General features: G+C 39.0%; 52 protein-coding genes, 2 tRNA genes and 3 rRNA genes (2 of these 57 running past the window's edge). 41 read left to right on the forward strand and 16 right to left on the reverse strand.

Annotated features, from left to right (window positions below):
• The 6 genes from DY109_RS09660 to DY109_RS09685 form a co-directional block, all read left to right on the forward strand.
• A protein-coding gene (locus DY109_RS09660) for a GDP-mannose 4,6-dehydratase (RefSeq protein ID WP_112058876.1) crosses the window boundary here: on the forward strand, positions 1-1,725 show its 3' portion. Its footprint begins 822 nt before the window's first position; 1,725 of the gene's 2,547 nt are visible here — the last part of the coding sequence; its start codon lies off the left edge, out of view; its stop codon occupies positions 1,723-1,725.
• Entirely contained in the window at positions 1,722-2,948 is a 1,227-nt protein-coding gene (locus DY109_RS09665) for a glycosyltransferase family 9 protein (protein ID WP_112058877.1), read from the forward strand. Before DY109_RS09660 ends, DY109_RS09665 begins: the two co-directional genes overlap by 4 nt.
• A complete protein-coding gene (locus tag DY109_RS09670) occupies positions 2,945-3,763 on the forward strand; it encodes a class I SAM-dependent methyltransferase (RefSeq protein WP_115737856.1) in 819 nt (272 codons plus the stop codon). Before DY109_RS09665 ends, DY109_RS09670 begins: the two co-directional genes overlap by 4 nt.
• 27 nt (positions 3,764-3,790) lie before the next feature.
• Entirely contained in the window at positions 3,791-4,006 is a 216-nt protein-coding gene (locus DY109_RS09675) for a hypothetical protein (RefSeq protein WP_114997530.1), read from the forward strand.
• The gene (locus tag DY109_RS09680; protein ID WP_114997532.1) at positions 3,987-4,802 is read left to right on the forward strand and encodes a hypothetical protein; all 816 of its coding nucleotides are present in this window, start codon (positions 3,987-3,989) and stop codon (positions 4,800-4,802) included. The genes DY109_RS09675 and DY109_RS09680 overlap by 20 nt, the downstream gene beginning before the upstream one ends.
• A 79-nt stretch (positions 4,803-4,881) precedes the next feature.
• Entirely contained in the window at positions 4,882-6,429 is a 1,548-nt protein-coding gene (locus DY109_RS09685) for a hypothetical protein (protein ID WP_147291190.1), read from the forward strand.
• Between the two features lie 93 nt (positions 6,430-6,522).
• Here DY109_RS09685 and DY109_RS09690 read toward each other — a convergent pair whose 3' ends face one another.
• The 3 genes from DY109_RS09690 to DY109_RS09700 all read right to left on the reverse strand — a co-directional run bounded on the left by DY109_RS09690 (position 6,523) and on the right by DY109_RS09700 (position 9,058).
• Positions 6,523-7,275 (reverse strand): SDR family NAD(P)-dependent oxidoreductase, encoded by a 753-nt coding sequence (locus tag DY109_RS09690; protein ID WP_023948148.1) that lies wholly within the window; start codon positions 7,273-7,275, stop codon positions 6,523-6,525.
• 395 nt (positions 7,276-7,670) lie between these two features.
• Positions 7,671-8,615: a S1-like domain-containing RNA-binding protein gene (locus DY109_RS09695; protein ID WP_051404634.1), complete on the reverse strand. Its 945-nt coding sequence runs from the start codon at positions 8,613-8,615 to the stop codon at positions 7,671-7,673.
• Entirely contained in the window at positions 8,615-9,058 is a 444-nt protein-coding gene (locus DY109_RS09700) for a GatB/YqeY domain-containing protein (RefSeq protein WP_023948146.1), read from the reverse strand. The genes DY109_RS09695 and DY109_RS09700 overlap by 1 nt, the downstream gene beginning before the upstream one ends.
• Positions 9,059-9,145: 87 nt before the next feature.
• Here DY109_RS09700 and flgH point away from each other — a divergent pair, with 87 nt between their 5' ends.
• The 11 genes from flgH to DY109_RS09755 all read left to right on the forward strand — a co-directional run bounded on the left by flgH (position 9,146) and on the right by DY109_RS09755 (position 16,569).
• Positions 9,146-9,859 (forward strand): flagellar basal body L-ring protein FlgH, encoded by a 714-nt coding sequence (gene flgH / locus DY109_RS09705; RefSeq protein WP_034549645.1) that lies wholly within the window; start codon positions 9,146-9,148, stop codon positions 9,857-9,859.
• A 31-nt stretch (positions 9,860-9,890) separates the two neighbouring features.
• Complete coding sequence (pseF, locus tag DY109_RS09710) at positions 9,891-10,637, forward strand: pseudaminic acid cytidylyltransferase (RefSeq protein ID WP_023948144.1); 747 nt, start codon at positions 9,891-9,893, stop codon at positions 10,635-10,637.
• Positions 10,634-11,674 carry a glycosyl transferase gene (locus tag DY109_RS09715; RefSeq protein ID WP_023948143.1) on the forward strand — a complete coding sequence of 347 codons (1,041 nt, stop codon included), beginning with the start codon at positions 10,634-10,636 and terminating at the stop codon, positions 11,672-11,674. The genes pseF and DY109_RS09715 overlap by 4 nt, the downstream gene beginning before the upstream one ends.
• A 38-nt stretch (positions 11,675-11,712) precedes the next feature.
• Positions 11,713-11,919 carry a hypothetical protein gene (locus DY109_RS09720; RefSeq protein WP_023948141.1) on the forward strand — a complete coding sequence of 69 codons (207 nt, stop codon included), beginning with the start codon at positions 11,713-11,715 and terminating at the stop codon, positions 11,917-11,919.
• Between the two features lie 70 nt (positions 11,920-11,989).
• Positions 11,990-12,586 (forward strand): hypothetical protein, encoded by a 597-nt coding sequence (locus tag DY109_RS09725; RefSeq protein ID WP_023948140.1) that lies wholly within the window; start codon positions 11,990-11,992, stop codon positions 12,584-12,586.
• Positions 12,583-12,771 (forward strand): hypothetical protein, encoded by a 189-nt coding sequence (locus DY109_RS09730; protein ID WP_023948137.1) that lies wholly within the window; start codon positions 12,583-12,585, stop codon positions 12,769-12,771. Before DY109_RS09725 ends, DY109_RS09730 begins: the two co-directional genes overlap by 4 nt.
• A 65-nt stretch (positions 12,772-12,836) precedes the next feature.
• Positions 12,837-13,280: a YbgC/FadM family acyl-CoA thioesterase gene (locus DY109_RS09735; RefSeq protein WP_023948135.1), complete on the forward strand. Its 444-nt coding sequence runs from the start codon at positions 12,837-12,839 to the stop codon at positions 13,278-13,280.
• Positions 13,277-13,534: an HP0495 family protein gene (locus tag DY109_RS09740; protein WP_023948134.1), complete on the forward strand. Its 258-nt coding sequence runs from the start codon at positions 13,277-13,279 to the stop codon at positions 13,532-13,534. Before DY109_RS09735 ends, DY109_RS09740 begins: the two co-directional genes overlap by 4 nt.
• Positions 13,535-13,697: 163 nt before the next feature.
• Positions 13,698-14,213, forward strand: a complete 516-nt coding sequence (locus tag DY109_RS09745) for a DUF1104 domain-containing protein (RefSeq protein WP_023948133.1) — start codon at positions 13,698-13,700, stop codon at positions 14,211-14,213.
• 333 nt (positions 14,214-14,546) lie between these two features.
• Positions 14,547-15,221, forward strand: a complete 675-nt coding sequence (locus DY109_RS09750; protein ID WP_023948131.1) for a response regulator transcription factor — start codon at positions 14,547-14,549, stop codon at positions 15,219-15,221.
• A complete protein-coding gene (locus DY109_RS09755; RefSeq protein WP_158413022.1) occupies positions 15,103-16,569 on the forward strand; it encodes a sensor histidine kinase in 1,467 nt (488 codons plus the stop codon). The genes DY109_RS09750 and DY109_RS09755 overlap by 119 nt, the downstream gene beginning before the upstream one ends.
• A gap of 98 nt (positions 16,570-16,667) precedes the next feature.
• Here DY109_RS09755 and DY109_RS09760 read toward each other — a convergent pair whose 3' ends face one another.
• Positions 16,668-17,015: a hypothetical protein gene (locus DY109_RS09760; protein WP_034549639.1), complete on the reverse strand. Its 348-nt coding sequence runs from the start codon at positions 17,013-17,015 to the stop codon at positions 16,668-16,670.
• Between the two features lie 101 nt (positions 17,016-17,116).
• Positions 17,117-18,565, reverse strand: a complete 1,449-nt coding sequence (locus DY109_RS09765) for a PhoH family protein (protein WP_023948122.1) — start codon at positions 18,563-18,565, stop codon at positions 17,117-17,119.
• 85 nt (positions 18,566-18,650) lie between these two features.
• Between DY109_RS09765 and tpx the strand changes: the two genes are divergently transcribed.
• The 3 genes from tpx (at position 18,651) to DY109_RS11200 (ending at position 21,249) form a co-directional block, all read left to right on the forward strand.
• Positions 18,651-19,148 (forward strand): thiol peroxidase, encoded by a 498-nt coding sequence (tpx, locus tag DY109_RS09770; RefSeq protein WP_023948120.1) that lies wholly within the window; start codon positions 18,651-18,653, stop codon positions 19,146-19,148.
• 332 nt (positions 19,149-19,480) lie between these two features.
• The gene (locus DY109_RS09775) at positions 19,481-20,332 is read left to right on the forward strand and encodes a YihY family inner membrane protein (RefSeq protein ID WP_023948116.1); all 852 of its coding nucleotides are present in this window, start codon (positions 19,481-19,483) and stop codon (positions 20,330-20,332) included.
• A 731-nt stretch (positions 20,333-21,063) separates the two neighbouring features.
• The gene (locus tag DY109_RS11200) at positions 21,064-21,249 is read left to right on the forward strand and encodes a hypothetical protein (protein ID WP_023948115.1); all 186 of its coding nucleotides are present in this window, start codon (positions 21,064-21,066) and stop codon (positions 21,247-21,249) included.
• Between the two features lie 482 nt (positions 21,250-21,731).
• On the opposite strand, the gene DY109_RS09780 is transcribed toward DY109_RS11200, so the two are convergent.
• From DY109_RS09780 to DY109_RS09790, 4 genes are all read right to left on the reverse strand, one after another.
• Entirely contained in the window at positions 21,732-23,732 is a 2,001-nt protein-coding gene (locus tag DY109_RS09780) for a methyl-accepting chemotaxis protein (RefSeq protein WP_115737822.1), read from the reverse strand.
• A 479-nt stretch (positions 23,733-24,211) separates the two neighbouring features.
• Complete coding sequence (locus DY109_RS11595; RefSeq protein WP_181811339.1) at positions 24,212-24,358, reverse strand: hypothetical protein; 147 nt, start codon at positions 24,356-24,358, stop codon at positions 24,212-24,214.
• A 51-nt stretch (positions 24,359-24,409) separates the two neighbouring features.
• Positions 24,410-26,128, reverse strand: coding sequence for a GMC family oxidoreductase (locus DY109_RS09785; protein WP_023946023.1), 1,719 nt, complete (start codon positions 26,126-26,128; stop codon positions 24,410-24,412).
• A gap of 49 nt (positions 26,129-26,177) precedes the next feature.
• Positions 26,178-26,945, reverse strand: a complete 768-nt coding sequence (locus DY109_RS09790; RefSeq protein WP_023946024.1) for a gluconate 2-dehydrogenase subunit 3 family protein — start codon at positions 26,943-26,945, stop codon at positions 26,178-26,180.
• A 309-nt stretch (positions 26,946-27,254) separates the two neighbouring features.
• Between DY109_RS09790 and DY109_RS09795 the strand changes: the two genes are divergently transcribed.
• The 9 genes from DY109_RS09795 (at position 27,255) to trpA (ending at position 36,390) form a co-directional block, all read left to right on the forward strand.
• On the forward strand, positions 27,255-27,479 hold the full coding sequence (locus DY109_RS09795) for an HP1242/YdcH family protein (RefSeq protein WP_023946026.1): 225 nt from the start codon (positions 27,255-27,257) through the stop codon (positions 27,477-27,479).
• A gap of 27 nt (positions 27,480-27,506) precedes the next feature.
• On the forward strand, positions 27,507-29,321 hold the full coding sequence (locus DY109_RS09800; protein ID WP_023946027.1) for a tetratricopeptide repeat protein: 1,815 nt from the start codon (positions 27,507-27,509) through the stop codon (positions 29,319-29,321).
• A gap of 460 nt (positions 29,322-29,781) precedes the next feature.
• Positions 29,782-31,332, forward strand: coding sequence for an anthranilate synthase component I (trpE, locus tag DY109_RS09805; RefSeq protein WP_023946029.1), 1,551 nt, complete (start codon positions 29,782-29,784; stop codon positions 31,330-31,332).
• Positions 31,313-31,906: an anthranilate synthase component II gene (locus DY109_RS09810; protein WP_023946030.1), complete on the forward strand. Its 594-nt coding sequence runs from the start codon at positions 31,313-31,315 to the stop codon at positions 31,904-31,906. Before trpE ends, DY109_RS09810 begins: the two co-directional genes overlap by 20 nt.
• A complete protein-coding gene (gene trpD / locus DY109_RS09815; protein WP_023946031.1) occupies positions 31,891-32,940 on the forward strand; it encodes an anthranilate phosphoribosyltransferase in 1,050 nt (349 codons plus the stop codon). Before DY109_RS09810 ends, trpD begins: the two co-directional genes overlap by 16 nt.
• Positions 32,937-33,758 (forward strand): indole-3-glycerol phosphate synthase TrpC, encoded by an 822-nt coding sequence (gene trpC, locus DY109_RS09820; RefSeq protein ID WP_023946032.1) that lies wholly within the window; start codon positions 32,937-32,939, stop codon positions 33,756-33,758. Before trpD ends, trpC begins: the two co-directional genes overlap by 4 nt.
• A 32-nt stretch (positions 33,759-33,790) precedes the next feature.
• Positions 33,791-34,408 (forward strand): phosphoribosylanthranilate isomerase, encoded by a 618-nt coding sequence (locus DY109_RS09825; protein WP_023946035.1) that lies wholly within the window; start codon positions 33,791-33,793, stop codon positions 34,406-34,408.
• Positions 34,409-34,415: 7 nt separating this feature from the next.
• Positions 34,416-35,597: a tryptophan synthase subunit beta gene (gene trpB, locus DY109_RS09830; protein WP_200864619.1), complete on the forward strand. Its 1,182-nt coding sequence runs from the start codon at positions 34,416-34,418 to the stop codon at positions 35,595-35,597.
• Complete coding sequence (gene trpA / locus DY109_RS09835; protein ID WP_023946039.1) at positions 35,590-36,390, forward strand: tryptophan synthase subunit alpha; 801 nt, start codon at positions 35,590-35,592, stop codon at positions 36,388-36,390. Before trpB ends, trpA begins: the two co-directional genes overlap by 8 nt.
• A 441-nt stretch (positions 36,391-36,831) precedes the next feature.
• Here the strand turns inward: trpA and rrf are convergent.
• The 6 genes from rrf to DY109_RS09865 form a co-directional block, all read right to left on the reverse strand.
• Positions 36,832-36,947: ribosomal RNA gene (gene rrf / locus DY109_RS09840) — 5S ribosomal RNA — on the reverse strand.
• A gap of 641 nt (positions 36,948-37,588) precedes the next feature.
• A 23S ribosomal RNA gene (locus DY109_RS09845) occupies positions 37,589-40,743 on the reverse strand.
• Between the two features lie 555 nt (positions 40,744-41,298).
• Positions 41,299-41,374, reverse strand: a tRNA-Ala gene (locus DY109_RS09850).
• Between the two features lie 3 nt (positions 41,375-41,377).
• Positions 41,378-41,454 (reverse strand) — tRNA-Ile (locus DY109_RS09855).
• Positions 41,455-41,578: 124 nt separating this feature from the next.
• Positions 41,579-43,429, reverse strand: a 16S ribosomal RNA gene (locus DY109_RS09860).
• The 16S, 23S and 5S rRNA genes sit together here with 2 tRNA genes alongside, the layout of an rRNA operon.
• Before the next feature lie 713 nt (positions 43,430-44,142).
• Positions 44,143-44,661 (reverse strand): DUF4149 domain-containing protein, encoded by a 519-nt coding sequence (locus DY109_RS09865; RefSeq protein WP_023949989.1) that lies wholly within the window; start codon positions 44,659-44,661, stop codon positions 44,143-44,145.
• Between the two features lie 66 nt (positions 44,662-44,727).
• On the opposite strand from DY109_RS09865, the gene yaaA reads away from it, so the two are divergent.
• The 12 genes from yaaA (at position 44,728) to flgE (ending at position 57,406) form a co-directional block, all read left to right on the forward strand.
• Complete coding sequence (gene yaaA / locus DY109_RS09870; protein WP_023949990.1) at positions 44,728-45,537, forward strand: peroxide stress protein YaaA; 810 nt, start codon at positions 44,728-44,730, stop codon at positions 45,535-45,537.
• A gap of 78 nt (positions 45,538-45,615) precedes the next feature.
• Positions 45,616-46,137 (forward strand): copper chaperone PCu(A)C, encoded by a 522-nt coding sequence (locus DY109_RS09875; RefSeq protein WP_051404682.1) that lies wholly within the window; start codon positions 45,616-45,618, stop codon positions 46,135-46,137.
• A gap of 33 nt (positions 46,138-46,170) precedes the next feature.
• Positions 46,171-46,662 (forward strand): hypothetical protein, encoded by a 492-nt coding sequence (locus DY109_RS09880; protein ID WP_023949993.1) that lies wholly within the window; start codon positions 46,171-46,173, stop codon positions 46,660-46,662.
• A 2-nt stretch (positions 46,663-46,664) separates the two neighbouring features.
• A complete protein-coding gene (locus tag DY109_RS09885; RefSeq protein ID WP_023949995.1) occupies positions 46,665-47,390 on the forward strand; it encodes a thioredoxin family protein in 726 nt (241 codons plus the stop codon).
• Between the two features lie 9 nt (positions 47,391-47,399).
• The gene (locus DY109_RS09890) at positions 47,400-48,173 is read left to right on the forward strand and encodes a pyridoxine 5'-phosphate synthase (RefSeq protein WP_023949996.1); all 774 of its coding nucleotides are present in this window, start codon (positions 47,400-47,402) and stop codon (positions 48,171-48,173) included.
• 58 nt (positions 48,174-48,231) lie between these two features.
• Positions 48,232-49,260, forward strand: a complete 1,029-nt coding sequence (mnmA, locus tag DY109_RS09895) for a tRNA 2-thiouridine(34) synthase MnmA (RefSeq protein WP_023949997.1) — start codon at positions 48,232-48,234, stop codon at positions 49,258-49,260.
• 48 nt (positions 49,261-49,308) lie between these two features.
• Positions 49,309-51,492 carry a chorismate-binding protein gene (locus DY109_RS09900; RefSeq protein ID WP_023949998.1) on the forward strand — a complete coding sequence of 728 codons (2,184 nt, stop codon included), beginning with the start codon at positions 49,309-49,311 and terminating at the stop codon, positions 51,490-51,492.
• On the forward strand, positions 51,470-52,045 hold the full coding sequence (locus DY109_RS09905; protein WP_023949999.1) for an anthranilate synthase component II: 576 nt from the start codon (positions 51,470-51,472) through the stop codon (positions 52,043-52,045). Before DY109_RS09900 ends, DY109_RS09905 begins: the two co-directional genes overlap by 23 nt.
• Before the next feature lie 190 nt (positions 52,046-52,235).
• A complete protein-coding gene (locus DY109_RS09910) occupies positions 52,236-52,670 on the forward strand; it encodes a hypothetical protein (protein ID WP_244916668.1) in 435 nt (144 codons plus the stop codon).
• Positions 52,671-52,855: 185 nt separating this feature from the next.
• On the forward strand, positions 52,856-53,692 hold the full coding sequence (locus DY109_RS09915) for an ATP-grasp fold amidoligase family protein (RefSeq protein ID WP_244916669.1): 837 nt from the start codon (positions 52,856-52,858) through the stop codon (positions 53,690-53,692).
• Positions 53,689-55,011, forward strand: coding sequence for an APC family permease (locus DY109_RS09920; RefSeq protein WP_023947833.1), 1,323 nt, complete (start codon positions 53,689-53,691; stop codon positions 55,009-55,011). The genes DY109_RS09915 and DY109_RS09920 overlap by 4 nt, the downstream gene beginning before the upstream one ends.
• Positions 55,012-55,255: 244 nt before the next feature.
• A complete protein-coding gene (gene flgE, locus DY109_RS09925) occupies positions 55,256-57,406 on the forward strand; it encodes a flagellar hook protein FlgE (RefSeq protein WP_023947837.1) in 2,151 nt (716 codons plus the stop codon).
• 201 nt (positions 57,407-57,607) lie between these two features.
• On the opposite strand, the gene DY109_RS09930 is transcribed toward flgE, so the two are convergent.
• A protein-coding gene (locus tag DY109_RS09930) for a hypothetical protein (RefSeq protein WP_023947841.1) crosses the window boundary here: on the reverse strand, positions 57,608-57,671 show its 3' portion. The gene runs 692 nt beyond the window's last position; 64 of the gene's 756 nt are visible here — the last part of the coding sequence; its start codon lies beyond the right edge, outside the window; it ends in the stop codon at positions 57,608-57,610.

A 57,671-nucleotide genomic window follows, 5' to 3' on the forward strand; every position in this document is an offset into this window, starting at 1 on the left:
TCTTTTTTTGCCAAATGCCCTACAATCCTAAGCGATATAGCAGTTTTTAGAGAAATCGCCACTGATTGCGCGCTATATTTTGAGCCACACAAAGCACAAGATCTAGCTTTTCAAATAGAGCAAATCCTCCAAAACCCGCAATTAGCCCGCTCTCTTACCGCTCATGCAAGCAAGCGACTAGAGGATTTTTCTTGGGAGAAAACCTATCAGCAAACAATGGAGTTTTATCAAGAAATCGCGATAAATCATAAAATGCGAAATCGCGTGGATTCTGTGGATTCTATGGATTTTGTAGGTTCTATGGATTCTAGCACGGATTTGAGCCTAGATTCTACCATGGATTCCACAAAATCCAGCGCACACACAAAAAATCTCACCCAAAGCCAAACGCACATTTTAGCCCACGCACAAACCAAACCACAGGAGCAAGGCATGAAAAAAGCACTCATTATTGGCGCAGGCGGACAAGATGGATATTTTTTGATGAAATTATTACTACAAAAGAGCTATGAAGTGCATATCATCGTGCGCCATTTACCATATTTTCGTGATATTACTTTCGTGCATTATGATGATTTATATTTTACAAATCCAGCGCACAAAGTGATTTACCACTATGGCGACATCACAGATTCTAGCTCGATTGTAGAAATCCTGCAAAAAACAAAACCCCATGAAATCTATAATCTAGCCGGCATCTCAAATGTCAAAAAATCCTTTTCTATGCCTCAAAATACCGCGGATTCTATCGCGCTTGGCACTTTGCGGATATTAGAGACAATCCGAAGCATAGGAATTGATACTAGATTCTACAATGCCGCAAGCTCTGAAATATTTGGCAATGCCAAAGGAGCGCAAAACGAACTCACACCATTTGATCCCAAATCACCCTATGCCATAGCCAAACTTTATGCGCTCTATATGGTGCGACATTATCGTGAAGCATATAAAATCTTTGCTGTCAATGGAATTTTATTTAACCACGAATCGCCTTTGCGTAGCGATGAATTTGTAAGCAAAAAAATAGTCAAAGCAGCAGTGCAAATCGCAAATGGAACGCAAGAAAAGCTCTATCTTGGAAATCTAGATTCTAGACGCGATTTTGGCTATGCAAAAGATTATGTTGAGTGTATGTATCTTATGTTGCAGCACAGCACACCTGAAGACTTTGTCATCGCCACTGGAGAGCAGCATAGCATTAAAGAAATTTGTGAGATTGCGTTTGCAAAAGTTGGCATTGAGCTAGAATGGTTTGGTAGCGGAATCAACCAAAAAGGCAGAGATAAACACACAAAAAAAATCTTAATCGAGGTTAATCCAAATTATTTTCGTCCGCTTGATATTGCAAGCAGTATCGGCGATAGCCAAAAAGCCCAAAAACTACTCGGCTGGAATCCAAAAAATACAAGCTTTGAAGAACTTATAGAAATTATGATAAATGCTCAAAAGCAAGAAATATCAAATGGGGGGGGGGCTAAGAAAAAATTAAGCCAAGCAAATCCAACCCTCAAACAGAATCCAAAGACAATAAAACCCCAAACGCAAATTCTCTATGTATCTTTTTCTATCTCTAACGCGCATTTAGCCAAATACAGCGCGCTAGAATCCTTTGATTTTCATAGATTTTCGCATAATTTTTGCCTGCCAACTTTGCATTTGCACCACTCTAGCTCGCTTAAATTGCACAGATTACACGATTTGTGCGATTTCAAGGCAGCAGCATGAAGCCATCATCTCTATCACATCACATCAAGCGTGCAATAAAGCCATTTGCAAAATCCACATTTGCAATCCTTACAAAGCTTTTTGTCCGCCCTATTCCACCATCTAAACTGCTGATTATCCGCACAGATGCGATTGGGGATTATTTATTATTTCGCCCATTTTTATCAAGCATAAGAGAAACATACCCAAACTATCACATCACACTTCTTGGCAATGCCAGCTATCGCGACCTTGCGCTATGCTTTGATAGAGAATCTATCGATACATTTTTGTGGTTTAAGCCAAAAAGCTTTAGCAGAAATATTATGTATCGGATTTGCTTTCTTTACAAGCTCAAAAAAATGCGCTTTACACTATGCCTTAATCCTATGTATTCTCGAGATATTGCAACCTCTATACTCATCTCTTATGTCAATGCACCAAACAAAATCGCTCCACTTGGGGATTGTGTGAATTCTACCCCAGCCCAAAAAACATATTTTGATAGATTCTACACACAGCTCACACCTTGCGCACCACAAGTAATGTTTGAATTCTATCGCAATATGGAATTTTTCACACATGCTATCAATCTCCAAACCCAGCCAAGCCCTTATATCAATGCTTCTACCCTGCCAAGTCTTTCATCTTGCTTTGTAGATTCTGCACCGCTTCATGCCAAATCATATAGCGTGCTTTTTATCGGAGCAAGTGCAGCATATCGCAAATGGAGTATAGAGCATTTCGCCAAAATCGGCTCATATCTTGCCACGCATTATCATCAGCATATTATTATCTGCGGAGGCATAGAAGACAGAGCAAATGCCTCGCATCTTCAATCACTCATCACAAACAATACACAATCACATAATACCAAACCCCAAATCCTCAATCTCGCAGGAAAAACGAGCCTAACGCAGTTAGGCTCGCTCGTGTATAACGGCAACTACCTAATAAGTAATGAAACAGGTTGCGCGCATTTAGGCACTCTCTTAGACACGACGATAGTTATCGTCGTGTCTAACGGCAACCACCTAGGCAGATTTATCCCTTACCCCAAAAGGCTAAGTGATAAATACTACCCGGTGTTTCACCGTTTTATCGAAGACAACTTCGATAAATACGAGCAATTAAGCAATGCCTTTGCCTACAAAAGCAATCTTGATATAAACGAAATCAAACCAGAATCTATCATCTCTATCATAGATTCTACATCTCAATTTTTACATAAGGAGCAAATATGAATACAAAAGAGCATTCACAAGAATATTTCAGCGCAAGAGGCGTAAGCGAAGAGCTTTATATAGATGTGCCATTACCGGCATATTTTAAAGAGGTTTTAGACGGCTTAGAAGCAAATGCTAGAATTTTAGATTTTGGTTGTGGGTTTGGGCAAACACTCAACGCAATACAATCTCTTGATACAAAAAAATCTCAAAGCTACAAAAGCTCTAAAAACAATGAAAATAGCGCAATGGGGGGGGGGGCAGAGACAAACCAAAGCAATCCTACACAAAAAATAGATTCTGGATATTATTTATGCGGGATAGATATTAATATGCGTGCGATTGAATATGTCAAATCATTAGGGATAGACGCGTTGTGTATTGAGGATATTTTGAGTTTTAAGCCCAAAGAAAAATTTGATCTCATCATCACCACGCATTGCTTAGAGCATTTACCAAAGCAAAACATTATCTCCACGCTTCAGCACTTTAGAGAGCATATCCTCAAAAAAAATGGTAAAATTTTTGTCGCTGTGCCAAATGCCCAAAGTGCCACTGGCTGCTACTGGGCGTATGAGGATTTCACGCATAATACGCTATTTACAGCAGGAAGTTTGATTTATGTGCTGAAAATGGCTGGATTTAGTGATGTGAAAATCATCGACAAAGACGCGTTGGCTGGAAGTCGTGGTATCAAAAAATTCATCAAAAAAGCCCTTTTGAGCCTTTATATCCTCAAGACAAAAATATGGAATAAAGCCACAAATAGCGCATTTCATGCTCCAAGCCCACAAGTCTTTAGCTACGAAGTTAAGGCAATCGCGTTTGCATAGAATCCAAAAACATAAAAAGGAGAATTCATGAAACTTATCCGCACTCTCAAAACAAAACTCAAAAACACTCTAACTTACAACATAGAATCTAAACTCGACACGTTTGCTATGTGTAATGCCAAAATCATCTCACATCAACATCTTGAACGATATAAACAAATCATATTACACACTTCTAATACCTCTAATATTCCTTTGGGGGGGGGGGCAAAGTCAAGCACTAGTGCAATTAGCACAATGTGATTTGCAAGATTTTGAATTTCGCGTATTTAGTCAAAATGGAGAAGATGGAATGATAGATTTTTTGGTAGAAATACTAGGGTTAGATTCTAGTGCTTGCTTATATCCTCATGCTTTTGTGGAGTTTGGCGTGCAAAACTACACAGAATCTAACACTCGATTTTTACTCAAAAAACGCAATTGGCAAGGATTGGTTATGGACGGATCGCAAGAATATATACATTTTATCCAGCAAGATGAGATTTATTGGAGACACGATTTAGAGGCAAAATGTGCGTTTATCACGCGCGAAAATATCAATACCCTAATCCAGCAATGGCTTGAGAGCAGAAAGCTTGAGAATGTCGCGCTTTTAAGCATTGATATTGATGGTGTGGATTATTTTGTATGGGAGGCGATTACTTGTATCACACCTGCGATTGTAGTGATTGAATTTAATGCTCTTTTTGGAGATGAAAAACACATAAGCGTGCCATATCGTGAGGATTTTGATAGATTTAAGGCGCATTATAGTGGGTTATACTTTGGTGCAAGTATAAATGCCCTCATCACTTTAGGCAAAACAAAAGGATATAACTTTGTCGGGGCAGATTCTAGCGGGACAAATTTATTTTTCGTCCATAAAAGCCTAGAATCCAAAACCGCCCTTCTCAAAACAAAACCCCTCAAAAGCTATTGCAATCAGCACAATGCAAGACAATCTCGCGACACACAAGGTCGTCTTAATTTCATAAGCGGAGAGGATCGCCAAAGGCTTATCCAAAATCTTCCACTTTATACTACTTATAAGGAGTCATAATGAACATTTACAAAAAAATATTTATAGGGCTATTATATGTCCTATTGGGGGGGGGATATACTATAACGCCGCGCACCCATTGCAAATCGATGATGTATGGATGTTTTTTAATATCCTCAATCAAGAGCCCGTTCCTAATGGTTATTTTCCGCATATTGGGAGATTTTATCCGCTTGGGTTTTTGGATCTTAATTTTCTTAGGCAGTTTTCTCAAAGCCCAAAATTATTTTTCTTTGTAAATGCTCTAGATCTTTTCTTTATGGCATTTATCGCTTACAAGCTTGTGTTATACATTTGGGGAGCAGAATCTAAATCCACATTTCTAGCACTTCTTATCGTCTTTGTAGTTGTGTTTTTGAATGTTGGCTTTATTATGATTATCACAGGTATTTGCTATCCTGAACGTATGCAAATGATATTTTTAAGTATTTTTGCACTCTCGCTCTATATGACACAGAAAAATCCACATAGATTCTGGTTTGTTGTGTGCTTTTTGAGTGGAGCTATTAGCCTTTTTTACAAAGAGACAGATTTTATTTTTATCGGTGGATTTGGAGCTTTATATCTTGTCTTAAAGTTACTACAAGCAAAATTACACCACCAAAAATCTACTTTCTTAGAATTTATCCGCTCAAACCCAACGCATATCCTAGCCTTAGCACTTTTTGTATCAGCGATTTGTTTTGTAGGAATTTATGTAAGTTTTATCATTCCGCAGATACAGATAAGCAATCCATTTGATCAAAAAACAGCAAATGGATTTTTGATTGTAATAAAAGATATAGCCAACACTTTTTTAAATCATCCATTTGTATTTGTGTATCTCTCTTGTATTGTGATTGTGCGATTGGTGGATTTTTGCAAAAATAAAACCCTCTATCCACTCTATGATGCGTTACTTCTAGGCGCGCTTGGAGTTGGGTTTGGCTATTTTGTGCTGAGATTTTTTTGGGCATATTATTTTACGCCTTGCTATATTATGGGCTTACTTCCAGCGTTGTTTTTTACCAAAATCTACTTCAAACCCCTCAAGCCAATCTTGATTTTGACGCTCATTTTGCATTGTGCTATCAATCTTCCGCTTTCACTTAGCACCTACACCAAAACTAAAATGCTTCCGCCACATTACGCAAAAGCTATGGAGTTTATGGCGCAATACACGCACACTCACGATAAACCAAATATATTTTTACTCGGGCAAAACCGCGATCCAGATGGACTTATGCTTTATGGATTTGTAAAGGATTTTTTGCACTATTATGGCGCAAAAGATTTTGATTTGCAAACAAGCAAAGCAAACCCCTCTACTGCATATACTACAAACTTAGATTCTCCTTTGAGTATCTTTAACTCCAATGAAGTAGCAACGCCCAAAAAGGGGGATTTGCTTTATCTTGATAATTTGACCAAAGATTTTGTAGATGAGCGATACCTTAATGACCTCAATACGCGCTATAAGCTTATTTTTGAGAGTCAGTTTTTTGGCGTGTATAATCTCAATTTCAAAGCGATTTTGAAATATATATTCAAAGAATCACAAACTTATCGCTCATATCTATCTGTGCCAAGAGTGTCTGAAAATATCTTTGGTGCGCCGTTGTTTGTGAGGGTTTATGAAGTGCAGTAGCTAGATTCTAGAATCTTAGCATAGAATCTAATCTAGCAAGCTATGCCAAAATCCTACAATAATAGCAATTAGAGGATAGCAATTAGAGCGAAATTACCGCTTTGCCACATTCAACGTCGCTGGGGCTTGCGTTGTTGGCATCATCTCGATACGATTGATATTGATATGCGCGGGCAGATGCGCGACAAAGCACACAACTTCGGCAATATCTTCAGGAAGCAGGGGTGTTGTGCCCTCATACACACTATCTGCCCTCGCACAATCGCCCTTAAATCGCACAAGGCTAAACTCACTTCCTCCGCTAAGACCCGGCTCAATATTGCTTACGCGAATGTTTTTATCATACAAATCTGCGCGCAAATTAAGGCTAAATTGTTTCACAAATGCCTTTGTCGCCCCATAAACCGTGCTTCCAGGATATGGATAACTCCCGGCAATAGAGCCGATATTAATGATATGCCCGCTATTTTGGGCGATCATTATCGGAAGCACAAAATGGCTCAAAGACACCAAAGCAAGGACATTAACCTCAATCATTCTCTCCCAATCCGCAATATCGCACTCATTTGCTGGTGCAAGCCCTAATGCCAATCCCGCGTTATTAATCAGCACATCAATGCCCCAACCACGAGAATCAAGCACTTCTTGAATTTTTGTCTCAAGCATTTGGCTTTGCGTAACATCACAAGCAATAATCGCGCAAGATTCCGCCCCTAGCTCATCTTGCAATGCAAGCAACTTATCCTCGCGCCTCGCAATCGCTATGATTTTATCGCCCATTTTGGCAAATTTCCTCGCACACGCAAGCCCAAAACCAACACTTGCTCCTGTAATGATTATAACCATGATTCAACTCCTTATAAAATTAATTCTAGATTCTATATTATTTTTTTGTCATTGCGAAGCCCTTTAGGGCTGTGGCAATCTATTTTGACTAGATTCCTTCGTCCTATCGTCCTCGCAATGACAAACCTGCCCCCTCAATTGCGAGCAAAATTTTCAAATTTTGCGTGGCAATCCATAAGAATCCACTTTTGATTTTTAGATTCTAGAATCTATGCAAATACAAAGGGGTGTAAAGAAATCCTCTATTTTTAGGCAGATTTTGGGATTGTGTAGAAATTTTTAGGCAAGCAAAAACACAAAAAAGTGTAACATTAAGTGTTCATTGTAGGCTAAAAATTCAAACTCCCTGAAATATGCTAAAAAGAGAGGATTTAGCTCTCATGAAAATAAAAAATCTAAATTCTAGCTTTTATCCCAACCTTTGGCACAACCTCCACCCTTCCCTGCGCTACCAATGCACTTAACGCGCGCTTGAAGGCTTTTTTGCTCATATGCAATGTAGCAAAAATAGATTCTGGACTGCTATCATAATGCAATGCAAGAATCTCGCCCCCTATTTCATTCTTTGTTTCACGTTCTAATTCTATTTTTTTACTCACTTTTTTGCCCATTGTATTTGGATTCTGGTTTGTGTTTTTGCGTGCTACGCCAAGCAAATCCATAATTTTTTGCGCGTCATTTGCGACATTACTTGCGCTTTGGAGATGGATATCTATTTTGCCATCATCGCGCACCTTATGCACAAATCCGATAGATTCTATACCGATTTGAAGCGCATTTTTCTCATACACAAGCCCCAAAAATTTCCCCTCTACAACGCAAGAGACGCCAAGATTACTACGCGCAAAAGGCAAAATACGCACCCTTTTTGGATAGAAGTTTTTAAAAGTGCAGGGTTTGAGAATCTCTTTGATTCCAAGCTTTGCGATGAGTCTGCCACTTTTATCTTGCGTGATATGCACGACAGCTAGAGAATCTATCTGATAATGTTTTGGATTTTTGGTCGGCATAAAAATATCCTTATCCAATCCCAAATCCAAAAAACACCCCATAGCCTCTTGCTTAACCACCCTCAAAGCTACAATCTCGCCAAGCAACGCCTTTGGCTTTTGGGTTGTCGCCACAAGCCTATCAAGAGAATCTGTATAGATAAACACCTCAATCATCTCGCCGAGATGCATTTGAGGATTGAGGAATTTTTGAGGCAATAACACTTCTTTATACTCTTTTTCGCCGACAAAGCAAGACTCTTCATTATGTGGATTATGTGGATCGCACAAATACGCACCATTTTGCGTGAAGCGCGCGATTTGCAAAGTATTCAAACAGCCAATACGCATTATTGCAACAACTCTTTAACCATAGCAGAGATTCTGCGTCCATCAGCTACATCGCGCAGTTGTGTTGTTTGCGCCATAACTTTTCCCATATCTTTTTGGCTTGTTGCACCTAATTCTTGAATGATCTTACAAATACGTTCTCGCAATTCATCATCGCTTAATTGCTTTGGAAGATAAGTTGAGATAATCTCCATTTCTTGTTTTTCTTTGGCAAGTAAATCCTCTCGATTTGCCTGCTGATAAGCAATAGCGGCGTCCTCTCGTTGTTTGTAGGCGGTTTTTAGAATCTTTATGATTTTTGTATCATCAAGCACTTCTCTTGTATCGACCTCAACCTGCTTGATTGCGGCATTAAGCATTCGTATCGTATCGCGCAAAAATGTATTTTGTGCTTTCATCGCTTCCTTGAGATCGGCTTGTAATTTTTCTTTGATTTGACTCATGATTGCTCCTTTTTGGTATGGAATAAACTTTGCTTTATTATATCAAAACAAGCTCAAAATAACCTCAATGGTAAAGAAAGGGACAAGATGAAAAAAGCTTTTTTGATGTTTGGCATTACAAGTCTAATGAGTGTAAGTCTGATGTTTGGGGCGGATATACAAATGAATTTTAATCCGCCTGATTATGTAGAGGAAATGCCAAGCAAAGAGTTTTTGCCTACGCCACAGCAAGCAGGAAGTTTATTTGGGCAAGGCGAGCGTCCGTTATTTGCAGATAGGCGAGCGATGCGCCCAAATGATCTTATCACAATCCTCATTGATGAAACCTCAAACGCAAGCCTGCAAAGCTCCAAAAACTACACCCAAACAAGCGATGGCAATGTCAATCCACCCACGCTGACATTTAATGGCGAAAACGAAAACAACAAAAAAATAGCCCAAGAGCTCAATGATTCAATTAATTACTCACTTATCAAATCAAATGACAACTCCAACTTCAAAGGAAGCGGGCAGCAATCTCGCAATGATACTTTGAGATTTTCTATCACCGCGCGAATCCTCAAGGTTATGGAAAATGGCAATTATTTTGTATATGGGCATAATGAAATGCTTATGGATGGCGAAAAGCGTTTGGTTACTATTAGTGGCGTGATACGACCTTATGACATACAGCGAGATAATACAATCTCATCAAAATACATCTCTGACTCCAAAATAGCCTATACGAGTTTGGGGGCAATCGGCGCGACAAACCACAAAAAAGAAGCAGCGGAAGCGATTGAGAGAGAGTATCCGTTTTAGATTCTAGAGCACAAAACCCAAAGGATACTCAATGAATATCTGCATAATCCCAGCCCGCAGCGGTAGCAAACGTATCCCGCACAAAAATATCAAGCAATTCTGTGGCAAGCCAATCATTTCTTATTCTATCCAAAACGCCATAGAATCTAAAATCTTTGATCATATCATCGTCAGCACTGATGATGCAAAAATCGCCACAATCGCCCAAAAATATGGCGCGCAAACACCATTTTTGCGCCCAAAAGAACTCAGCAACGATCTTTGCGCCACACTTCCTGTGATCGCGCATGCTATCACAGCACTTAAACTTAGCCAAGATGATCTCAAATCCTGCTTTGTGTGCTGTCTTTATCCTACCGCACCGCTTATAGATTCTACGCATATCACGCAAGCCTATACCCATCTCACCCAAAATCCAAACAAAGAATATGTATTCTATGCGACAAAGCTTGAAAAATCGCCATTGCGAGCATTCACGCTTGATACGCACAATGCACCTCATCTTTTGTTTTCGCAATTTGAGCAATCGCGCTCGCAAGATTTAGATTCTGTGTTTGTCGATGCGGGTGTGCTTTATTTTGGCAAAGCAAGCGCGTTTTTGGCACAAAAGCTGATTTTTCATACCCACTCTATGGCGCTAATCCTAGAATCTAGCCTTGCTCAAGACATTGATACGCCACTTGATTGGCAAATCGCCAAAGCCAAATACCGCGCAAAGCTCAAACATAACGCCACATCTCATACCACACACAAAATCACAAAAGACAAAGCGCAATGATTGGTGTTTTTACAGAATGGGGCAAAAGCGTTGGCGGAGGACATATCAGCCGATGTGAGCGATTGCTTGAGGTTTTAGATTCTCAAGAGTTTTGGATTTATAATAATCAAACACACATAAGCACATCATATATGCCAAAAAATTCCTCCTCTATAAATTGGCTCAATAAACAAACTTTTACACATTTAATCAAAAAATGCTCGCACATCATCATTGATAGTTATTTGCTTGATGATAGCTCTTTTTATGAGATTGTTTTAGGGGCGCAAGACAATAAAGATAATAAAGCGCAAAAAAAGCTCTTGATTCTTGATGATTATTTCCGCACTTATCCCAAAGACGCATTTGTGCTTAATGGCGCACTCAACGCACAAAATAAAATAAATAATCAAGATAATAATATAAAAAATAATCCTGCCAAAGCACACAACCAAAACACCAAAACACACGCCAAATCCACACAATCCATAAAATCTGCCCCACTCAAGCGATTTTTTGGCGCGGAGTTTAATCTCGCAAACCAAATCTTTAAGCAACCTCGCATTACACGCGATAGAATCCAAAATGTTTTTGTGATGTTTGGCGCAAGCGATAAGGACAATCTCACGCAACAAGTTTTACACGCCCTAGAATCTAGCCCGCTTTTTTGCGATAACAAAATATGCCTACATATTATATTAGGTGCTTTTAATGCCAACCACCCACAAACAACACTTCCACACAGAATCTACCGCAATATAGCACCCAAAGAGCTTTGTGAGATTATGACTTTGTGTGATATTGCTATTTGTGCGGGCGGGCAGAGCTTATATGAGCTTGCACTCAATGCCCTTCCTACGATTATTTTTATCGTAGCGCAGAATCAACTTTTTCAAGCCAATGCCTTTAGTCAATACGGAATGAAAATCTCAACCTTGCGACATCTCACCACAGATATAAATTTAAATAGTAAGCAAAGAAAACACTGCTCCAAGCTCCTTGAATCAATCCCCATTGGCACGCAAACATATCGTATCAAAGAGCATTTCATGCTATAATCCACAACCAAACCACAAAGAGCAAAGAAGGAGCAAAAATGGCATTATGTAGCTTTTGCAAAAAAATCAAATTCAGATCAAGCGATATTTTTTTTATGATTATTATGTGTATCGCGCTTTATTTTGTGTATCAGCACCAAATAAATGCACTCAAACAAAAAAGCCAAGATGATCTCAAAGCTTTTCACAAACTCCAAAAAGAATGTATGATGGGCGATGATAAGGCATGCCAAAAAGTTCGCTAAACTTAAAAACTACAAGTTACAACACAATAAAAATTTTGTATAATAAATGCTATTTTTCAAAGGAGTTTGTATGAGTAATAGAAGTAAAAAAACGCACATATTAATGATCGGGCTTATCGGATTATCGCTTAGTGGCTGCCTTGCATCACAAAATGAACCAACAAAAGCCAAAGTCGTAACCCAAGAGCTTCAATGCCCAAATGTTACTGATTTGGTATTAGGCAAGCCACAAACCAATGAGCTTAATCTTGATGCAAGAGAGATTCTCACGCTTGCAATTCATAATATCAACGCCACATGTGAGATTCTGCCTCCGCAAAGCACAATCGAAGTGGGTTATGAGGATTCATTAGGATCAGATGTGAAAGAAGCGACTTTCACCGCGCAAGAGACCAAAACCGCAAAAGTTACTATATTATTTCATCTCACCTCACCCACACGCGAGCAGCAATCAAGCGGAAGCGCGACTTTGCAAATCACTGATAAAAAATTCCTAGAGCTTGGAAAAGTAATCACCATATCCAAAGAAGACAAGCAGATTCTCATCAAAAAAGCATTTGAAGCATCGTGGGAAGAGCTTATGAAGCCATTTAAAGAACCAAAGCCAGAATCTAAAACCACACAAGAAGCACAAGAAACACAGCAAAATGGAGAAGCCAAAGAATGAAGCTAAAACAATCAAAACTCACGCTCTATGCTATGATAACTCTCATCATAAGCTCTTTATTTCTTGGTGGTTGCTACAAAAAGCCAAAAGCGCAAGGAAGCTTCAGAGCCACAGAATGCAAAACCATTTGTGATTCTAATCAATGCCAGACAAAATGTTTGAGTGCTGATGGAACTTTTAAATGATGAAACATTTAAATAAAAAGCAAAGCATTGCAATGATGAGATTTAAACAATAAGGCGTTTGGGTAATGCAGATACGAATTTATTATGAGGATACCGATTGTGGCGGGATTGTCTATCATACAAATTACATTAAATTCTGTGAGCGCGCTAGAAGTGAGCTATTTTTTGCGCAGGGTAAATTGCCACATAATGGGACTTGCGGATTTGTCGTTAGCTCGCTTGAGGCGCAGTTTTTGGGCTCTGCAAGGCTTGGGGATTTGCTTGAAGTGCACACAAAACCTGCCAAAATAGGCAAAGTCCAAATGATTCTGATTCAAGAAATATTCAAAATACAAGATGCCCAAAGCGCACAAAACACCGCGCAACCACACACAAACGCGCCCACACACGCTCATACAAACGATAAAATCTTTAGCGCGACTTTCAAAATGGGCTATATTGATGTCGCACAACAAAAGCCAACGCCCATTCCACGAGAATTTCTAGATATTTTTAGGACACAAATATGAGACATATCGAAGGAAAGCCTGATATTTCATATCCATGCCAATGGGAATACAGAATCATCGGGCAAAATCAGCACGCAATCGAGCATATCGTTGGTGATATTCTCCAAAAACCATACCGACTTGAGATAAAAAACCACTCACACAAAGGGACTTTTGTCTCTATGCACCTCATAACAAGTGTCGATAATGAAGAAGAGAGAAACGCGATATTTGCCAAACTCTGCGAACATGATGAAATCAAAATGGTACTTTAATTTTAATATTTTATTTTGCGCGCCCTCTAATCTGCTTTCTATATAATTTTATGCGTAATCTTTAAGCTTTAATCTTTTAAATAGCTTCACGCTCACTTTATATTGTTTGCTTATACTTTTTGCGTTTGTTTCAAACAATCTAACCAAATGTAAGGAGTTACATATGAAAAACTTAAGCCTTTTGAAAAAAATTGCAATCATAGCGACAACCGGAATCTTTAGTGTCGGACTGCTTCATGCAGCGGATTTTAGCAAAAAAAGCGACAAAGACTTTATCGCTCTTGCTGGGGCTGTGAGCGCGACTGATGAGCCTGATTATATCATCGAGGCAAACAAACGTATAAATGCCAAGCTCTACAATGAAGCCAAAGAATTCAAACTTGCAATCCACAAGCAACGCGCAGAAAATCTCAAAAAACTCTCACCCGAGCTTGCCAAACAACGAGCTATTGATGTATGCAAAGCTATACAAGCCAAAACAGACACAATGAGCGGAAAGCAAATCCGAGAATCTAATCTTCCATTTATCGTTGGCGACTGCTCTCATTTTAAAGGTGCGCATTTTGGAGGTGCAAAAGGCGCAATGGATAGAAAAGACTTTGAGAAGAGACCAAAGTGCGGCGAACGCAATGAAGCTGATAAAAACAATACAAATAAAGAAAATAAAGAGAAAAAATAAGCTTTGTTTGTGTAAGATTCTATGTTGTCGTCATCACTTAAGCGACAGCGAAGAGTCTAGAGGGAATTAAACTAGAATCTATGCCATTTTTTATTTTCATAGAATCCACTTTTAGATTCTAGATTTTATGTCAAACACAATGGCGCATTAAGAAATTCTAGATTTTAAGATGAGTTTGCAAGGGTTTGCAAGGGTTTGATAGATTGTGAAGTTTTGAGCGAGGAAATAGAACTTATAGTTCATTGACGAAGCGAAAAACGAATCTCGTAGCTCAAATCGCTTAAAAGCTAGAATTTAAATTCGATAAATTAGATTCTAACACAAAGGAACACCATGCCTACAAAAATCCTCCTCCTTGAAGACGACCTCTGCCTTTGCGAAATGATTGAAGATCATTTGCGCGATTGTGGGTTTGAGATAACAACTTGCGATGACGCCACAAATGCCCTTGATCTCGCGTATGAAAAAAATTTTGATTTATGGATTTTTGATGTCAAAGTGCCAAATGGCAATGGATTTACCCTCCTCAAACAGCTTCGCGAGCTCAATAAAACAACGCCAGCAATTTTTCTCACCTCACTATCAATGATAAATGATCTCAAAGAGGGCTTTATGGCGGGCTGCGATGACTATATCAAAAAGCCTTTTGACATCGATGAGCTCACACTTAGAATCCGCTCTCTTCTAAAGCGACAATTCAGCCATCACAATAGCGAAATTCTTGATTTGGGCAATAATTTGAGCTTTGATATGATCCAAAAACAGCTCTACAAGGACAATCAGCCGATTTTGCTTACCAACAAAGAAAGCAAACTGCTTGCATTGCTTTTGCGTAATCAAGGTAAATTCATCTCTCAAGATGAAATTTTTGAAACCATTTGGAATTATGATGAAATGCCTACAAATATGGCATTGCGTGTGTATATCAAAAATCTACGCAAGGTTTTGGGCAAAGATTCTATCCTCACACAGCGACACAGGGGCTACTGCTATGCAAAAACTTCTTGATTCCAAAAAATTTGACACAACAATCCTCAAAATCCTTTTGCTTTATTTAAGCACGAGTGCGATTTTTCTAGGCATTATTTTTTTTGTGATGTATGAGCGAGGATTGCATACATTGCGCACCCAGCAGCTCATACAAATGCGAAATGAATATATAAACATCATCACTCACCTCTCCGAAGAACAAGATCTCAACAAAGCGATTGCAACCCTCAAAGATGAAGTCAATCTCCCGTTTGCGCTCATTGATGAGGATAATCATGTGCTCTTTAGCAATCTCTCTATAAATGCAGAATCTATCCCCAAAAGCACCAGACAAGATAATGGATTTTACAGGCAGGGCGATTTGATTTTTATTGATTTATGGCAAAACAGATCGATTGAGTATATGCTTACCCACCCGCCATTTAACTTCACCAAACGCCCAAAAGCTATATTTAAGCACTTTGAAAAGCTCAAAATGCGAGTGATTTTGCAGGGTGTGATGATTGGCGGGTTTAGATTTGAGGCATTCAAAAATAAAATGGAAGAAAGCAAGCCCTCCGCTCCACAATCATTTATTTGGCAAACCTCTACTTTGCAATCTTCCACCTCAATACAAGATGAGCTTTTTTCATTGCGAGTAGGGATCATTGCTTCGCTTTTGTTTTGCCTCATGCTTGTTGGGGTGATCGCGTATTTTTTAGTCAAGCTCGCACTCAAGCCCCTTCATGACAAATTCAACACCCTAGAGCGATTTATCAAAGATTCTACGCACGAGATAAATACCCCGCTAAGCGTGATTTTGCTAAGCGTGCAAAAATTTGACACGCACAATCTCTCAGAATCAAACCTCAAAAAAATGACTCACATCAAGCTTGCAGCCCAAAATCTCAATCATCTCTACCAGAATCTTATATTTTTTAATTTCTATCAAAGTAATCCTCAAACCCAAAATATCGACCTCAAAGCCCTAATTTCACAAAGGATCGACTACTTTAATCCTCTCCTAGCACAAAAATCTATCACACTAGAATCTAGGCTTTCTGACGCCCAAATCCTTGCCAATCCTGATGAGATACAAATCCTCATCGACAATCTCCTTAGCAACGCAATCAAATACAACAACAAGCAAGGGCAAATCTTTATCACGCTTCAAAAGGGGTTTTTGGAAGTGCGGGATAATGGCTATGGTATCAGCAAGCAGAATCTAGAATCTATTTTCACGCGATATTCGCGCTTCAACAATAATCAAGGCGGATTTGGAATCGGACTTAGCCTTGTGCGCGAGATTTGCGAGCGATATGATATTGACATCACATGCCAAAGCGAGGAAGGACATGGGAGTTGCTTTGTGCTAAAGTGGAAGTAAATAAAAGTAATTTATAGATATTTTTATACATTATGACATTGCAATATTGCGACATTATGCGACATTGCAACCAAGAATCTAATAAGAATCTAATTTTGTCATTCTGAAGAAGTGCATAACACAACTGCAGAATCCAGAAAAAATAACAAAATAAACAAGAAAATAAAAATAAAAAACACAGAATCTACCTCGTCATTACTTAACGCGAGCGTTACAATATAGGAAAAACGCAATGGATTCTTCGGGGATAAACCCTCAGAATGACGGATTGATGTGTTATTGATACTTTTCACTTCGTCATTCTGACCCTGAGCTAAAGCGAAGGGGAAGAATCCAAAAATAAAAAAACAAATAAAAAATAAAGAAAATCCAGAATCTAGTAAAGAATCGTCATTGCAAGCAAGGTTTATCCTTGCGTGGCAATCCATAGATTCTATAGATTCCATCACATTTCTTTTCTTGATTTTTTATTTGTGGATTCTTCGGCTTTAGCCTCAGGACGACAAAGCAAAGAGTCAAAAGCAAAATGCGTATTACAAACCAACCCCTAGAAACTCTCGCCAAACCATTGCGCGATCGTGCTTCGGATCGTTTGTCGCAGTTGGATTCCAGCGATCATATCATCATTGAGTGCTTTTTGAAGCAGACTTAGCGCGCCATTTCGAAACTTACTCAAATACGGGTGATCAATCTGCGCCCAATCGCCCAAAAATACAATCCTACTCTCCTCGCCAAGTCGCGTGCCTATGAGCTTAATAGTCGCATTTGAGGCATTTTGCGCTTCATCAAAAATCACAAATTTCTTGCGAATTGTGATGCCCCTTGCATGCGCAATATCAACAACCTGAATATTATGCTTTTTGAGAAAATACTCTGTGGCGTCTTCTTTGTGGATTGTATTGACATCGCCACGATACTCGATGCAATTTTTGAGCGAAGAGCTCTGCAAAGAATCGATAATAAAATTAATCGCACTATAAAGCGGATACATAAAATAGCCAAGTTTTTGGTCTTCATCGCCCTTGCGGAATCCAAGCTCTGCTTCTTTGTCGCTTGCTGTAACGGTGTTTCTAAGATAAATGATACCATCGACTGCGCCCTGTTTGACAAGGTGGATTCCAGCTTGAAGTGCCATAAGCGTTTTGCCAGAGCCTGTCGAGCCCGTAACGATTGTGGCGATATTTTTTTTGTGTGTGAGGAGGCAAAACATCATTTTTTGCTCCAAATTCATCGGCGCAATGTAGAGATTGGCTTCTTTGATGATAGAATCTAGCTCAAGTCGCTCAAAAGCAGAATCTACCTTAAGTCCGAAGTGCTTTTTGCCGGTGAGATAGAGCGAGCTATCAGTATTATCTTGCTCATCGATTTGTATCAAGCTCCATTGTGAAAGTGCTTTGAACGCTTTGAGTTTTGTAAGTTTTTGGGGTTGATCGTCTTTGTGGAGTAAAAATTTATGCCAAAAATCTATATCATTTGGATTCTCAACCCTATCGCGAAAAAGCGATTGGGCTTTGATCCCCTTGGCGATAGAGCGGATTTTGAGCGAAATATCATTTGTCAGCAAGATAAGATTATAATCTTTAGCGATTTCAGCGATTCTTGCATCATTAAGCCCGTATTCTAGGTTTTTTGCCTGATAATGCTGACGATAAATCACAATAAGCGGAATCCTCACAGACGCATTCTCATAATAAATCTCGCGCATAAAATCGCCATTTTTGCACTGCAAAGAAAGCCCAGAAAGCCTAGAATGTATGCTAGATTCTGCGGATTGCTTTGCGGATTGATTTGATGGAATCTCGCTTTCATTACTCACATTTCTAAAAAATTCTCGCGCCAAAAACCCAACTTCATTTGAGGTTTTTTTCTTGTCAAGCTCTTCTAAAACAATGTCGCTGATAAAAAGTATGTTTTTTGCGCCATCAGAAAGATAAATGATATTTTGTGGATCATCTAAGATGACTGAAGTATCGATAAGATAAAGTTTTTTTGCCATTTATGACCTTTATATATAGAAGTATTTACTTTTCCTTTTTAAAATTTGCATTTTAAAAAAAGATTGCATAAAAAAGGATAAAACAATGAATGTAAAATTTAAAGGTCAAAACGCTACTCTCAAAGGCTCTCCGCTCAAAATCGGCGACAATGCCCCTGAAGTCAAGCTTGTAGGCAAAGATTTAAGCGAAGTTACAATCGGTGGCGCGCAAGGCAAAACTCAAATCATCAATATCGTGCCAAGCCTTGATACAGGCGTTTGTGCGACTCAAGCAAGGACATTTAACCAAAAAGCTGCGGGGCTAAAGGATTGTATCGTGTATGTTGTGAGTATGGATTTGCCATTTGCTATGGGGAGATTCTGCTCGACTGAAGGTATAGAAAATCTCGTTGTCGCAAGCGATTTTGTCAATAAAGCTTTGGGTGAAAAATACGGCGTCTTGCTTGTAGATTCTCCACTTAAGGGGCTTTTGAGCCGAGCCGTGCTTGTCATCAACCCACAAGGAAAGCTTATCTATCAAGAAATATGCGAAGAAATCACAAACGAGCCAGACTATGAGGCTGCAATCAAAGCGATTCAGTAGCAATCAGTAGCGATATGATAAGCCATTTTAAAGCAGAATCTTACTTTTTAAAGCATACTTTATAAGTCTTGCTTTAAATTTTGCTTTATGAATCCACACAATAAAGGCTAGTATTACTGCTAGCCTTATCTTATCTCTCCCATCTCTCTATCTTTTCTAGCCTTTTTATTTAGTCTCTATTTTTGAGTTTCTTTTAATCTCTTAATCTTTATTCTTTGCCACGCTATAATCGCGCTATAATCGCACCACAAAATACACGCAACAATCACAATTTGCGATATAATGCTTGACTTAAAATCACATAAAAACAATACAAAAACACAGGAACAATAATGGCTCTACAATATATCAAAGAAAATGGCTTTATCAATCTATGTAAAGCGATCAAAAAAAAGCTCTTGCTTACTTATCGGTTTTTGACCTATCGTCAAGAGATGTTTTATTATGCGGCAAGTTTGAGCTTTTATACGATATTTGCGCTGATTCCTATGCTATTTATTATTTTTTCTGTCCTTTTGGCATTTTCTAAATTCCAAGACAAAATCGAAGATATGCAAGCATTTATCCTCTCAAATATCCTTCCGACAAATGCGGAGACAATGATAAATTTTATGCATACTTTTTTAGAAAATGGCTCTAAAATGGGCATTGTAGGCATTATTTCGGTATTTATCACTTCGCTACTTTTTTTTAGAAATTATGAATTTATCACTTCAAAAATGTTTGATTCTAAGCCACGCGCTTTTGTTGATTCGCTGATGCTGTATTGGACGATGGTTACATTATTTCCGCTTGGAAGTGCAGTGATTTTTTATTTTAGCGTGAGCGCGCAAGGTATGTTTGGATTTTTTGAAAACAACTCGTATTTTTTGGATACTTGCGTGTGGTTTATCACATGTATGCTGTTTTTGATTTTGTTTAGAATCTCTGCAAATAAGCCCCTGCATAAACGCACACTTTTTATCTCATCGTTTGTGTGTGGGACGATTTGGGTTGGGATTAAAAATCTCTTTGTGTATTACATCGCCTACAACAAAATCTACACGACATTATATGGCTCTGTCTCAATCGTGCTATTTTTGATGGTGTGGATTTATATCTCTTGGCTTGTGATGTTATTTGGTATGCGCGCTTGTCAGGGTATATTAAAGTGCTTCAAACTCGAGAATCACTCAAAAATATAATTGATTGTGCTTTCGTCATTCTGAGTGATAGCGAAGAATCTAGAAAAATAAACAATTAAGAAAATCCAAAATCTATATGTAATCGTCATTGCGAGCAGTTGTCAAACTGCGTGGCAATCCACAGAATCCAAACAAATAAACAAGAAATAACAATAAATAACCACAAAATCTAAAAACCAATCTGTCATTACTTAAGCGCAAGCAAAGAATCTAGAAACAAAGCAACTCCAAAAATGCTACAAACCATAAAACAAAAAACGAATTTTAACTGAAGCAATATTTATTGAGATTGAGTATATAATGCGATTTTTTAAAATTCTAAATTTAAAAAAAATTAACAAAATCTCTATAATTAAAATGTCAAATCATAAATGGGGATTTAGACTTGGCATAAGGCATAATGTTTGCTTCAAGCATTGCGTATGCAATGGATTAAGCAGTAATGTGTAATTTTTAGAGATTTGCTAAAGGAGTTTATAATGGCACATCATATCAAAAAAGCTTTAAAAACGCCTTTGGGGTGGGGCTTGCAAGCCTTAAGGTTTTAGATTCTGGTTTGGATTTTAGTTTTTCTGGATTGCACGACTTCCTAGTGGAAGTCTCGCAATGATGATTTAGATTCTAGAATCTATATTGTTTTGACGCACTCTTACCCGTCATATCTTAAGCGTTAGCGAAGAATCCAGCCAAGTCATTCTTTATAAAACCAACCACTTCGTCATTCTGAGGCTTTGCAAAAGCCGAAGAATCCAGCCAAGCTAGAATCCAAAACAAAATCAAATGCAGTATTTGTATTGTTTGCAAGCTTTGTATTTTTAGATTCTGTAATATTTACAGAATCTACTCTTTTCTTTTTGCTTAATGTATTTTATGGATTCTTCAGTCGTGCTATGCACTCCTTAAGACATGACAAATAATAGATTGTGTATTCTGGATTGCCACGTAAGGATAAACCTTGCTCGCAATTGAGGGATTAAGTCGTCATATCTTAAGCGTTAGCGAAGAATCCAGTAAAAATCTAATACAAAATCTAAAATAGATTCTAGTTTGGATTTGGATTCTTCGTTCGTTTCACTTACTCAAGTAATGACGACAAAAACAACATAGATTCTACTAGAATTTATGCAAACACAAGCAAGCATTAAAAAATTCTAGACTTTTTTAATTTTTAGATTTTAGAATTTATGCAAACACAAAAAGAGCGTAAAAGAGATTTTAAGATGAGTTTGCAAGAGCTTGATAGATTGTGCGGTTTTGAGCAAGGAGATAAGGCTAGTCGCCTATCGACGAAGCGAAAAACAAACTCGCAGCTCAAATCGCTTAAAAGCTAGGATTTAGATCCTATGGAAATATGTAAATTAGAATCTAGATTCTATGCAAAAATATTAGGATCTAAATCCTAAAACTTTTTCTTTTTTGCATCATCTAAGATAGCCTTAGCAATCAATGAGACTTCATTGCTAATCTCTGCGCTAGTATTAGCAATAGTTACATTATTTTGTGTAACAGATTCTAGATTTGAAATGGCTTCATTGATTTGGGTAATACCTGCTGTTTGTTCTTTGATAGATTCTGCCATATCATTGATTGATTGCACAAGTAGATTTGTATTTGCCTCTATTTCTCCTAGACTTTTTCCTGTGCGCTCTGCTAGCTTTCTGACTTCATCAGCAACAACTGCAAATCCTCTTCCATGCTCTCCTGCTCTTGCTGCTTCAATCGCAGCATTAAGTGCTAAGAGATTTGTTTGATCAGCTATATCTCGTATGATACCAATGACATTGCGTATATCTTCTGTTTGTTGGATTACTTCATTAGTCCTGCCTGAGACATTTTGCATAGAAGAAGTGATCTCTTCTACTGCTGTGGCTGTTTGCTCTAATGAGCTTGCTTGAGAGTGAGAGGATTGGGTAAGATTATTGACTGCTTCTTCAAGTTTATTGCTTTGGGTATTGAGTGTATTTGCAAAGTCAGATGAAGCAGAGAGCATTTTTCGTATTTCTTCACCTAAAGTATTTGTAATCACTTCTACTCTTCCTTGTGCATTTTTAACTTGCGTTGAAAAATCAAGTTTTGCAAATGAATCAAATACACGATTAAGCTCTGGTAAATCATTTCCAATAGCACTTGAGAGAAGATCTAGAAGTTTATTGACAGAATCTTTGAGTGTATTTAGCTCTGAATTACTTCCTGTGAGTGTTATTCTTTGATCTACATGTCCTTCTCTTGTGTGTTCTATAACAGCTAGAGATTGTTGGACAAGTTCTTGATCTTTTTGGAGGGATTGTTTGGTGTGTTGTATATTTGCATTAATAGCTTGAGCAATTTGTTCAAATTCATCGCCACTTTTGATTTGAAGTGTTGTTGCATCTTTGGCTTCGTGATTGATATATTTAAAGAATTCTGATAAGCCTGTTGCTATGGTTTTGAGGGGGGAGATAAGAAACTTGATAAAGAAATAAAACAAAATAGTTCCAATCACAAGAAGCACAAGTGCGACAATGCAGCCTTTTAATAATACTTGATTGGTAGCATTGCTAAAGTTTTCCATATTTGCAGAAACTAGCATCGTCCAGCCAAAATCAAATCGCTTAAACAACGCAATACGCATACCACCATTGTATTCGTAGGTAATCACCCCTTCTTTAGCGTTGGCATGCTCTAGTAATGCGTTTTTGATTCTTATTTCTAGTGGGTTAAGTTCCGTAGTTATTTGTATGACTTGAGGGTCTTCATGTGAAAAAATACTATCATGAGAATCAAGTAAAAAAACCGATAGTGTCGGAAGCTCTGGAGTTTTGAAAGTAGCAAATCGCGCTTGAAAATCCTCAAATAAAATATTCATGCCGATAACTCCGATTATCTTGCCATTTTTGATAAGTGGCATCGCCGCGGTGCCAAGCATTAAGCCATTTGTTGAGGCATTTTTGGAGATATATGGATCGGTCAAGATAAAGCCCTTTTCTTGCACAGCTTTGGCATACCAATCCCTTGTGCGCACATCATCTTGAGTGTTATCAAAGGTATTTTTTGTGAAACTATTTGGATTAGATTCTGAGACAACTAAGAAACTTCCATCTGCATAAGCGACAAATACATTTGGATAGCCAATTGTTTTTGCCATATCTTTGAGTGTTTGTCGCTGCTCTAAGATACTCAAATCGCTTTCTGCTAATGTTTTGGATAAATAGTTCAAATGTTTTTTTGCTTCGATACCAATTGTGGTATTAATCATATTAAATGAGCCATTCATCACTTCTTGTTGGATTGAAGTATATAATGTTGTGATTGTGTTTGAGCTTTGGCGATAATTAATCAAACTCACGACAAACAAAATCACTATAAAAACAAATAAAATACTTATCAAAAGCTTTGTATTTAGAGACATTTTGATTCTCATTTTTGCTCCTTTGGCTTATAGATTTCATTCTATAAAAATAAAATAGTTTGCATTGTATTTTTTTTTTTTAGTTTTAACTTAAAAAATAGTAATTGAGTTGTGAAGCTCATAAAGATACTAGAATCTAGAATCTAATTTACATATTTACATAGAATCCAAATCCTCTCTTTTTTGCTTCTTTTTGCAGATTGCTTCGTTTAGGGCTTATCTTGTATTATTTTGGCGACGCACGAAAAGTGCGACTCACTGCTAAACTTGCAAAGCTACAAAAATAAGCTAAAAATAGAGGATTTCTTTACGCGCCATTGTGTTTGCATAAATTCTAAAATCTAAAAATTAAAAAAGTCTAGAATTTCTTAATGTGCTATTGTGTTTGCATAAATTCTAGTAGAATCTATGTTGTTTTTGTTGTCATTACTTGAGTGAGTGAGACGAACGAAGCATCCAAATCCAAACTAGAATCTATTTTAGATTTTGTATTAGATTTTTACTGGATTCTTCGGCTTTTGCAAAGCCTCAGAATGACGGAGTGGGTTTGACTCAGGGTCAGAATGACGATTTGCTTTTGGCTGTCGCTTAAGTAATGACGAGGTGGATTCTGAGTTAGATTCTCTTTTGCTTCGCAATTTTACAATTACCCATAATAACTCAAAGCAGAATCTGCTTTGTAGCAAAATCTACACAAGCTTTTTCCCATTTTTGTGGTATTTGATTATCCCTTCTGCGCAACGATACGCCAATGCTCCTGCTGTATCGGTTGGATTATAGCCGCTATTGTGTTGGAAATTCCCAGCACCCACGACAAAAAGATTCTCCATATCCCAATGCTGCAAATAATTATTTACCACGCTAGTATGCGGACTTGAGCCCATTGTCGTCCCGCCTGTATTGTGCGTGGATTGATAAGGAATAATGCTGTAATCTTTGAGGTATGGATTTGGCTTTATGCTTTTTGGATTCATCGCTTTTGCGACTTGTGTCGTTTTGTCTGTTGCAAATTTATGAAGCTCGCGATCTTGATTTGTGAAATTATAAGTGATACGCAAAAGTGGCAAACCATAAGCGTCTTTGTAGGTTGGATCAAGCGAGAGATAGTTATTTACATGCGGAAGTGAAGCACCTTGCGCATAGACATTGATTACGCGTGTGAAGCTGTGATTGAGTGCTTTTTTGAATTCTGCTCCCCAAGTTGGTACTCCTGCTGGAATTGGCGCGCTTTGGATCGGGCGAGATCCCATTTGCAATACGGCAATCATTGAGCCATGCAAAAACTTTTCCCCGCTATGATCAAAATTATCACCATTGAAATCATCGCAAGTCGTCCCCAACGCACCTGAACCCATAAAGGTATTCATCTGCTCGTCAAAAAACGCCAATGTGCTTGCATTCATCTGATAGCAATAATTCCGCCCTAATGTGCCTTTGCCTGTTTTGGGGTCGTATTGCGTGCCAATATTGCTAACCATAAGGAGTTTGGCGTTATTAAGCATATAACTTGTAAGCACGACAATATCAGCTGGCTGGATAAATTCCTCCATTGTTTTTGTGTTGATGTATTTTACACCTGTAACTTTATCGCCTTTTTTGAGAATCTCAATCACATTACTATTTGTGCGGATCTCGTATTTTCCGCTTGATAATGCAACGGGCAAGACGGTATTAAGCGGTGAGGCTTTGGCATCATACTCACACCCAAACCGCTCACAATATCCGCAATATTGACAAGGATTTAGCATTTCACCATCTGGATTTGTGTAGGCATATTTTGAATTTGCCGCTGGAATTCTATATGTGTGGAGATTTAAAGACTTTGCAGCTTTTTCAAATTTTTTGAGAATGGCAGTATTTGCAAGAGGCTCTTGAGGATAGGGGCTACTTCTAAATGCGCCCATTTTTTCTGCGAGTGGATTTGGCTCACCGCATATTCCTGCCGTTTTTTCAAATCGATCAAAATATGGCTCCATTTCTTTGTAAGTGATCCCCCAATCCTCAAGCGTATAGTCTTTGCCGAGTTTGTCGCCATATCTTTTGTGGCTTAGGGTTTTTATCTCAAAATCATAAGGCATAAACCGAAAAGTCCAGCCATTCCAATGCACGCCCGCACCGCCGACATTATTTCCAAGCAAAAACGAGCCCATTTTACGCATAGGAAGGGCAGTCTCATTTGGATTATGTCGAAATGTTACGCTCTCTTTTGAGCAATCCTGCATAAGCCCATAATTTATACCATATCGCCATTCATCATGCACTTGCACAAAATCACTGCTTGAACGCATCGCTCCGCGCTCAAGGCTTAGCACACTAAACCCTGCTTTTGTCAGCTCTGCTGCGATGATCCCACCTGTCCAGCCCGCACCAATGGTAACTACATCTACTTTTTTTAATACTTTTGCCATAATCAACCTTTCATTTTTTGTTATTTGTGATTTTTAATTTTTATTGTATTTACTGCATATCAGCCAAACTCATCGGTGGCAGTTCCACGAATTCATCGCTTTCAATATAAGCAAGATAACTCATCTGTCCGCCGGGATAATGCATCATTTTCCAACCTTTTTGTCCGTCATTGCCTTGATAAATCGGATCGCTCAAAACCCCAGCAATAGTCAAATCACGCAAAAGCGTGAAAAAATATTTTGAGCTTATGCCTTCTATTGCGATTTTGTTGGCTTCACAATCTTTGAGAATGGCATCTTGACTCGCGGGTGCGATCTGAAAAAAAGATTGTTTATGTCTTTTTTGAGATTCAGATTCTAGTGCGCTAAGTCCGAGCAAAAAAATCTCTCTGCGATTCATCGGGGTTTGATAGCCCTGCTCGGCTTTGCCCTCTTGAAATGGTCCTTGCATATATTCGCGTGCGTTAAATCCATACGCGCCAGCGAGTTGATTATCTATAAAATAAGGCACACCAAGCAAAATCGCGCCCTCACCACTTTCATCTTGCGGATAAATGCGCTCTGTGGCTGCTTTTAGGGTATTGAACTCTAAATCATTTGTAAAAAACATTCGTCCTCGTTGCTGCTTTTGGCAAGATTGATTAGCTTGAGAATTGAGACTCTGTGCGTTTGAAGTGCTTGTATCTGTATTTTCGCTGTGTGTGTGATGATGAGCTTGTGCTTTAAGGTTACTTATCGCTCCACTTGAAGCCAAAACCCCACCCGCCAAAATTCCTGAAAATTTAAAAAAACTTCTTCTGTCTAATTTTTGTTTCATTTTTACCTCTTCCTTTGTGTTTTATTAACAAAAACTTTGCATTCTAACGCTACTAATCTTAAAAAATGCAAAAATTTTTTAACTTTTTGAGAAATTTAGATTCAGATATAACATTTTTACTTTAGATTCTGCAAGAAAATTCAAGAAAGTTTAATAAAATTACAAAAAATATGTGGATTTTGTCGTTTTAATCCAAGTGATGTGTGCGATAGAAAATACTCTTCAGGACTTTTTTGCGCTATTTTTATTGATAAAATTAAGAAAAAAGTGTAGAATCTAAGCCTTAACATAATTATAAAAGGAGTTGCGATGTTTCACGAATACAGAGATGAAATCACAAAATTAAAGGCTTCAAACGCGCATTTTGAAAAAATTTTTGAGGAGCATAATGACTTAGATCAAAAAATCACAAACGCCGAAAATGGGCTTGAACTATTAGCACCTATGGAGATTGAGGTCTTAAAAAAACAAAAACTCCGACTCAAAGACGAAGTGTATGCGATGATTATGGATTATCGCAAGCATAACGCCTAGATTCTCACCCCGCCTCTGGCGGAACTTATGCAATCACTTATAAAAGCTTTTAACCAAAAACAATACGAGCAATCCCTCAGGCTCTCAACGCAGATTCTACAACAAGACGCGCTCAATGTGCAGGCGTGGTTTATTTGCGCGATGAGTTTATATTATCTTGGCGATATAAAGCATTGTGTAGCTTACCTTGAGTGCGCCTACTCTCTTGACCCGCTTAATGAAGATGTCGTCATCAATCTTGCTGAAATCTACCGCCGAAATGGACAAAACCACACTGCAATCCAAATGTATCTCAAATGCCTACCCTCACAAAACCCAAACCTCTACTACAATCTCGGGCTATGCTATGCCAAAAGTGGCGAGCTCAAAAAAGCAAGAGAAGCGTATGAGAGGGCGTTAGAGCTTGATGAAAACGACAAAGACGCGATGTATAATCTCGCTAATATTTATGCTGAAGAAAAAGACTACAAAATCGCTATCAAACTCTATGAAAAATGCCAAACCATCGAGGCTGCTTCAAATCTCGTCTGTATGTATAATCTCATCGGCAATGACAAAAAGGGCTTGAGTGTGTGTAAAGATTTAGATTCTGACTTTGCGCTGTTTCCTAATAATATAAAAAAAGCGGATTTTTACTTCAACTACGCGAATATAGCGCGATACAATTTACTCTTTGAGCAGTCTAAAATCCTCTACCAAAAAGCCTACGCCATATCTCCAAATCCAATCTATGCAATTAATTATGCGCATTTGCTTTTGAGTTTGGGAGAGTTTAAAGAGGGGTTTAGATTCTACGAAAAGCGACTTGCTCTGCCAAAGCAAGACATCCGAAACGCGCATTTTTTTAAATCCAAAAAATATATAAATACCCAGAATCTAGATTCTGCGGGCATTTTAGATTTGATACAAAACGCCAAAGTGCTTGTGTTTTTTGAGCAGGGTTTGGGAGATACGATCATGTATGCGCGATTTCTTAGCCTTCTGCCTTGCAAGACGCTTTATGTGTATGTGCAAGATGAATTGAGGGCACTTTTTAAGGAAGTCGGCTTTAGGGTTGTGGATAGGGATTTTACTGATTTTGAGTATTGTGTGTCGCTACTTAGCCTGCCTTATGTGCTTGGGGTAGAATCTATGCAGGATATATGGGCAAATACGCATTACTTAAAGCCATTTTTTCACAGCACATCGCTTGGATCACGCATAAAATCGCCTATATCTCCTATCACATCGCCTCATCTTGCATCACCCCAAAAATCATTCACAAAATCGCCCAAAAATACCACCCTACAAGGCACAATGACACAAAATACGATAACGAAAAACACGATGAAAGTTGGATTATTTTTTTATTCAAACCCAAATTTCATCTACGCCAAAGACAAATCAATCTCACTTGATGTGCTTTTGCCTTATTTAAATGGGCTGGATATTGAGCTTCATTTGCTTCAGCCAGAAAGCAGGGAGTTTTTTATCAATGAGTCGCGCCTCAAATCCAAAGAGCTCTCACATCTCATCTCGCACAGGCTTAATCATTTTCTTGATACAGCGCGCCTCATACGCGAGCTTGATATGGTTGTAAGTGTCGATAGTGCATGCGCGCATTTGGCTATTGCGATGGGTAAGCCTTGCGTGATTTTGGCACACAAACGTTATGATTGGCGATGGGGCAAGCTCGGACAAACGCGCTTTCACGGAATGTTTGGCGGATATGTGCTCGCTCAAAAAAAGTTTCAAATCTGGGATAATGTCCTAAAAGACCTCCGCGAAATCCTGCAAAATCCACAGATTCTGCAAAACTTTCTAGAATCTAAATACAACCAAATGTTCTCAAATAAAAAATAAGAAACCACAGAAATATTTTTTCATTGTGAGTAGTTGTGAGTCATTGTAGTATTGCGGATTTTTTGTCATTGCAAGATTTTACAAGAAGTCGTGGCAATCTAGTCAAACCAGAATCTACTTTGTCATTGTGAGCGAACTTGTCCTATGTGGCAATCCATACATTAGATTCTTATTAGATTCTTATTAGCAGAATCCAACTATGTAATTATCTTAAAATTATCTTGACATCTAATATTTATTCGTATATGATTTTGGGCATGAAAACTTTTAGCAATAGACATTTTTTTAGCTTTGATTTATCCTTGGATACGCAAATAATCCTGCAAGCACCCCTCAAAGCCAACCCTACAACAAACATACATACAGCCAACACGACTCATATCAAATCTATGTGGTGGCGCCCTTAGCGCGCTTTTTCTTCACATCACAATCACCAAAACTAAACCAAAAAAGGAATTATATGTATCCAACGCTTGAAACATTGCGCGCAATGCCAAATCTCTCGCAATATAAGCGCGTACCTCTAAGCAAAGAGATTTATGCTGATTTTATCACGCCAATTGAGGCTATGCGCATCCTAAAAACCCACAGCATTGCATGTTTTTTGCTTGAGAGTGTCGAGCAAAAACACTGGGGGCGATATAGTTTTTTGGGCTACAATCCCACTTTGGAACTCACCTCTAGCAGAGGTCAAACCATGCTAAAAGACAAAAATGGCACGAAGGTTTTAGATGATGATCCCAAAAAAATCATTCGCGAGATTCTAGAGTGCCACAAAAGCCCTATTTTAGAGCATTTACCACCTTTTAGTGGCGGACTTGTAGGATATTTTGCCTATGATTATATCCGCTACAATGAGCCAAAACTTGACTTTACGACCACAGACAAAGACTTTGTCGATGTGGATTTAATGCTATTTAATAATGTGATTGTATTTGATCATTTTAAGCAAAAAATTATCTTAATCACAGGTATGATGCTAGATTCTGCCACAGATGTAAAATCTTTAGAATCCTCTTACAATGACGCGCACAAAGAGCTAAAATCCATGCACGACTTATTAAAATCCACGCAAAAAAATCATATCGCGCCTTTTGTGCTAGATTCTGCAATAAAGCATGATTTCTCGCAAGCACAATATATGCAGATGGTAGAAAAAGCCAAGCACTACATTTATGAGGGCGATATTTTTCAAGTCGTGCTCTCAAATCCTATGCGTGCAAAGGCGAGCGGAAGCCTCTTTGATGTATATCGCGTGCTAAGATCTACCAATCCTTCGCCCTATATGTTTTATTTTTCAAGCTCCAAGGTTGAAATCGCCGGCGCCTCGCCTGAGACACTCCTAAAACTCGAGGATTCTAAGCTTTATACATATCCACTTGCAGGAAGTAGGCGAAGAGGAAATGATGAGATTGAAGACATCGCCCTAGAGCGCGAACTTTTGAGTGATGAAAAAGAGCTAGCTGAGCATAATATGCTTGTAGATTTGGGGCGAAATGATGTAGGCAGGGTCGCGAAATTTGGAAGCGTGAAGGTTGAAAAATACCAAAACATCGAGCGATATTCACATATTATGCATATTAGCTCGACAATTTCTGGAATCTTGCAAGATGACAAAGACGCACTTAGCGCACTTGATGCGATTTTGCCTGCTGGCACACTCTCTGGTGCGCCAAAAATCCGCGCTTGTGAAATCATAAATGAGCTAGAAGATCGTTCGCGCGGAATCTATGGTGGCGCGATAGGCTATCTTGATTTTGCTGGAAATATGGATATGTGTATTTCTATCCGCCTTATTTACAAGAAAAATGATGAAATCTGTATCCAATCAGGTGCTGGAATCGTCTATGATAGCGACCCAAAAAGTGAATTTGACGAATGTGCCAAAAAAGCACAAGCAATCATCGAAGCACTCAAAATCGCCCAAAATGGAATCGATGATTTTAATGCTTTTGACGATTCTAGCACTCCAAAATCAAATCGGGGCAAAGATGATTTTACTAATCGATAATTATGATAGCTTTTCATACAACCTCTATCAGCTCATAGGAAGCATAGAGCCAAATATAAAAGTCATTCGCAATGATGAGCTAAATATCGCACAGATTGAGGCACTCGCGCCAACTCTCATCGTGCTATCTCCCGGACCAAAAAAGCCTCAAGATTCTGGAATCTGCATTGAGGTAATCCAAAAGCTAGGAGGCAAGATTCCCATTTTTGGCGTCTGCCTTGGACATCAAGCCATTTGTATCGCATTTGGCGGAGAAGTGAGCTATGCCAACAAAGTCATGCATGGTAAAACCTCGATGATTGAGGTAGATTCTGCTTCGATTCTATTTGCAGGCTTAGGGCAATCTATCCAAGTAGCGCGCTATCATTCGCTCATCGCCACAAAGATTCCACCATGCCTAAAAATCACAGCAAAGACGAGTGATGGCGAAATCATGGCACTAGAGCATAAAAAATTTCCCATTTTTGGCGTGCAGTTTCACCCAGAATCTATCCTCACGCCATTTGGTGAAAAAATCATCGAAAATGTGATACATTTCGCGCAAAATAGGAAATCTAAATGCAAAACAAACTAAATGAAGCAAAAACAAAAGATATGGCGATAAAAAAAGCAATAATAGAGCTCACGCAAAAGCACAATTTATCGCAAGATATGGCATTTGCTGTAATGAATGAGATTATGCAAGGGCTTGCTAGCCCTGTGCAAATCTCTGCGTATCTCACAGCACTTAGTATGAAAGGTGAAAATATCGATGAGATCACTGCTAGCGCACTTAGTATGCGAGCGCATTGCGTGAGGCTCTTGCATGATATGGACGCGCTTGAGATCGTAGGCACAGGAGGCGATCATTCAAATTCATTTAATATCTCTACAACTGCAGCACTTATCGTCTCATCAGCAGGAGTAAAAGTCGCAAAGCATGGTAATCGCGCCGCCTCGTCTAAATGTGGCGCAGCTGATGTGCTTGAGGCTCTTGGCGTAAATATCACGATCCCTCCAGAAAAAAGCAAAGAATTGCTAGAATCAATAAATATTTGCTTTCTTTTTGCGCAAAATTACCATATCGCGATGAAATATGTAGCCCCTATCAGAAAAGAGCTTGGAATCCGCACGATTTTTAATATCTTAGGACCGCTCTCAAACCCAGCAGGCGCAAATATGGAACTCCTCGGCGTGTATGATGAAAGCCTAGTAGAGCCGATGGCAAAAGTCATGCAAAATCTTGGTGTCAAAAGAGGAATGGTTGTCTATGGTATGGATAAAATCGATGAAATCTCACTCTCAAGCGAGACAAAAATCGCTGAAATAAATAAAAATGAGCTAAAATTTTATACTTTTCACCCGCGCGATGCGGGCTTTAGCCTGTGTGATAAAAGTGATTTAGTAGGAGGCGACGCAACACAAAATGCAAAAATCATAAGAGAGATTTTAGAAGGTAAAGAAAAAGGTGCAAAACGCGATGTCGCCACACTCAATGCAGGTGCAGCACTCTATATCGCAGGCATGGCAAAAAGCATAGAATCTGGCGTGCGAATGGCAGAAAAACAAATCGATAATAAGCTTGCACTCGCGCAACTTGAACGTTTCATAAAAGAGAGCAACAAATGAATCCACAAATTAATATCTTAGATAAAATTGTAGAATCCACAAAAGTGCGTATAGATGGGCAAAAACAAAAGATCTCACTTGCAAAAATGGAGCAAATCGCAAGAGCTGACACACTCAATATTCCATTTGCATTTGAAAAAGCCCTAAGCACGTCAAAAACGCATTCTGCGAAAAATCACCCAATGCACTTCATCTGTGAAGTCAAAAAAGCCTCGCCCTCAAAAGGTATCATAGCCCATGATTTTCCATACAAAAATATCGCGCTAGAGTATGAGAATGCCGGTGCTAGTGCGATTTCTTGTCTCACAGAGCCTCATTTTTTTCAAGGAAGCGATACATATCTTTGCGACATCAAGCAAATCGTGCAGATTCCGCTCTTGCGAAAAGATTTTATCATCGATGAATATATGATTTATCAGGCAAAAGCCATTGGTGCAGACGCGATTTTGCTTATCGCGGCGATTTTAGATAGAGAGCAGATGAGAGATTATTTTGCGCTTGCAAATGAGCTTGGGCTCTCGACATTATTTGAGACACATGATGAGGGTGATTTGCAAAAAGTGCTTGATTGCAAAGGGCGCATAATTGGGGTCAATAATAGAGATCTAAGGACTTTTAAAGTCGATATAAATACAACGATACATTTGCGCCCACTTGTGCCAAAAGATTGCATTTTTGTAAGTGAAAGTGGAATCCACACAAAAGAAGACATCGCTAAGCTAAGTGTGCATGATGTAGATGCTGTGCTTATTGGTGAGGGGCTTATGAGTGTAGAAGATAAACGTGCAAAATTGCAAGAATTACAAAGCAGAATCTAGAATCTTAAAGATAGAATCTAAAGGAGAAGTGTTTGAAAATCAAAACTTGCGGGCTATTTCGCGAAGAAGACATAGAATACGCAAATATTTTGCAGCCTGATTTTATAGGTTTTGTCTTTGCAAAAAGTAGGCGCGAGGTGGATTTTGGCATGGCAAAAAAGCTAAAATCACGCCTAAATAGCAACATCAAAGCTGTGGGTGTATTTGTCGATACACCGATAGAATTAATATATAAAGCACTAGATTCTAAAATCATTGATATAGTCCAGCTTCATGGAGGACAAAGCGCAGAATTTATCGCGGATCTAAAAGCCAAAATTAAAGCAAAAATTATCTATGTTATAAATATGACAAATTTAGATTCTATTGATTATACCAAATGCGATTTAGTGGATTTTTTGCTCCTTGATAGCGCGCAAGGTGGCTCAGGAAAGTGCTTTGATTGGAATCTATTAAAAAATATACATCTCCCAAAGCCATATTTTTTAGCCGGCGGAATCAATAAAGAGAATCTAGCGCAAGCAATGGCATTCAATCCCTATGGTATTGATGTTTCAGGAGGGCTAGAGCATGAAGGAAAAAAGGATTTTTCTAAAATGAAAGAGATTATCTCGCGAGTTAGGCGATATAAAAGCGATATAAAGCAATAAAGGAGCGATGATGAAAAATGCGTATTTTGGAAAATATGGGGGTTGTTTTATTCCAGAGACATTAATGAGTGCGGTGCTTGAGCTTGAGAGTGCATATCTAGCGTATAAAAATGATCCAAATTTCAATAAAGAATTAGTAGATTTATTTAATAATTATGCTTCGCGTCCTTCAGCACTTTATTTTGCTCCTCGTATGAGCGCAGACCTTGGCGCAAAAATCTATCTCAAACGCGAAGATCTAAACCACACAGGATCACACAAGATAAATAATGTCTTAGGGCAAGTATTGCTCGCCAAAAAAATGGGAAAAACGCGCATTATCGCAGAAACGGGCGCAGGACAGCATGGCGTAGCGACTGCGACTGCGTGTGCGTTGCTAGATATGGAGTGCGAGATCTTTATGGGTGAGGAGGATACCAAGCGTCAGGCACTCAATGTCTATAAAATGAAACTACTTGGAGCAAAGGTGCATGCTGTTAGTAGTGGCACTGCGACATTAAAAGATGCCGTCTCACAAGCGCTTAGAGAATGGAGCAGCAGGATTGATGATACGCATTATGTCGTGGGCTCTGTGATGGGTCCTTATCCGTTTCCTATGATTGTGCGCGATTTTCAAGCTGTAATCTCAAAAGAGATAAAAAGCCAAATCTTAACACTTGAAAAAAGACTGCCTGATATGGTCGTAGCATGCGTGGGTGGAGGCTCAAATGCTATCGGTGCGTTTTATCACTTCATCGATGATAAAGAAGTGCAACTCATCGGCTGTGAGGCAGCAGGAATAGGAATAGACACACCCAAAAATGCAGCAAGTATCGCAACAGGAAGAGTTGGAATCTTTCATGGTATGAAGTCATATTTTTGTCAAGATGATTGCGGGCAGATCGCGCCTGTGTATTCGATCTCTGCGGGGCTTGACTATCCGGGCATTGGTCCAGAGCATGCGTATCTAGCAGATACCAAACGCGCGCAATACTACCCCATAAGCGACAAAGAAGCCCTAGAGGCGTTTTTTTATCTATCAAAAATCGAGGGCATTATTCCAGCCATTGAAAGTGCGCATGCGATTGCCTATGTGATGAAAGAAGCACAGAATCTAAAAGACAAAATCATCGTCATAAACCTTTCGGGCAGAGGCGATAAAGACTGCGCGGCAGTGGCACGAATACAAGGAGAAAATATCTATGAGTAATTTATACAAAGCCTTTGGGCGAGGGGATTTAAAATATGGCGATTTGAAATATGGCAAGGCATTTATTCCATTTATCACTTGTGGCGATCCAGATCTCGCCACCACGGAAAAAATCATCTATGCGATGGCAAAAAATGGCGCGAGTCTAATTGAGCTAGGAATTCCATTTTCTGATCCAGTGGCTGAAGGCGTGGTGATACAGGAGGCAAATATGCGCGCGCTAAAAAATGGCGTGAGGGTGGATCATATCTTTGAAATGCTAGATAAAATAAAGCAAAAAATCACCATTCCTATGGCGTTTATGACTTATGCAAATCTTGTGTTTGCCTATGGTAGCGAGAAATTCCTCCAAAATGCCAAAGATGTGGGAATTGGTGGGCTTATCTTGCCTGATGTGCCATTTGAGGAAAAGGGCGAGTTTGAGCCAATTTGCGTAAAAAATGACATTGATCTCATCTCTTTCATTGCGCCGACTTCAAAAGATCGTATAGAAATGATCGCAAAAGAAGCAAAAGGCTTTATTTATTGTGTCTCATCACTTGGTGTAACAGGTGTGCGAAAGCACATAAGCACCGACATAAAAAGTATCATTAAATGCGCGCGAGAAGTAAGCAAAATCCCTGTGGCTGTGGGCTTTGGCATAGAATCCCCAAGCCAAGCAAAAGAGATAGCAGAATATGCCGATGGAGTGATCGTAGGTAGCGCGATAGTCAAGCTCTGCGCGAAATATGGAGAAAAAAGCCCAGAGTATATCGGCAAGTATGTAAAAGAAATGCGCAAAGCACTTGGGTGATTTGAATTTGTGAGAATATAGAGCGGTAACAAGCATAGTAAAAGCCAAATAAATGGCAAAGATTGGGTTGCCACCGCTTAAATTCCAGCACAAACAATCACGCGATAAATTTATTTAAAAAGCACTCAAATCTTTAAACCAACAAACAATCAAAAATATTTCTAAAGAATCCATTAAAAAACTAAATTACCTTAACAAAAAATATTCAAATAAGTAGCTTTCAAACTCATTAGTAACTAATCACAATCTCAAACCAAGTATTCTCAAGGAATCTAACAAACAGAACAATCAATACGAAACTAAAAATCCAAATCTTTGTAGCAAATCAATCAACACTATCTTAAATCCATAAAACCAAACAAATTCAATCAAACAACCAAAAGCAAACAGCAAGATTCTATATAACGAAGTAAAAAATAAGTAAAAAGAAGAATCTCCCTATCCCTGCATCGACCTACATTCCCACACTTGCAAAGTGCAGTATCATCGGCGAAGAGGAGCTTAACTGCTAGGTTCGGAATGGAGCTAGGTGTTGCCTCCTCTCTATAGACACAAGGAAAAGGGAAATAAAGACAAATAAAGCTTACAAGATAGCTTTGAGAATCTAAAAGCTTCAAGCCTAAGATGAAAGCTAGATTTAAAAGCCTAAAGCTTCTCTAAAAGATTGGATTCATAAGAATGAGATTCTAAGGATTGCTCTTTATACCTAAAGTTTTAAACTCTTATCTCTTTGATTAGGCTTTTTATAAAAGCTTTAACTCTAAAAAGTCTGTTAAAACTTTTGCAATGCTTTTTAGAGTTTATAGCTAGATTGTATGGCTTCCATAGAATCTACACAGAATCTAAGACTCTCTACAAGCAAAAACTTTAAAGCTTCAAGATTTTAGAATCTCTTACATCTTTGACTCTCAAACCTTAAAAAGTTAAAACGACTCTTTGACTACAGAAGAATCTCTTAAAGCTCTAAGCACTAGATTCTTGTAAGCTCTAATCTAAGATTCTAGAATCTACAATTTGCTTTTGAGATTCTATAAATCTAAAACTCATAGAATCTAAAATCTAAGAATCTACTTTGAATCTATTTGCCCTTATTTCCATTTTCCAAAGGTGAATTTTATTTGTCAATAACCTATAAGTATAGAGAACACACTCAATAAGGCAGTGTATCTTTAGATACATGTTTATTTATCTTATGATAAACAATAAGCCAAGCGGTCTATTAGTAGTAGTCAGCTAAACACATTACTATGCTTACACATCTACCCTATCAAGCAGCTAGTCTTGCTGCGACCTTCAGGGAGAGTTCATCTTGGAGTTGGCTTCCCGCTTAGATGCTTTCAGCGGTTATCACATCCATGCGTAGCTACCCAGCGATGCCCTTGGCAGGACAACTGATACACCAGTGGCATGTCCATCCCGGTCCTCTCGTACTAGGGACAGCTCTCCTCAACTCTCCTACGCCCACGGCAGATAGTGACCGAACTGTCTCACGACGTTCTGAACCCAGCTCGCGTACCGCTTTAAATGGCGAACAGCCATACCCTTGGGACCTGCTCCAGCCCCAGGATGCGATGAGCCGACATCGAGGTGCCAAACCTCCCCGTCGATGTGAGCTCTTGGGGGAGATCAGCCTGTTATCCCCGGGGTACCTTTTATCCTTTGAGCGATGACCCTTCCACACAGAATCACCGGATCACTATGACCGACTTTCGTCTCTGCTCGACTTGTTTGTCTTACAGTCAGGCTGGCTTATGCCATTACACTCTACTTGCGATTTCCAACCGCAATGAGCCAACCTTTGCAAGCCTCCGTTACTTTTTAGGAGGCGACCGCCCCAGTCAAACTACCCACCAGACATTGTCCTGCTAGAGGATAACTCTAGCCAGTTAGCAGACAGAAACATTAAGGGTGGTATCTCAAGGGTGGCTCCATCTCCACCGGAGTGAAGATTTCAAAGCCTCCCACCTATCCTGCGCATAATATTCCCATCGGCAGTGCCAAGCTGTAGTAAAGGTCCACGGGGTCTTTCCGTCTTGCCGCGGGTAGGAGGAATTTTCACCTCCACTACAATTTCACTGAATCCCTGGTTGAGACAGCTCCCATCTCGTTACGCCATTCATGCAGGTCGGTATTTAACCGACAAGGAATTTCGCTACCTTAGGACCGTTATAGTTACGGCCGCCGTTTACTCGGGCTTCAATTCAACGCTTTGAGTTGCCTCTAACGAATCCTCTTAACCTTCGAGCACCGGGCAGGCGTCACACCTTATACTTCCTCTTACGAGTTTGCAAAGTGCTGTGTTTTTGGTAAACAGTCGGGAGGGACTCTTTGCTGAGACCTACTTGCGTAGGCACACCTTATCGCGAACTTACGGTGCTAGTTTGCAGAGTTCCTTAACCAGAGTTCTTTCACGCGCCTTAGAATACTCATCTCATCTACCTGTGTCGGTTTGCGGTACGGGCAACCATTGTTAAACTTAGAGGCTTTTCTTGGCACGACGGCATCAGCGATACTCCCCTTGGTCCGAAGACCGCAAGAAGCTATTGGAGTTTCAAATACAAGGGCGGATTTGCCTATCCCTCAATTTACACTCTTAAGTTAGCACTTCCATCCGCTAACATCGCTTAGCCCTATGCGTCCCCCCATCGCGCACAATGGTTGGTATAGGAATATTAACCTATTTCCCATCGCCTACCCCTTTCGGACTTGGCTTAGGACCCGACTAACCCTACGATGACGAGCATCGCGTAGGAAACCTTAGACTTTCGGCGAAGTGGATTCTCACCACTTTTATCGCTACTCATTCCTGCATGCTCACTTCTATACGCTCCAGCACTTCTTGCCGATATACCTTCAGCGCATATAGAACGCTCTTCTACCACTATGCATCAGCATAATCTACAACTTCGGTGTCTATCTTAGCCCCGTTATATTTTCTGCGCAAAATCACTAGACCAGTGAGCTGTTACGCTTTCTTTAAAGGATGGCTGCTTCTAAGCCAACCTCCTGGTTGTCTGAGTAACTTCACATCATTTTCCACTTAGAATAGAACTTTGGGACCTTAGTTGGTAGTCTGGGTTGTTTCCCTCTTGACGATTGATTTTATCACCCACCGCCTGACTCCCAAGATAGGGCAATAGGTATTCGCAGTTTGACAGGGGTTGGTACCGCGGTGAGCAGCCCTAGCCCAATCAGAGCTCTACCCCCTATTGCTATCACTTGAGGCTATACCTAAATATATTTCGAAGAGAACCAGCTATCACGAAGTTTGTTTGGCCTTTCACCCCTATCCACAGCTCATCCCAGCCCGTTTCAATGGGCACGAGTTCAGTCCTCCGGTGGGTGTTACCCCACTTTCAACTTGGCCATGGATAGATCACTTCGCTTCGGGTCTGCAGCATCTGACTTTAGGCTCCTCATTTATAGTTACTATTGGCTAGAAATTCGGCTTGCACGCAATCTTTACGGGAGCTTGAAAAAATCTTGCTTACATACAAGGAGTATGCTACGCATCGATTTTTTCTGCGCAACCCACAAATCTTACGCACAATCCTAGAATTTCTTGTGTGCGTGTTAGATTCTAAAAATTTAGAATCCTTCTACACTCTCTTAAGTTTCTTAAGACTTTAAGATTCTATCTTTACGATAAAAGAATCCAAAATAACTATAAAAGAGGAGCCTGCGCCCTTTCAGACTCGCTTTCGCTACGGCTTCGCGTTTGCTTAACCTTGCCAGATACCACAACTCGCAGGATCATTATGCAAAAGGCAGTCCATCACCCTGATAAATCATAGGGCTCTGAATGATTGTAGGCAAATGGTTTCAGGTTCTATTTCACTCCGCTCACTGCGGTTCTTTTCACCTTTCCCTCACGGTACTTGTTCGCTATCGGTGTGATAGGAGTATTTAGGGTTGGAGAGTGGTCTCCCCTGCTTCAGTCCGGATTTCACGTGTCCTGACCTACTCTGGATACTGCTACCTATAAAAATCCTTTCGCATACGGGGCTATCACCCTTTATAGCGGAATTTTCCAAATCCTTCTGCTAGAATTTCTAAGTGGATATTGCAGTCCTCAACCCCGAATGCAAGCATTCGGTTTGCCCTCTTCCCCGTTCGCTCGCCGCTACTAAGAGAATCTCATTACGATTTCTTTTCCTCTAGCTACTGAGATGTTTCACTTCGCTAGGTTCGCTCCTATTATGGTAATGCGTATTGCTACGCATTGGGTTGCCCCATTCGGAAATCTATGGATCAAAGCTTCTTGACAGCTCCCCATAGCTTATCGCAGTCTAGTACGTCCTTCATCGCCTCTATCACCCAAGGCATCCACCATTTGCCCTTGAAAGCTTATTGTAAGAAACTAAGCTTTTGCTCTTAGTTTCAAGCTTTTCAGATTGATAAAACTATGTATTCTAAAGATCACTGCCTTATTGAATGTGTTACAAACAATAAGGTGAGTATTGTAGTCTATAATCATTTAGGCTATTGACAATATAATGTTAAATAACACTTAGACAAAAGTCTAATAAGAATCTTTATAAATCTTTTAGTTCTAAAGACTCTTATTAAACTTTTTTCTTTGCTTTAGTATTTCAATGTATTGCATTTATTTTTGATTTCTTGTTTGATACATTCTTTATGCATTTTATATTAGATATTTTATCTCTTTCCTTGGATTTGTTTTTCTTTAATTTGTTTTTTTATCTTTTGTGCTTCCTTTTTTTATTTTTTATTTTTTGATTTGATGTTTTTGTGATTTTTTGAATTGCTTGATTCTTTAAATTCTTTGATGGCTTTTATTTATGTTTTTCATAAATTTTAATATTCAAAGCAATCATAAAATACTCTACAATACCCTGCAATCCTTCTATATCTCTAAAACTCAAATCCAAATCTCAAATAAAAATGTGGTGGAGAATAGCGGGATCGAACCGCTGACCTCCTGCGTGCAAAGCAGGCGCTCTCCCAGCTGAGCTAATTCCCCTTATGGTGGGCTTAGGAGGACTTGAACCTCCGACCTCACCCTTATCAGGGGTGCGCTCTAACCACCTGAGCTATAAGCCCCTTTTTATAATTGATGCTAAGCGATGATAATCTCTGAAAACTAAGCAAGAATCTTTAAATGTTGCATACTTCATAGCCAAAGGTTTAGGTATGTCTAAACAAATAGGGCATACCATTTCTCTAGAAAGGAGGTGATCCAACCGCAGGTTCACCTACGGTTACCTTGTTACGACTTCACCCCAGTCGCTGCATCCGCCGTGGACGGTAGCCAATTTAGCATTCCGGCTTAGGGCGAATACAACTCCCATGGTGTGACGGGCGGTGAGTACAAGACCCGGGAACGTATTCACCGCAACATTGCTGATTTGCGATTACTAGCGATTCCAGCTTTATGTAGTCGAGTTGCAGACTACAATCCGAACTGAGAGGCGTTTTGGAGATTTGCTCCATCTCGCGATATTGCTTCTCTTTGTGCACCCCATTGTAGCACGTGTGTAGCCCTAGGCGTAAGGGCCATGATGACTTGACGTCGTCCTCACCTTCCTCCTCCTTGCGAAGGCAGTCTCCTTAGAGTGCTCAGCCGAACTGCTAACAACTAAGGACGAGGGTTGCGCTCGTTGCGGGACTTAACCCAACATCTCACGACACGAGCTGACGACAGCCGTGCAGCACCTGTTTTCAAGCTCTGGCAAGCCAGCACTCCGCTATCTCTAGCAGATTCTATCAATGTCAAGCCTAGGTAAGGTTCTTCGCGTAGCTTCGAATTAAACCACATGCTCCACCGCTTGTGCGGGTCCCCGTCTATTCCTTTGAGTTTTAATCTTGCGACCGTACTCCCCAGGCGGAATGCTTAATGCGTTAGCTGCATTACTGCCCTGACGAGCAGGGCAACAACTAGCATTCATCGTTTAGGGCGTGGACTACCAGGGTATCTAATCCTGTTTGCTCCCCACGCTTTCGTGCATGAGCGTCAGTAATGTTCCAGTAGGTCGCCTTCGCAATGAGTATTCCTCTTGATCTCTACGGATTTTACCCCTACACCAAGAATTCCACCTACCTCTCCCACACTCTAGAATAGCAGTTTCAAATGCAGTTCTATGGTTAAGCCATAGCATTTCACATCTGACTTGCTATCCCGCCTGCGCACTCTTTACGCCCAGTGATTCCGAGTAACGCTTGCACCCTCCGTATTACCGCGGCTGCTGGCACGGAGTTAGCCGGTGCTTATTCGTTAGATACCGTCATAATCTTCTCTAACAAAAGGAGTTTACAATCCTAAAACCTTCATCCTCCACGCGGCGTTGCTGCTTCAGGGTTTCCCCCATTGAGCAATATTCCCTACTGCTGCCTCCCGTAGGAGTCTGGACCGTGTCTCAGTTCCAGTGTGTCCGTTCACCCTCTCAGGCCGGATACCCGTCATAGCCTTGGTGAGCCATTACCTCACCAACAAGCTGATAGGACATAGACCAATCCTTTAGCGGAGACTCTTAATAAAAAATTCATGCTTTAGAATTTGACTTGCACGCAATCTTTGCAAGATTCTGCGAAAAAGGCTTGGTCATTACCGCTTAGGTAACTCCCTGCACCTTTTTCTTGAAAACTTGCAAATCTTACGCACAATCCCAATTCTTGCTCTAGATTCTAAAATCCTAATCTTTTACAGAATCTTGAAATTTAGATTCTGTGTTTTGGAGATTCTAGAATTCTAAGATTTTGAGATGATTTTGTGGGTTGCGCAGAAATTTTTAAACAAGATAGAACATTAAAGTTCATCGTAGTTTAAAAATTTCAAGCTCCCGTAAAAGCACTCAAAAGCTTGAATTCTCTATTAAGAGTCCCTTTCTCTCGTAAGAAGTATCCAGTATTAATCACCGTTTCCAGTGGCTATCCTAGACTAAAGGGCATGTTATCTATGCATTACTCACCCGTGCGCCACTAATCCATCTCTAGCAAGCTAGAGACTTCATCGTTCGACTTGCATGTATTAGGCACGCCGCCAGCGTTCACTCTGAGCCAGGATCAAACTCTCCGTAAAAATTACGGGAGGTTGAGCCAAAATAAAATAATGACTGCAAACTCTCCGTAAAAATTTCTTTGGCTTCTGAGCTGATTTTTGGGATTCTGCGAAAAAGGCTTAGTTATTACCGACTAAGGTAACTCCCTGCGCCTTTTTCTTGAAAACCCAAAAATCCTTCTCAAAATCCTTTGAAATTGAATCTAAAAGATTTGTTTCAATTTACAGATTCTGCAAATTTCCTCCAAATCCTTAAGAATTTAGAATCTCAAATGTTTTACTCATTAATAATGACAAAACTTTAAGATTCTAAAATTTTAGAATCCACTTTTAATTCCTAAGAATCACAAGCGAGATTCTATTTGTTTCGGATTATTTGTCCTAATCTCTTTGTCAAATCACAAAACTATTTCCTTTATTCTTAAACTCTAAAGATTAAGACCAAAGTTATAGTCGAGTTGTGTTGTATAGTATAAATGATTCAAAGAGATTTAAGTTGTTAAAACTATAAAAGTATTTACACTTAAATCTTCTTGCTTAGATTTCAAAGATCATTACCGAATTTCATCAATCATTCTTTCATCTTTACATTAGGAATTAGGAATGGATAAAATTAAGTAAAAGAACATCATAAAAAAAGATTAATTCAGAATCCAAAAATGAAAGATACCTCTTTTAATGCAATTTTTAAGAGCAAGAATGTTACACAGGTATGACTTAAAGGTTGCTTAAAATTATTTTTTTCTTTGTCGAGTTGTTTTTGTGATTGGCAAAGATTCTGTGCTCATCATACGCGAAATAAACAAAATACTTAGCGTTACAAACAAAATATTTAAAACAATTTCACTTTGAGTAGAGATATTTTCAAACTCTTCTGTACCTGTAAATGCAGCCCCTTCTTGCTGAATATTGGTAATAGCTGGAGTGTAATATAATGTAAAAAGAAAAATCAAAATAACGCTCAAAATTCCCATACCAAGAGAAAACAACGATTTTTTCGATGAGAGATTAAACATCAATAACTCATAAATCAAAATCAAAATCGCCAAACCATTAAACATATAATTAAAACGCACATACACTTTGCCAAGCAAGATTCCAGAATCATAGCTTGTGATCCCAAGACTCGGAAGATATTGATACGCATTCAAAATCACAGGCGCACTCAAAACATCGCAGGCTAATATCGCACCCACCGCGACTCCAATAGCCCAAAGATAAATACTTCTGACACACAAAGCAAGAATCTTCATTTATTTTCCTTGAAAATTTTTGATTACAATACCACAAAATCATAACAAAAAATCAAAAGAGTTGAAATGAAAATTTTATTAAGTCCGAGCGAAAGCAAGATTCTGCCATCTGTAAATTGTGCTACAAATCCTTCCACAACTCCAACAAGCCTCAAAAATCCCGCAAATATCGTCAAAAACAATCTCTCCACTGACAAAATGTGGGGTGGATTTGACTCAAGGATAAACCACATATGCGCGTATCTCAAAGAGCTAGAGAGTGCAGATGATGAGAATCTCAAAAAAATCTTTGGCTCCAAACATATCCCCATTGACTCCCTTTCTCACTCCCTCAAAATCCTAGAATCTAGCACCACAAAAGCCATTACGCTCTATAATGGCGTAGCTTTTAAGGCACTTGATTTTATGAGTTTAGATTCTGGGGCACAGGATTTTGTGTTAGAAAATGTTTTGATTTTTAGCAATCTCTTTGGAATGGTGCGCGCAAAAGACAATCTGCCGTTTTATCATCTCAACCAAAATTACAAATCTCCCACACTCAATCTCAAAAATCTCTATCACGCCCAATCCCAAGAAATCGATGCATTTCTTGCAAACGAAGATATTATTATTGATTTGCGCGCAGAAATCTACATCAAAGCCTATCCACTTAAACAATCCCACTTTGTCCTCAAAATGCCTGATAAAAAAATCTCTCATCAAGCCAAATTGTATCGCGGAAGTGCATTGAGAGAATTAGCACTTTTTCAAAGCAAACTCCTGTATCCATCAGCCCAAAACACTTCAAATGCAAAAACATCAAACAAAAACTCATCTAATGCCTCATCAAATCAGCTTAAGCAATATCTTCATACTTTTTTTGAGCTAAGATTCTAGATTTTGCTTTTTATAGAATCTAAATTCTCTCTTTTTTGTTATGATTTGAATTTACATCACAAACCAAAAGGACAACACATGAAAAAACCATTTTTGCTCTCATTTTCATCGCTTTTTGCATCGCTTCTTGCGCTTGCAAGCTCTGCTTCAATAGCCTATGCTAGCAATATCACCATAGACAAGTCTTATGTCTTTGCCTCGATTCCGGGCTCAAACAACACCGCAGCCTTTATGTCTATCACCAACAACACGGACTCTCAAATCGCGCTCATTGAAGTAAAAAATTCTCTTGATGTGCCAAGCGAAATCCACGCCCACACCAAAGCAGAATCCAGCCAAACAAACTCAAAAACCCAAAATCCACACCCAAGCGCGCACATGATAAAAATCCCAAAACTTGAAATCCAGCCACACTCACAAATAGAGCTCAAACCCGGCGGTTATCACATTATGCTTATAGGACTCAAGCAAGAGCTAAAAGTCGGTCAAGAGGTTGATTTAGAGCTTACTTTTGATAATGGCGAGACTATTGAGCTTAAGCAAATAAAAGCGATTGATCGAAGTAGCGTGCTTGATACACACAAACCACACAAGCAATAAACAAACCACAACAAAGCGAGTGATAAAGCCACAATGAAAAAGTTTGTGCTCTTAATTTTTGCTCTTTGTGTGGGGATTATTTGCGGGATTTTGGCATGGCAATTACATATCAATATCCAATCAGATTCTAGCCCAGAATCTAGCCTTGATTCTCATCATTGTGTTTTAAACGAAAATGGCGTATGCGAAGTGGAATACAACAATCAAACTTTTCAGATCCAAGCCTCGCCATTTCCTATTGTGGCATTGAAGCCGACAATTTGGACACTCTCAAATCTAAATCTCAACACTCCTACAATTAATGCCAAGATTTATGGAATCAATATGGATATGGGAACGACACAAATTCAATTTCGCAAAACACCGCACAACACTTATGAAGCAAAAGTATTTTTGAGTGCTTGTGTGCTTGAAAGTATGGAATACAGGCTTTCATTTGAAGGGCGGCTCTTAGGCATAAGCGCGGATTTTTATGTCAAAAATAAACACAATCAAATCCTACAAACCTTAAGGAATAAGGAATAAAAATGAATACAACTCTTTTATATCGCGTCGCGATCTTGGCAATTTTAGCAATCTTTATAGGCTGTGATACAAAACAAACCCCCAAACAATCCGACCAAAACACAGATTCCACAGAATCTACAATATCCACAAGCATATCTCACACGCAAACCACACAAGATTCTGCCATAGATTCTACTAGGCAAAATTCCACCACGCAAGATCCCTTAAGCACACATGAGATTCTGCCAAACCCAGAATCTAGCCAAACAACTACGCAAAATAGCCATTTGGATTTAGCCAAAGATTTACCAGAGATTTTTTTGCCAAATGCAGAGATTTCCTCAAATGACAAACCTATACTCATTGTCTTTGGTGCGGATATGTGCCAAGCCTGCGCAAATCTCAAAGATTCCATAGAGCATTCACCTGCCCTCCAAGAACTTTTGTCGCATTATTTTTCATCATATTTTGTCAATCTCTCCACCCAAAAAGACTACAATCTCAAGCTAGAATCCGTGCAACAGCATTTCAAACACCACCAATTACGTGAGTTTTTTCTTATCCAAGCTACGCCGAGTTTTGTATTTTTAGATTCTAGTGGCAAAGAGCTTTTTCGCTACATCGGCGCGATGACTAAATCCCAGCTTAATATCACACTCAATTTTCTCAAAAACAAAAACAACCAAACCCTCACAAAAGAGCAAATTGCACAAAATCTTAGCGATCTATATGCCAAAAACAATTAAAGGAAAACTATGCAATTAGGACTCAACATCGATCATATCGCGACATTACGACAAGCTAGAAAAATCGCCCAGCCCGATCCGCTAGAAGCGGTATTTGTCGCTGCAAATTGTGGAGTGGATCAGATCACTATACATTTGCGAGAAGACAGAAGACATATCCAAGATGAAGATGTGAGAAGTATTATAAAGCATTCGCCCCTGCCTATCAATGTAGAGTGTGCATGCGATGTAAATATAGTTGAGTTTTTGTGTGCGCTCAAACCATTCAAAATCACCCTTGTGCCAGAAAAACGAGAAGAAATCACCACAGAAGGCGGGCTTAATATGAATACACCGCACCTCAAAGACATCATCAAAGAATTTCACAAAAACCACATCAAAGTCGCGACTTTTATCGATCCTAACGAGCAGTCTTTGCTTCTTTCTAAAGAATTTAATGCCAATGGAGTTGAACTTCACACAGGCGAGTATGCCAATATCTCTGCTATGTTGTATTCTTCGCTTCGGACACATACAAACAAAATCCAATCGCTTGATCTCTCACAAACAGAGCTTGAAAGGCAGCTTGAAGTTACGATTACTGCCCTCCAAACTTACGCAAACAAAGCAAATGAGCTTAAATTAGGTGTATTTGCCGGACATGGATTAAATTATCAAAATGTCCAAACAATCGCTAAGATTCCACATATCACAGAGCTAAATATCGGGCATAGCATTATCGCGCGAGCAGTTATTGTCGGGCTAGAATCTGCGATTTGCCAAATGCAAAAATTATTACTTTAAGCTTGCATTACTTTTTAATTGATACAATTACGCCCTAAATTCACAATAAAGGCGTATCATGAAAGTTGCGTTATTAATGAGCGGGGGAGTAGATAGCTCCTACTCAGCTTATTTACTCAAATCCAGTGGCTACGAAGTTTTGGGAATCTATCTCAAACTTCACGACAAAGAAGACAAGCATGAGATGTTTATACGAAATTGTCAAAAAGTCTCCCAGAATCTAGATTTTCCATTTATGGTGATAGATGCAAAAAAAGAATTCAAAGAAATCGTTTATGACTACTTTGTCCAATCCTACAAAAACGGCGAGACCCCAAATCCTTGCGCACTATGTAATCCAAATATGAAATTTGGCTTAGCATTGCAAAAAGCCCTAGAGCTTAACTGCGATAAAATCGCTACAGGGCATTATGCCAAAATCAAACAAGTTGATGGCAAAAACAAAATCGCGCGCGCAGTGGATCTTAGCAAAGATCAGAGTTATTTTTTGTATGCGATCTCGCAAGAAGCCATTGATAGGCTGATTTTTCCATTAGGCGATATGCTCAAAAGCGATGTGAAGCCAAAGGCATTTGAAGTTATGCCGTGGCTTGGAAGTTTAGAGACTTACAAAGAAAGCCAAGAAATCTGCTTTGTTGAGACGGATTATATCGACATTCTCAAAAAGCACACAAAAGTAGAAAATCCCGGAATCGTCAAAAACGCCAAAGGCGAAATCGTAGGCGAGCACAAAGGCTATATGCAATACACCATCGGAAAGCGCAAAGGCTTTAGCGTCAAAGGCGCGCATGAGCCACACTTTGTGCTTGATATCAACCCAAAAAACAATGAAATTGTAGTTGGCACAAAGCAAGAGCTAGCAAAACTTTTGGTGCAAGCAAACAATATAAGCTTGCCAAAAGACTTTGATGGCAAAGAATGCGACATCAAAATCCGATACCGATCAGAGCCGACAAAAGCACTCATACAAATCCAAGATGACAAAATCATAGCCAAACTCAAAGAGCCGGTATTTGGCGTGGCAAAAGGACAGGCTTTGGTCGTGTATGAGCAAGATTGCGTGCTTGGCGGAGGCGTGATCCAGTAGATTCAGCCCGCCAAAGCAAAAATCAAGGCAAAACTTAAGGATACAGATATGTTTATTTTTGGCAAATACATATATCTCAACCCTGTGCGCACGATCACATCTTTTGATGATATAGAATCTGCTTTTTTTGAGCTAGAGCAATGGCAAAAAGAGCAACCACAAGAAAAACAATCACAAAAGAAGTCGCAACAACACAAAGAGCATGGCTTTTGGGTCGGGTATATTAGCTATGAGGCAAAAGATACATTTCATAGCCAAAAGCCAAAATCTAGCCCTTCATCAATGCTTACACCAATGCTTTCATCAACGCCACCAATGCCTATTTTTGAATTCACACTTTTCAAAGAGCGCAAGAGATTCACCCCACAATTCTTGCACTCATCACAATCTCTGCCTCCTTTGCCTCATTTTTATCCAAATCTCATTGCGCCACTTGATTATGAACGTTACAAGAGGGATTTTGCATATATCAAACAACAACTTGCGCGTGGCAATAGCTATCAAGTCAATTACACGCAAGAGCTTGCCTTTAGCACGCATTGCGATGGGCTAGAGATTTTTACAAATCTCCTCTACACCCAAGATACCCCATACAAAGCCTATCTCAAAACAAAATTTGTAGAGATTATCTCTTTTTCACCAGAGCTATTTTTTAAACTCAATCACGACACAATCACCCTCCAACCAATGAAAGGCACGATAAAAAGAGGCAAAACGCCAGCCAAAGACGCGCATTATAAAACCACTCTCCAAAATGATGAAAAAAACAAAAGTGAAAATATGATGATTGTGGATTTATTACGCAATGATATAAGCCAAATCGCCCTACCACACACTTTACAAATCCAGAATCTTTGCACAATCCACACCTACCCAACCCTCCACCAAATGATCTCAACCCTCAAAGCAAAACTACCACAATGCCGACTTTATGATATTTTTAAAGCCCTTTTTCCGTGCGGATCAATCACAGGCGCACCCAAAAAATCCACAATGGAGATTATCCAAAGCCTCGAAAAAAGAGAACGTGGCGTGTATTGCGGAAGTATCGGGGTAATCAGCAAAGATGAAGCGATCTTTAGCGTGCCTATCCGCACATTAGTGCGTCGCTATAATGAGGCATTCTATCGTTATGGCGTTGGAAGCGGGATTGTTTGGGATTCTAGAGCGAAGCAAGAATTCCAAGAGCTCAAACTCAAAACACATTTTTTATTTACATCAAATCACAACATGCCACCAAGCACCCAAACACAGAAAAAACAAGCCAAATCACAAAATCTAAAATTACAATGCACGACTTTACAAAAGCCTAGATTTCAAGATTTTAAACTTCAAGATTTTAGACTTCAAAAATTCAAACTTATAGAAACTATGCTTTTTCAAAATGGGCGCGTTTTTTTGCTCTATAAACATCTCAATCGCCTTGCAAAAAGCGCGCGTGCATTGGATTTTGAGACAAAGCATATTGCGCCTTTGCTCCACTCTCTTACTATGCCAACTCTTCCAAAAATACGCAATTTTTTAGATTTTATGCCTTTATCACTTAAAGAGCTTTGGCAGAATCTACCCATAGATTTTATGCGACAACACAACCTCAAAGCCTCGCAACAAGCGCAGATTCTGCGTATAAATCTAGACAAAAAAGGCAGAATCTATACACAGATTTTGCCACTTCACACAAGCACAGCAAAGCAGCAAATCCGCCTCTCTACGCACACACTCAATCCGCATAACGACTTGCTCTATCACAAAACCACCATGCGAGATCATTTTTACACAGATAACACTTCATGCGGGCATTTGCTTTTTGATGAGTATGTGTTTGATACTATTTTTGCCAATACAAATGGCGAAATCTGCGAAGGTTCACGAAGCAATATTATCATCACAAACAATACCCAACTCTTCACTCCTAGCGCACAAAGCGGGCTTTTGTGCGGGACTTTTCGCGAACTTTTGCTTGAATGTAACATCATCAAAGAAAAAATCATCACCATAGATGAGCTACACAGCGCAGAGCAAATCTTTTGTATCAACTCTGTGCGCGGGATCACACCTGTTTTTTTGCATAGCCAGCCGACATCAGAATCCATGCAAAAATCTATGCCAGAATCCACATTAGATTCTACGCTAGAATCCATACGAGAATCTACACACAAGCCACACAAAAATCCGCAAAATCTACACCAAAATCCAAAAAAGAAGCGCGATGAAACTCCTACTAATCGATAATTACGACTCTTTTACTTATAATATTTATTATTATTTGTATGAGCTTGGTATCAAGCCACAAGTATGCAAAAACGATTTTGCCAAAAGCTTGCAGGAGGTGAGGGATTTTGTCGATTCATTTGATTATATTGTGATTTCTCCGGGCTTTGGAAGCCCCAAAGATTCTGGGCTAAGCATTCCTATCATTCAGGCATTTGCCCCGCACAAAAAGATTCTAGGTGTGTGTTTAGGACATCAATGTATCGCCACAGCTTTTGGTGGCAAAGTAGAAAAAATGCCAACGCCAATGCACGCCAAAAGCACTTCTTGCTTTTTTACGCCAAATGCGCTTTGCAATGGGATTTCTTCGCCATTTCAAGTTGCTTTGTATCATTCGCTTTTTGTGAGTGAGCTTGGGGAGTGTCAAGAGCTTGGATTTGCGCATATCAAAGGCTTAAAAATTCCGATGATTCTCAAGCACAAACACTACCAAACCTATGGCGTGCAATTCCACCCAGAATCTATTTTGGGACACAATGGCAAGATGATTCTAAAAAATTTCCTAGCCCTCTAAGTGTGTAAATTTACAAATACAAAACACCAAATATTTTAACCACATTTACGCTACAATACCCACCTATATCCAGAATCTCAAATTTTAAGTTTAAAAATCTTGAGTTTAGATTTAAGTTTAAGTTTAAGTTTAAAGTCTAAGTTTAGATTTAAAGTTTGAGAGCTTTAATTCTATTCTAAAAGGAGCATTTATGCTATTTTACTTACAACAATGTATAAAGCGATGTATTCCAAATACATTAAAGAATATAGTGCGACATAATAGATTCTATACAGAGTATATTTTGCCATGGCGTTTAAATTATCAACAAAAAAAAGTTGCAAAACTTGATGATGAAACATTTTTAACAATGAGACATAAGCATATATTTGGTTATATTCCTAATTTTAAGAATCCACAAACATTTAATGAAAAAATAGTGCATAGAATGCTTTATGATAGAAATCCAATATATAGTGCATTAGCTGATAAACTCAAAGCTAGAATCTATATTGCTACTTGTTTGCAAGAGCTTCAAAATACTGCAAATATATCTCATACATCAAACATATCTGCTACTATGTCTAATACTACTATATCTATTAATACTATGGGGGGGGGGGGCAGAGCAAAAGTAATGCTTTAGATTCTAAGCATTCAAATCTTTCAGATTCTGTTTCTTATTCAAATCATTTAGAATCTTTACATAAAGTAGATTCTGCAACTTTTAATTCTAATTCCTTAGATTCTTTAAATTCAAATTATTCAAATCTTTCTAATCATTTAAAATCTAAAAATTTAGATTTTAGTTTAGATTCTGCTACTCACAAGTTGGATTCTGTTAGTTTAGATTCTAAGCATTCTCAATCTCTTGATTCTGTTTCTTATTCTAATCATTTAGATTCTAAAAATTTAGATTCTGTTTCAAATCTTTCAGATTCTAATTCCTTAGATTCTATTAATTTGCATTCCATAGATTCTGCAACTCTTTCTTTACTCTTTATGCCTATTGATGATATACAAGACAAACTCTTTGAGACAAATACTTGTGAGTTTTTGCCAAAGATTTATGGAATCTATAAGAATGTAGAAGAGATTGATTTTACACATCTTCCACAAAGCTTTGTTTTAAAAACAAATCATGATTGTGGAGGAGTAGTCTTAGTGCAAGATAAAGATGAGTTTTTAAATAATAAAAAAGTATTTCAAGAATCTATGGATAAATTAAGAAAACATTTAAATACAAATTATTATACAAAGACTAGAGAGTGGCATTATGATAATATAGAGCCTAGAGTATTTGTGGAGGAGATGCTTGGGGAGAATTTGAGTGATTATAGATTCCATTGTTTTGGTGGAGATATTAGCTTTATTCAAATTGCAAATTCCTCTCACACCACAAATGATATATTTAACACCAAATGGCAACACCTTCCTATGCACTATCTCAATCCGCCAAGCCAAACAAAAATCTCAAAGCCAAATAAGCTTAGTGATATGCTAAATATCGCCCATACATTATCTTTGCCTATTAATTATGTGCGAGTGGATTTGTATGTAATCAAAAATAAAATTTTTGTAGGCGAGCTTACTTTTACTCCAAATGGTGGGACAGCAAAATTCACTCCACAGGAATGGGATAAAACTTTGGGGGATTTGTGGCAATGATGAAAACTTCAAATATTATATTTTTATGTGTTGGTTGCATTATCGGTTGGGGTGCATTTATATTGCCCGGAGAATTGTTTTTAAAAATTGGCTTAATAAACACATTTATCGGGCTTGGAATTGGAGCTACACTCGTTGGGCTTATTGCGCGTAATTATGTCTATGTGCTTTCTAAATTTCCACAAGTTGGAGGGGAATTCATCTTTACTCTAAATACCCTAGGCAAAAAACATGGATTTATTTGTGGCTGGTTTTTGAGCCTTGCTTATTTGTGTATCATACCACTAAATGCAACAGCAGCATCTTTGGTGATTGATTATTTTGGGCTTGATTTTTTACACATTATGCCAATGTATCGCATCCATGAGACAACAATATATTTTGGTGATATTTTAATTTCGCTTGCAAGTATTTTTGTCATCGGGGCTATTAATGCCTTAAATATTCGTATTGTGTTTGGATTTCAAAAAATCTTTACGCTTATTTTGTGTGGAAGTGTTTTGTTATTTTTTGGGATAATGAGTGCAGATGGAGTATCATATCAAAATCTACACACATATTCTTTTGATTTTTCGCTTCATTCTATTTTTATCGTTATTGCTATATCACCTTGGCTTTTTTTAGGGTTTGATTGCGGAATCCAAATCGTGCAAGATATAAAATATAACAAAAATAGATTCTGGATTTTTACTATCATATCAATTTTTATTGGCTTTTTACTTTATACAATGATGATTTGCATTACTGCATTTGGTATTCCTAAAGCAGAATTATCTCTCTATCAATGGGCTACTGGAGAGAGTGTCTATCGATATTTTGGCGTGATTGGAAGTATTATTTTGACATTTGGGATTATAGGTGCTATTGCGAGCGGGATAAATGGATTTTTTATCACTACAAATAAAGTTCTCTATGCTATAACTTTACACCATATCCTGCCACGATTTTTCCTAAAACTTAACCGCCACAACATTGCACACAGAATCACCATAGGCATAATGCTTGCTTCAGCTATCATGCCATTTTTTGGGAGAAAGGCTTTGCTCTATGTTGTCGATATGGCTTCTATCGGTATTGTCATCGCCTTTTTGTATGTCAATATCATTACCTTTATGCTCAAATACAAAGAAAATCACAAATACGATATATTGGCTATCATTGGAATTGCGATAAGTATATTTTTCTTTTTGCTTTTGTTTTTGCCATTTTCACCAAGTGTGCTTAAGCTTCCATCTATCATCGCTCTTGTGATTTGGATTTTTTTGGGGATTGTTTTTTATTATAGTTCGACAAAAACTTTTGTTGTTCATAATGATTGAATTACAATATGACAGGCTTCAACAAGGATTGTTTAAGTGGATTGCCACGCAGTTTTGCAACTGCTTGCAATGACGCATATCATTCTTGGCAAATGACGATTGAATTCACTTTTGCGTTTTTTCTGGATTCTTAGCTTGTGCTCAGAATGACGAGGTGTTTTTAGATTCTAGATTCTATAAATAATCAAAACATTTGGCATACTTATTGCTTATCTATCTCAAATCTTCAAGACAAAGGAATAAAATGCTAAGGTCATTATGGTCAGGTGTAAGCGGTATGCAAGCACATCAAATTGCGCTAGATATTGAAAGTAATAACATTGCAAATGTCAATACGACTGGCTTTAAATACTCTCGAGCATCTTTTGTAGATATGCTCTCTCAGACAAAGCTCATTGCCACTGCGCCATATAAAACAGGGCTTGGTGGTATGAATGACTTTTCAGTTGGCTTGGGCGTGGGTATCAATGCCACCACAAAGGTGTTTTCTCAAGGTAGCACGCAAAATACAGATGTCAAAACCGATATGGCGATTGAGGGCGAAGGGTTTTTTGTCATCAGCCCTGATAAAGGCACGACTCTAAACTATACGCGCGATGGGAGCTTTTTGTTTGATGCTGATGGCAATCTCGTAACAACGGGCGGATATGTCGTTCAAGGTTGGCTCAAAGATGATCTCAAAAATGCCTCAAAAATGAGCGAACAAGAGTTTTATCATATCGATAACACAGGTCCTATCCGCAGTATCCAAATCGATCCAAATATGGTTATGCCCGCACGATCAAGCACGACTATCAAATTGCGTGCAAACCTAAATGCCGGAAGACATAGCGATCAAAATGGCAATATTTACGCGCTAGATTCTACTTCAAAAACCCCAGCTGATGGAATTAATCCTTTATATGATTCTGCGGGGAATCTCACTCAAATGCAAGAAGATATGGGCGCACTTTTTAATCAAGATGGCGATGCATTTGGCTTGACAGAAAACCAAGGCATTTGGGTAAGCTACAAAAATGCTCAAATGACAAATAGTGTCGTCAATACCGCAGAAAATAGCTCTGTCTCAATCAATGGCACAAAAGTTTCATTCTCAAACGATTCGGCGATGAGCGGCATTTCTACATTAGTCGCTGCGCAAAATGCCATTAATGGTGTGAGCGATAAAACCGGCGTAGAAGCCTATATGGAAGGCAAACTCTTAAAGCTTGTCAATCGCAATGAAATGGACGGCAACGAAAATACAAAAAATATCCACATCACAAAAAGCGGAACAGGCGCATTTCAAAACTTTGTAGAAGGTGATGCAGATGTTACTTCTTTTCGGTATCGCTATACCAAGTCAGAATCCCCGGATTCTTCCACAGGGCAATTCCGCACGACAGAAGAGTTGAGACGACTTTTGCAATATGATGCCAATATGATAAAAGAACCCGGAAAGCCATATAATGACAGCACTGCCTCAGTGTCTGTAACGATTAATAAATTTGGTATGTTTGAGATTGCCAATAAAGACAACGAAGATGATGAAGTGCAAAATATGTCTATTTTTGTTTCTGGATATGCTTCAGATCAAGTCTCAAGCAATGTGTTATTTAAAAACACAATGAGAGGGCTTAATACCGCGTCATTGATTGAGGGTGGAGCGAGTGTTTCGACAACAAGAATCTCACATGCGACACACACAACGACTATTGAGCTTTTTGACTCGCTAGGCTCAAAACACACCATTCGTTTTGAATTTGTCAAAACAGGCTCGGTAGAATGGAGTTTCAAGGCTATCGTGCCTGAACCTTCAGTGATTTATGGTGCTTCAGCGACAAGACCAAATATTTTTGAAGGCGGAAGATTGCGCTTTAATAGTGATGGAAGTCTAGCTGGAATGAATCCTCCAATCCTTCAATTTGACCCTAAAAATGGCTCAATAGCACCCCAACGACTCAGTCTTTCATTTGGCTCGACAGGCGGATTTGGTGGGCTTACAAGCGTGGATAAACAATCTGAAACTTATGCTATTGAGCAGGACGGCTATGGAGCAGGAGATTTGGTTGATATTCGCTTTGATTCTGTGGGCGCGCTTTTGGGTTCATTTAGCAACGGGCGCACTTTGGCTTTGGCGCAAGTGGCTTTGGCAAATTTCGCGAATAATACAGGGCTTCAGGCAGAGGGTGGTAATGTGTTTTCCTCTACTGGTAACTCTGGGCAAGCGATGATTGGCGCGGCAAACACGGGAAGAAGGGGTGGTATTTCTGGATCGAAGCTTGAGATGAGTAATGTGGATTTGAGTAGGAGTCTCACACAGCTTATTGTCGTGCAAAGAGGCTTTCAGGCAAACTCAAAGGCAGTTACAACTTCAGATCAGATACTTAATACTTTGTTGAACTTGAAGCAATAAATCTAGATTCTATTTTCCATATGATCTAAATTCTCTCTTTTTGCTTCTTTTTGCAGATTGCTTCGTTTAGGGCTTATCTTGTATTATTTTGGCGACGCACAATATAATGCGACTCACTCGCTAAACTCGCAAAACTACAAAAATAAGCTAAAAATAGAGGATTTCTTTGCGCTCTTTTGTGTTTCCATAGATTCCAAATCCTCACAATAGCTCAATTTTTTTGGCAATCAACCACCGCGCGATAAAATAATATATCGTGCCTATG

This window comes from Helicobacter fennelliae (assembly GCF_900451005.1).
In the GTDB taxonomy this organism is placed as follows: Bacteria; Campylobacterota; Campylobacteria; order Campylobacterales; family Helicobacteraceae; genus Helicobacter_B; species Helicobacter_B fennelliae.

Bases quoted from the DNA above. Each gene is read 5' to 3' on its own strand.
- DY109_RS09665 (WP_112058877.1), top strand. From the start codon at position 1,722: ATGAAGCCATCATCTCTATCACATCACATCAAGCGTGCAATAAAGCCA.
- DY109_RS09670 (WP_115737856.1), top strand. From the start codon at position 2,945: ATGAATACAAAAGAGCATTCACAAGAATATTTCAGCGCAAGAGGCGTA.
- DY109_RS09675 (WP_114997530.1), top strand. From the start codon at position 3,791: ATGAAACTTATCCGCACTCTCAAAACAAAACTCAAAAACACTCTAACT.
- DY109_RS09690 (WP_023948148.1), bottom strand. From the start codon at position 7,275: ATGGTTATAATCATTACAGGAGCAAGTGTTGGTTTTGGGCTTGCGTGT.
- DY109_RS09695 (WP_051404634.1), bottom strand. From the start codon at position 8,615: ATGCGTATTGGCTGTTTGAATACTTTGCAAATCGCGCGCTTCACGCAA.
- DY109_RS09700 (WP_023948146.1), bottom strand. From the start codon at position 9,058: ATGAGTCAAATCAAAGAAAAATTACAAGCCGATCTCAAGGAAGCGATG.
- flgH (WP_034549645.1), top strand. From the start codon at position 9,146: ATGAAAAAAGCTTTTTTGATGTTTGGCATTACAAGTCTAATGAGTGTA.
- pseF (WP_023948144.1), top strand. From the start codon at position 9,891: ATGAATATCTGCATAATCCCAGCCCGCAGCGGTAGCAAACGTATCCCG.
- DY109_RS09715 (WP_023948143.1), top strand. From the start codon at position 10,634: ATGATTGGTGTTTTTACAGAATGGGGCAAAAGCGTTGGCGGAGGACAT.
- DY109_RS09720 (WP_023948141.1), top strand. From the start codon at position 11,713: ATGGCATTATGTAGCTTTTGCAAAAAAATCAAATTCAGATCAAGCGAT.
- DY109_RS09725 (WP_023948140.1), top strand. From the start codon at position 11,990: ATGAGTAATAGAAGTAAAAAAACGCACATATTAATGATCGGGCTTATC.
- DY109_RS09730 (WP_023948137.1), top strand. From the start codon at position 12,583: ATGAAGCTAAAACAATCAAAACTCACGCTCTATGCTATGATAACTCTC.
- DY109_RS09735 (WP_023948135.1), top strand. From the start codon at position 12,837: ATGCAGATACGAATTTATTATGAGGATACCGATTGTGGCGGGATTGTC.
- DY109_RS09740 (WP_023948134.1), top strand. From the start codon at position 13,277: ATGAGACATATCGAAGGAAAGCCTGATATTTCATATCCATGCCAATGG.
- DY109_RS09745 (WP_023948133.1), top strand. From the start codon at position 13,698: ATGAAAAACTTAAGCCTTTTGAAAAAAATTGCAATCATAGCGACAACC.
- DY109_RS09750 (WP_023948131.1), top strand. From the start codon at position 14,547: ATGCCTACAAAAATCCTCCTCCTTGAAGACGACCTCTGCCTTTGCGAA.
- DY109_RS09755 (WP_158413022.1), top strand. From the start codon at position 15,103: ATGAAATGCCTACAAATATGGCATTGCGTGTGTATATCAAAAATCTAC.
- DY109_RS09760 (WP_034549639.1), bottom strand. From the start codon at position 17,015: ATGGAATCTATAGAATCTATGGATTGCCACGCAAGGATAAACCTTGCT.
- DY109_RS09765 (WP_023948122.1), bottom strand. From the start codon at position 18,565: ATGGCAAAAAAACTTTATCTTATCGATACTTCAGTCATCTTAGATGAT.
- tpx (WP_023948120.1), top strand. From the start codon at position 18,651: ATGAATGTAAAATTTAAAGGTCAAAACGCTACTCTCAAAGGCTCTCCG.
- DY109_RS09775 (WP_023948116.1), top strand. From the start codon at position 19,481: ATGGCTCTACAATATATCAAAGAAAATGGCTTTATCAATCTATGTAAA.
- DY109_RS09780 (WP_115737822.1), bottom strand. From the start codon at position 23,732: ATGAGAATCAAAATGTCTCTAAATACAAAGCTTTTGATAAGTATTTTA.
- DY109_RS09785 (WP_023946023.1), bottom strand. From the start codon at position 26,128: ATGGCAAAAGTATTAAAAAAAGTAGATGTAGTTACCATTGGTGCGGGC.
- DY109_RS09790 (WP_023946024.1), bottom strand. From the start codon at position 26,945: ATGAAACAAAAATTAGACAGAAGAAGTTTTTTTAAATTTTCAGGAATT.
- DY109_RS09795 (WP_023946026.1), top strand. From the start codon at position 27,255: ATGTTTCACGAATACAGAGATGAAATCACAAAATTAAAGGCTTCAAAC.
- DY109_RS09800 (WP_023946027.1), top strand. From the start codon at position 27,507: ATGCAATCACTTATAAAAGCTTTTAACCAAAAACAATACGAGCAATCC.
- trpE (WP_023946029.1), top strand. From the start codon at position 29,782: ATGTATCCAACGCTTGAAACATTGCGCGCAATGCCAAATCTCTCGCAA.
- DY109_RS09810 (WP_023946030.1), top strand. From the start codon at position 31,313: ATGATTTTACTAATCGATAATTATGATAGCTTTTCATACAACCTCTAT.
- trpD (WP_023946031.1), top strand. From the start codon at position 31,891: ATGCAAAACAAACTAAATGAAGCAAAAACAAAAGATATGGCGATAAAA.
- trpC (WP_023946032.1), top strand. From the start codon at position 32,937: ATGAATCCACAAATTAATATCTTAGATAAAATTGTAGAATCCACAAAA.
- trpB (WP_200864619.1), top strand. From the start codon at position 34,416: ATGATGAAAAATGCGTATTTTGGAAAATATGGGGGTTGTTTTATTCCA.
- trpA (WP_023946039.1), top strand. From the start codon at position 35,590: ATGAGTAATTTATACAAAGCCTTTGGGCGAGGGGATTTAAAATATGGC.
- DY109_RS09865 (WP_023949989.1), bottom strand. From the start codon at position 44,661: ATGAAGATTCTTGCTTTGTGTGTCAGAAGTATTTATCTTTGGGCTATT.
- yaaA (WP_023949990.1), top strand. From the start codon at position 44,728: ATGAAAATTTTATTAAGTCCGAGCGAAAGCAAGATTCTGCCATCTGTA.
- DY109_RS09875 (WP_051404682.1), top strand. From the start codon at position 45,616: ATGAAAAAACCATTTTTGCTCTCATTTTCATCGCTTTTTGCATCGCTT.
- DY109_RS09880 (WP_023949993.1), top strand. From the start codon at position 46,171: ATGAAAAAGTTTGTGCTCTTAATTTTTGCTCTTTGTGTGGGGATTATT.
- DY109_RS09885 (WP_023949995.1), top strand. From the start codon at position 46,665: ATGAATACAACTCTTTTATATCGCGTCGCGATCTTGGCAATTTTAGCA.
- DY109_RS09890 (WP_023949996.1), top strand. From the start codon at position 47,400: ATGCAATTAGGACTCAACATCGATCATATCGCGACATTACGACAAGCT.
- mnmA (WP_023949997.1), top strand. From the start codon at position 48,232: ATGAAAGTTGCGTTATTAATGAGCGGGGGAGTAGATAGCTCCTACTCA.
- DY109_RS09900 (WP_023949998.1), top strand. From the start codon at position 49,309: ATGTTTATTTTTGGCAAATACATATATCTCAACCCTGTGCGCACGATC.
- DY109_RS09905 (WP_023949999.1), top strand. From the start codon at position 51,470: ATGAAACTCCTACTAATCGATAATTACGACTCTTTTACTTATAATATT.
- DY109_RS09910 (WP_244916668.1), top strand. From the start codon at position 52,236: ATGCTATTTTACTTACAACAATGTATAAAGCGATGTATTCCAAATACA.
- DY109_RS09920 (WP_023947833.1), top strand. From the start codon at position 53,689: ATGATGAAAACTTCAAATATTATATTTTTATGTGTTGGTTGCATTATC.
- flgE (WP_023947837.1), top strand. From the start codon at position 55,256: ATGCTAAGGTCATTATGGTCAGGTGTAAGCGGTATGCAAGCACATCAA.